55 protein-coding genes and 2 rRNA genes (1 of these 57 running past the window's edge) are annotated in these 56552 nt (G+C 58.2%); 23 read left to right on the top strand and 34 right to left on the bottom strand.

Annotated elements, in window-relative coordinates; all coding sequences use genetic code 11:
- Positions 1 to 858: the 5' portion of a DUF401 family protein gene (locus HUV30_RS04295; RefSeq protein WP_174404199.1), read on the bottom strand. Its footprint begins 420 nt before the window's first position; only the first 858 of its 1278 coding nucleotides appear in the window; the start codon lies at positions 856 to 858; its stop codon lies beyond the left edge, outside the window.
- A gap of 107 nt (positions 859 to 965) precedes the next feature.
- Positions 966 to 1154, bottom strand: coding sequence for a hypothetical protein (locus HUV30_RS04290; protein ID WP_174404198.1), 189 nt, complete (start codon positions 1152 to 1154; stop codon positions 966 to 968).
- Between the two features lie 164 nt (positions 1155 to 1318).
- Here HUV30_RS04290 and HUV30_RS04285 point away from each other — a divergent pair, with 164 nt between their 5' ends.
- Positions 1319 to 2221 carry a LysR family transcriptional regulator gene (locus HUV30_RS04285; protein WP_174404197.1) on the top strand — a complete coding sequence of 301 codons (903 nt, stop codon included), beginning with the start codon at positions 1319 to 1321 and terminating at the stop codon, positions 2219 to 2221.
- Positions 2222 to 2275: 54 nt separating this feature from the next.
- Here the strand turns inward: HUV30_RS04285 and HUV30_RS04280 are convergent, their stop codons facing one another.
- Entirely contained in the window at positions 2276 to 3370 is a 1095-nt protein-coding gene (locus HUV30_RS04280) for a glycosyltransferase family 2 protein (protein WP_174404196.1), read from the bottom strand.
- A 238-nt stretch (positions 3371 to 3608) separates the two neighbouring features.
- Between HUV30_RS04280 and fumC the strand changes: the two genes are divergently transcribed.
- Positions 3609 to 5030, top strand: a complete 1422-nt coding sequence (gene fumC / locus HUV30_RS04275; protein ID WP_174404195.1) for a class II fumarate hydratase — start codon at positions 3609 to 3611, stop codon at positions 5028 to 5030.
- 132 nt (positions 5031 to 5162) lie between these two features.
- On the opposite strand, the gene HUV30_RS04270 is transcribed toward fumC, so the two are convergent.
- The 6 genes from HUV30_RS04270 to HUV30_RS04245 all read right to left on the bottom strand — a co-directional run bounded on the left by HUV30_RS04270 (position 5163) and on the right by HUV30_RS04245 (position 11350).
- Positions 5163 to 6020 (bottom strand): septal ring lytic transglycosylase RlpA family protein, encoded by an 858-nt coding sequence (locus HUV30_RS04270; RefSeq protein WP_269890587.1) that lies wholly within the window; start codon positions 6018 to 6020, stop codon positions 5163 to 5165.
- A 171-nt stretch (positions 6021 to 6191) separates the two neighbouring features.
- The gene (locus HUV30_RS18450; protein ID WP_174404194.1) at positions 6192 to 7028 is read right to left on the bottom strand and encodes a Tim44 domain-containing protein; all 837 of its coding nucleotides are present in this window, start codon (positions 7026 to 7028) and stop codon (positions 6192 to 6194) included.
- A gap of 275 nt (positions 7029 to 7303) precedes the next feature.
- Positions 7304 to 9127 carry a triose-phosphate isomerase gene (locus HUV30_RS04260; protein WP_174404193.1) on the bottom strand — a complete coding sequence of 608 codons (1824 nt, stop codon included), beginning with the start codon at positions 9125 to 9127 and terminating at the stop codon, positions 7304 to 7306.
- Complete coding sequence (locus HUV30_RS04255; RefSeq protein ID WP_174404192.1) at positions 9124 to 9912, bottom strand: hypothetical protein; 789 nt, start codon at positions 9910 to 9912, stop codon at positions 9124 to 9126. The genes HUV30_RS04260 and HUV30_RS04255 overlap by 4 nt, the downstream gene beginning before the upstream one ends.
- Before the next feature lie 250 nt (positions 9913 to 10162).
- Positions 10163 to 10792, bottom strand: coding sequence for a type I restriction endonuclease subunit R (locus HUV30_RS04250; protein WP_174404191.1), 630 nt, complete (start codon positions 10790 to 10792; stop codon positions 10163 to 10165).
- A 300-nt stretch (positions 10793 to 11092) separates the two neighbouring features.
- Positions 11093 to 11350, bottom strand: a complete 258-nt coding sequence (locus HUV30_RS04245; protein WP_174404190.1) for a hypothetical protein — start codon at positions 11348 to 11350, stop codon at positions 11093 to 11095.
- 425 nt (positions 11351 to 11775) lie between these two features.
- On the opposite strand from HUV30_RS04245, the gene dsrA reads away from it, so the two are divergent.
- From dsrA to HUV30_RS04225, 4 genes are all read left to right on the top strand, one after another.
- On the top strand, positions 11776 to 13089 hold the full coding sequence (dsrA, locus tag HUV30_RS04240) for a dissimilatory-type sulfite reductase subunit alpha (protein WP_174404189.1): 1314 nt from the start codon (positions 11776 to 11778) through the stop codon (positions 13087 to 13089).
- Between the two features lie 21 nt (positions 13090 to 13110).
- Positions 13111 to 14256, top strand: coding sequence for a dissimilatory-type sulfite reductase subunit beta (gene dsrB / locus HUV30_RS04235; protein WP_174404188.1), 1146 nt, complete (start codon positions 13111 to 13113; stop codon positions 14254 to 14256).
- A 68-nt stretch (positions 14257 to 14324) separates the two neighbouring features.
- Positions 14325 to 14561: a dissimilatory sulfite reductase D family protein gene (locus HUV30_RS04230; RefSeq protein ID WP_174404187.1), complete on the top strand. Its 237-nt coding sequence runs from the start codon at positions 14325 to 14327 to the stop codon at positions 14559 to 14561.
- 208 nt (positions 14562 to 14769) lie between these two features.
- A complete protein-coding gene (locus HUV30_RS04225) occupies positions 14770 to 16164 on the top strand; it encodes a cobyrinic acid a,c-diamide synthase CobB (protein ID WP_174404186.1) in 1395 nt (464 codons plus the stop codon).
- 257 nt (positions 16165 to 16421) lie between these two features.
- Here HUV30_RS04225 and HUV30_RS04220 read toward each other — a convergent pair whose 3' ends face one another.
- Together HUV30_RS04220 and HUV30_RS04215 are read right to left on the bottom strand one after the other, a co-directional pair.
- On the bottom strand, positions 16422 to 17291 hold the full coding sequence (locus HUV30_RS04220) for a DMT family transporter (RefSeq protein WP_174404185.1): 870 nt from the start codon (positions 17289 to 17291) through the stop codon (positions 16422 to 16424).
- Complete coding sequence (locus HUV30_RS04215) at positions 17288 to 17812, bottom strand: C-GCAxxG-C-C family protein (protein WP_174404184.1); 525 nt, start codon at positions 17810 to 17812, stop codon at positions 17288 to 17290. The genes HUV30_RS04220 and HUV30_RS04215 overlap by 4 nt, the downstream gene beginning before the upstream one ends.
- Before the next feature lie 392 nt (positions 17813 to 18204).
- Between HUV30_RS04215 and HUV30_RS04210 the strand changes: the two genes are divergently transcribed.
- Positions 18205 to 18456 (top strand): SPOR domain-containing protein, encoded by a 252-nt coding sequence (locus HUV30_RS04210; RefSeq protein ID WP_174404183.1) that lies wholly within the window; start codon positions 18205 to 18207, stop codon positions 18454 to 18456.
- 65 nt (positions 18457 to 18521) lie between these two features.
- Here HUV30_RS04210 and HUV30_RS04205 read toward each other — a convergent pair whose 3' ends face one another.
- The gene (locus HUV30_RS04205) at positions 18522 to 19514 is read right to left on the bottom strand and encodes an NAD(P)H-dependent glycerol-3-phosphate dehydrogenase (RefSeq protein WP_174404182.1); all 993 of its coding nucleotides are present in this window, start codon (positions 19512 to 19514) and stop codon (positions 18522 to 18524) included.
- A gap of 381 nt (positions 19515 to 19895) precedes the next feature.
- Here HUV30_RS04205 and ahbB point away from each other — a divergent pair, with 381 nt between their 5' ends.
- The 7 genes from ahbB (at position 19896) to HUV30_RS04170 (ending at position 27091) form a co-directional block, all read left to right on the top strand.
- A complete protein-coding gene (gene ahbB / locus HUV30_RS04200) occupies positions 19896 to 20375 on the top strand; it encodes a siroheme decarboxylase subunit beta (protein ID WP_174404181.1) in 480 nt (159 codons plus the stop codon).
- Between the two features lie 72 nt (positions 20376 to 20447).
- Positions 20448 to 21716: a glutamate-1-semialdehyde 2,1-aminomutase gene (gene hemL / locus HUV30_RS04195; protein WP_373869323.1), complete on the top strand. Its 1269-nt coding sequence runs from the start codon at positions 20448 to 20450 to the stop codon at positions 21714 to 21716.
- Between the two features lie 225 nt (positions 21717 to 21941).
- Positions 21942 to 23000, top strand: coding sequence for a cobalt-precorrin 5A hydrolase (locus tag HUV30_RS04190; RefSeq protein ID WP_174404180.1), 1059 nt, complete (start codon positions 21942 to 21944; stop codon positions 22998 to 23000).
- Complete coding sequence (gene cobJ, locus HUV30_RS04185) at positions 22997 to 23755, top strand: precorrin-3B C(17)-methyltransferase (RefSeq protein ID WP_174404179.1); 759 nt, start codon at positions 22997 to 22999, stop codon at positions 23753 to 23755. The genes HUV30_RS04190 and cobJ overlap by 4 nt, the downstream gene beginning before the upstream one ends.
- A gap of 37 nt (positions 23756 to 23792) precedes the next feature.
- Positions 23793 to 24197, top strand: a complete 405-nt coding sequence (locus HUV30_RS04180) for a cytochrome c3 family protein (protein ID WP_174404178.1) — start codon at positions 23793 to 23795, stop codon at positions 24195 to 24197.
- Positions 24198 to 24364: 167 nt separating this feature from the next.
- The gene (locus tag HUV30_RS04175; RefSeq protein WP_174404177.1) at positions 24365 to 24754 is read left to right on the top strand and encodes a cytochrome c3 family protein; all 390 of its coding nucleotides are present in this window, start codon (positions 24365 to 24367) and stop codon (positions 24752 to 24754) included.
- 201 nt (positions 24755 to 24955) lie between these two features.
- Complete coding sequence (locus HUV30_RS04170; RefSeq protein ID WP_174404176.1) at positions 24956 to 27091, top strand: hypothetical protein; 2136 nt, start codon at positions 24956 to 24958, stop codon at positions 27089 to 27091.
- A 334-nt stretch (positions 27092 to 27425) separates the two neighbouring features.
- Here HUV30_RS04170 and fliQ read toward each other — a convergent pair whose 3' ends face one another.
- From fliQ to HUV30_RS04095, 15 genes are all read right to left on the bottom strand, one after another.
- Positions 27426 to 27695 carry a flagellar biosynthesis protein FliQ gene (fliQ, locus tag HUV30_RS04165; protein WP_174404175.1) on the bottom strand — a complete coding sequence of 90 codons (270 nt, stop codon included), beginning with the start codon at positions 27693 to 27695 and terminating at the stop codon, positions 27426 to 27428.
- A 15-nt stretch (positions 27696 to 27710) separates the two neighbouring features.
- Positions 27711 to 28523 (bottom strand): flagellar type III secretion system pore protein FliP, encoded by an 813-nt coding sequence (fliP, locus tag HUV30_RS04160; protein WP_174404174.1) that lies wholly within the window; start codon positions 28521 to 28523, stop codon positions 27711 to 27713.
- Positions 28444 to 29142 (bottom strand): flagellar biosynthetic protein FliO, encoded by a 699-nt coding sequence (gene fliO / locus HUV30_RS18335; protein ID WP_243452066.1) that lies wholly within the window; start codon positions 29140 to 29142, stop codon positions 28444 to 28446. The genes fliP and fliO overlap by 80 nt, the downstream gene beginning before the upstream one ends.
- Positions 29135 to 29701: a flagellar motor switch protein FliN gene (fliN, locus tag HUV30_RS04150; RefSeq protein WP_174404173.1), complete on the bottom strand. Its 567-nt coding sequence runs from the start codon at positions 29699 to 29701 to the stop codon at positions 29135 to 29137. Before fliN ends, fliO begins: the two co-directional genes overlap by 8 nt.
- A gap of 39 nt (positions 29702 to 29740) precedes the next feature.
- The gene (locus HUV30_RS04145) at positions 29741 to 30238 is read right to left on the bottom strand and encodes a flagellar basal body-associated FliL family protein (RefSeq protein WP_174404172.1); all 498 of its coding nucleotides are present in this window, start codon (positions 30236 to 30238) and stop codon (positions 29741 to 29743) included.
- 47 nt (positions 30239 to 30285) lie between these two features.
- Positions 30286 to 31017 carry an OmpA/MotB family protein gene (locus HUV30_RS04140; protein ID WP_174404171.1) on the bottom strand — a complete coding sequence of 244 codons (732 nt, stop codon included), beginning with the start codon at positions 31015 to 31017 and terminating at the stop codon, positions 30286 to 30288.
- 1 nt (position 31018) lies between these two features.
- Positions 31019 to 31867, bottom strand: a complete 849-nt coding sequence (locus HUV30_RS04135) for an OmpA/MotB family protein (RefSeq protein ID WP_174404170.1) — start codon at positions 31865 to 31867, stop codon at positions 31019 to 31021.
- 55 nt (positions 31868 to 31922) lie between these two features.
- On the bottom strand, positions 31923 to 32684 hold the full coding sequence (locus HUV30_RS04130) for a motility protein A (protein WP_174404169.1): 762 nt from the start codon (positions 32682 to 32684) through the stop codon (positions 31923 to 31925).
- Positions 32685 to 32714: 30 nt separating this feature from the next.
- Complete coding sequence (locus HUV30_RS04125) at positions 32715 to 33446, bottom strand: YggS family pyridoxal phosphate-dependent enzyme (protein WP_373869322.1); 732 nt, start codon at positions 33444 to 33446, stop codon at positions 32715 to 32717.
- A 141-nt stretch (positions 33447 to 33587) separates the two neighbouring features.
- Positions 33588 to 34502, bottom strand: coding sequence for a GTPase Era (gene era / locus HUV30_RS04120; protein ID WP_174404168.1), 915 nt, complete (start codon positions 34500 to 34502; stop codon positions 33588 to 33590).
- A 378-nt stretch (positions 34503 to 34880) separates the two neighbouring features.
- Positions 34881 to 35231 (bottom strand): hypothetical protein, encoded by a 351-nt coding sequence (locus HUV30_RS04115; RefSeq protein WP_174404167.1) that lies wholly within the window; start codon positions 35229 to 35231, stop codon positions 34881 to 34883.
- A gap of 3 nt (positions 35232 to 35234) precedes the next feature.
- Positions 35235 to 35840: a DUF8043 domain-containing protein gene (locus tag HUV30_RS04110; RefSeq protein ID WP_174404166.1), complete on the bottom strand. Its 606-nt coding sequence runs from the start codon at positions 35838 to 35840 to the stop codon at positions 35235 to 35237.
- Positions 35841 to 36001: 161 nt separating this feature from the next.
- Positions 36002 to 37741 carry a glycosyltransferase family 9 protein gene (locus HUV30_RS04105; RefSeq protein WP_174404165.1) on the bottom strand — a complete coding sequence of 580 codons (1740 nt, stop codon included), beginning with the start codon at positions 37739 to 37741 and terminating at the stop codon, positions 36002 to 36004.
- Positions 37742 to 37878: 137 nt separating this feature from the next.
- Positions 37879 to 38532, bottom strand: coding sequence for a potassium channel family protein (locus HUV30_RS04100; protein ID WP_174404164.1), 654 nt, complete (start codon positions 38530 to 38532; stop codon positions 37879 to 37881).
- A 117-nt stretch (positions 38533 to 38649) separates the two neighbouring features.
- On the bottom strand, positions 38650 to 39990 hold the full coding sequence (locus HUV30_RS04095) for a TrkH family potassium uptake protein (protein ID WP_174404163.1): 1341 nt from the start codon (positions 39988 to 39990) through the stop codon (positions 38650 to 38652).
- A 269-nt stretch (positions 39991 to 40259) separates the two neighbouring features.
- Here HUV30_RS04095 and HUV30_RS04090 point away from each other — a divergent pair, with 269 nt between their 5' ends.
- Positions 40260 to 41768 (top strand): leucyl aminopeptidase, encoded by a 1509-nt coding sequence (locus HUV30_RS04090; RefSeq protein ID WP_174404162.1) that lies wholly within the window; start codon positions 40260 to 40262, stop codon positions 41766 to 41768.
- A gap of 15 nt (positions 41769 to 41783) precedes the next feature.
- Positions 41784 to 42104, top strand: coding sequence for an antibiotic biosynthesis monooxygenase family protein (locus HUV30_RS04085; protein ID WP_174404161.1), 321 nt, complete (start codon positions 41784 to 41786; stop codon positions 42102 to 42104).
- 96 nt (positions 42105 to 42200) lie between these two features.
- On the opposite strand, the gene HUV30_RS04080 is transcribed toward HUV30_RS04085, so the two are convergent.
- Positions 42201 to 42755 (bottom strand): acetate uptake transporter, encoded by a 555-nt coding sequence (locus HUV30_RS04080; RefSeq protein ID WP_174404160.1) that lies wholly within the window; start codon positions 42753 to 42755, stop codon positions 42201 to 42203.
- Between the two features lie 765 nt (positions 42756 to 43520).
- Here HUV30_RS04080 and speA point away from each other — a divergent pair.
- The 3 genes from speA to nspC all read left to right on the top strand — a co-directional run bounded on the left by speA (position 43521) and on the right by nspC (position 48333).
- The gene (gene speA / locus HUV30_RS04075; RefSeq protein WP_174404159.1) at positions 43521 to 45440 is read left to right on the top strand and encodes a biosynthetic arginine decarboxylase; all 1920 of its coding nucleotides are present in this window, start codon (positions 43521 to 43523) and stop codon (positions 45438 to 45440) included.
- A gap of 165 nt (positions 45441 to 45605) precedes the next feature.
- Positions 45606 to 46805 carry a saccharopine dehydrogenase family protein gene (locus HUV30_RS04070; protein ID WP_174404158.1) on the top strand — a complete coding sequence of 400 codons (1200 nt, stop codon included), beginning with the start codon at positions 45606 to 45608 and terminating at the stop codon, positions 46803 to 46805.
- A gap of 385 nt (positions 46806 to 47190) precedes the next feature.
- Positions 47191 to 48333, top strand: coding sequence for a carboxynorspermidine decarboxylase (nspC, locus tag HUV30_RS04065; protein WP_174404157.1), 1143 nt, complete (start codon positions 47191 to 47193; stop codon positions 48331 to 48333).
- Here nspC and cysC read toward each other — a convergent pair.
- On the bottom strand, positions 48330 to 48998 hold the full coding sequence (gene cysC / locus HUV30_RS04060; protein ID WP_174404156.1) for an adenylyl-sulfate kinase: 669 nt from the start codon (positions 48996 to 48998) through the stop codon (positions 48330 to 48332). The genes nspC and cysC overlap by 4 nt on opposite strands.
- 266 nt (positions 48999 to 49264) lie before the next feature.
- Here cysC and speB point away from each other — a divergent pair, with 266 nt between their 5' ends.
- Positions 49265 to 50119, top strand: a complete 855-nt coding sequence (gene speB / locus HUV30_RS04055) for an agmatinase (RefSeq protein ID WP_174404155.1) — start codon at positions 49265 to 49267, stop codon at positions 50117 to 50119.
- Between the two features lie 89 nt (positions 50120 to 50208).
- On the opposite strand, the gene HUV30_RS04050 is transcribed toward speB, so the two are convergent.
- On the bottom strand, positions 50209 to 50469 hold the full coding sequence (locus HUV30_RS04050) for a hypothetical protein (protein WP_174404154.1): 261 nt from the start codon (positions 50467 to 50469) through the stop codon (positions 50209 to 50211).
- An 844-nt stretch (positions 50470 to 51313) separates the two neighbouring features.
- Positions 51314 to 51598, bottom strand: coding sequence for a SemiSWEET transporter (locus HUV30_RS04045; protein WP_174404153.1), 285 nt, complete (start codon positions 51596 to 51598; stop codon positions 51314 to 51316).
- A gap of 147 nt (positions 51599 to 51745) precedes the next feature.
- Between HUV30_RS04045 and HUV30_RS04040 the strand changes: the two genes are divergently transcribed.
- Positions 51746 to 53290 carry an SDR family oxidoreductase gene (locus HUV30_RS04040; protein ID WP_174404152.1) on the top strand — a complete coding sequence of 515 codons (1545 nt, stop codon included), beginning with the start codon at positions 51746 to 51748 and terminating at the stop codon, positions 53288 to 53290.
- A 12-nt stretch (positions 53291 to 53302) separates the two neighbouring features.
- On the opposite strand, the gene HUV30_RS04035 is transcribed toward HUV30_RS04040, so the two are convergent.
- A complete protein-coding gene (locus HUV30_RS04035; protein WP_174404151.1) occupies positions 53303 to 53446 on the bottom strand; it encodes a hypothetical protein in 144 nt (47 codons plus the stop codon).
- Between the two features lie 49 nt (positions 53447 to 53495).
- On the opposite strand from HUV30_RS04035, the gene HUV30_RS04030 reads away from it, so the two are divergent.
- Together HUV30_RS04030 and HUV30_RS04025 are read left to right on the top strand one after the other, a co-directional pair.
- Positions 53496 to 54725 (top strand): APC family permease, encoded by a 1230-nt coding sequence (locus HUV30_RS04030; protein ID WP_174404150.1) that lies wholly within the window; start codon positions 53496 to 53498, stop codon positions 54723 to 54725.
- A 150-nt stretch (positions 54726 to 54875) separates the two neighbouring features.
- Entirely contained in the window at positions 54876 to 55151 is a 276-nt protein-coding gene (locus HUV30_RS04025) for a rhodanese-like domain-containing protein (RefSeq protein WP_174404149.1), read from the top strand.
- A 786-nt stretch (positions 55152 to 55937) separates the two neighbouring features.
- Here the strand turns inward: HUV30_RS04025 and rrf (HUV30_RS04020) are convergent.
- Together rrf (HUV30_RS04020) and rrf (HUV30_RS04015) are read right to left on the bottom strand one after the other, a co-directional pair.
- Positions 55938 to 56052: ribosomal RNA gene (gene rrf, locus HUV30_RS04020) — 5S ribosomal RNA — on the bottom strand.
- A 172-nt stretch (positions 56053 to 56224) separates the two neighbouring features.
- Positions 56225 to 56339, bottom strand: a 5S ribosomal RNA gene (gene rrf, locus HUV30_RS04015).
- Positions 56340 to 56552: the final 213 nt, after the last annotated feature.

Genomic DNA, 56552 nt, shown 5'->3' with positions numbered 1-56552 from the left:
CAGGTGTTTGTTCGTCACCGAGCGGACAACAATGGACACACTGCCGGGGTTCTGCCCCACCGCTACCAGAATGGATGCGGAAAGCGCCAGAATCACACCATATTCAAAGGGAACGGAGGGCATGAACAGGCTTATGCCCACCTCCATGCCCACGGCACCGAGAATGGCCACAAGCAGCGGCAGGCCGAAACGCAGCACCTTGCCGTGGTTGCGCTCGTGCACCTCGCCTGCGGCCTCGGCATCCAGTTCAAGCACGCCCGGACGCAGCATGAAGAACCAGCCGAGCGCGAGCATCACAACCATGCCCGGCAGCCCGTACAGGGCAATATGCCCTATGGAAAGGCCGGTTATGGATGCAGCAAGGATAATGCCCGGATACAGGGGCCACCATGTTTCCCACACGTGCCGGAACCAGTAGTTCAGCAGTACCCTGTCGCGGGCAGGCACACGCAGCTTTTCAGAAACGCTGCCCAGCATGGGGGCGGAAAACACCGCACCGCCCGGCATGGGCAACAGCCCTATCAGCACGGGGAAAAATACCAGCCGCAGGCGCGGGTGCCGCAGATAGCCTGAAAGGCTGTCCATGAGCCGCCCGGCCTGTCCTGTCTTGTCCAGCACATCACTCAGCAGCAGAATGAGCGCCACGATAACAGCCAGAAAAAGCGTCTGCGGCTGTGCGAGCGCCTCGCCCACTGTAGCCGGCCATAGTGAGGCAGGCAGTTTGAACAGAAGAGCCATGGTCATGCTGCCAAGGCAGATGGAAAGCATGAGCCCCAACCTGCAGCGGATGGCGGTGAGCATGATAATGAAAACAGCGGCGAGCTTGAAAAGCGGCATGAAAGATACAAAGGCGGACATGGGATTCCCTCGATATAGAAAAAGAAAGCAGCCACTCCCCCATCTACCCTTTCAGACCGTTTGTAAATAGTGTTTGTTCAACACTGCGGTTTGGCCTTGAATCTCCGTTACGCACAGCGCGTTAAAACCCCTGCGATCAGAACAGCAAGCAGTATCCACACCCCCGTCTTCAGACGGCAGCCCCACGCTGTCATGGCAGGACTCACATCGGGAATCAGGCCGCAATCTTCCGAAAAAGTGTCTTCCGGCTGCATCAGAAACCGGAGCACGGCAGACATCTTCACACCATTTTCCATGACTTCCTCCTACGCTTGGCGGTTGCATGCCATGGATGATTAGCACTGCGCCTGAAGTCCGATCCAACGCATTATCGTGATGGGAGCATTCGCCATTTCCGATTGGCCTTGGCGCGCAATGCGCGCTACATGAAGATCACCACGCCGCTGCACAGGAGTCCTTCATGGAACTGCATCAACTACGCTCATTCATAGCCATTGCAGAAGAAAAGAACCTTACCCGCGCGTCCGAGCGCCTTTTCCTCAGCCAATCCGCAGTCAGCGCGCATCTCAAAAGCCTTGAAGACGCGCTGGGGGTAACCCTGTTCTCACGGACGGCAAAGGGAATGCAGCTTACTCCGGAGGGTATGACGCTGCTGGAGAGGGCACGCTCCCTGCTGGATTCGGCCAACGCCATGCTGCAGGAAGCCAAAAGCCTGAGTGGCGAACTGCGCGGGACGCTGAAGATAGGGTTCAATACAGATCCGAATTTCCTGCGTGTGGCCGATCTTTCCACCCGCATGCGACAGGCATATCCGGATATTGAGCTGCGCCTTGTGCAGGCCATGACCACCGAAGTGCTGGACAGCGTCCAGCGCGGAGAAATGGACGGCGGGTTTACCTTCGGCAGTACCGCCAATCCGGCCCTGACCGTACTGGAGCTGGCCAGCGTACCGCTGCACATTGTGGGACCCGCCAAATGGAAATCCATGCTGGACTCAGCCGACATGCGCGCCCTGGCAGGCATGCCGTGGGTATGGGTTCCCCCAAGCTGCCCCTTCCACAATCTGCTCGACGAGCGTTTTACCGAACAGGGGCTGACCTTGAAACGGGTGGTGGAGACCGATCATGAAGATATTCTGCGGGCACTGGTCATTGCCGGCGAAGGGGTGAGCATTCTGCGCAAGGCAGAGGCGGAAGAACTGGAACGGTTGGGAAGGGTCGCCATCTGGCGTGGCATGGAGATCGCCATCCCTCTCGGCTTCGTGCACAAGGCGTCCCGCGACGAAGACCCGCTCATCCGCGCCACGGTGCAGACAGTGCTGAGCATCTGGAGGGCAGCCGCCTTCGACAGCGAAGACAACTAACCGCAGAGAACGCCAAGCCGCGAAGAACACGTTCGGGTTACCCCGAACTGGCTGCTACTCCACCCGCAGCAGCGGGACGGCAGCCTCCAGAACGGAGCAGGCCGCCGGAGTCATGACGGGCTGCAGCAAGGTGGCAAAGTCCAGCAACGGCATGGTGTTCCGCGCGGACTCGTTGTCGGGGCCGGTTACGGACAAACGCCCGAGGTCCTCGCACAGCAGGCCGCGCAGGGCCGGACACCCCTCCAGCAGGACCAGAGCGGCGGCAAGGGGGACATTCGTATACGCGGCCGCTTCCGGTCGAGTCTGCGCCGCATGGCGAAACAGGTCCGTCATGGCGTAAACCAGATAGAGCAGGTCGAAATACAGAAAGAGCCTATTGGCAGCTACCGAGCGGGCCATACGTTCGCGCATGGTGTGCAGCAGAACATTGCAGGCTTCGTCAAGGGGCCGCCCCGCATCAAGAGCAGCTTTCAGGTGATAGCCGTGCCAGCGCCAGCCGCGTTTCACAATCACATGGCGCGGCAACAGGCGCACCTCGCTTGCCTGCGCATCCGTGGTCAGCACAAGGCGATAGCCGCCCGCAAGCAGGCGTTCGCAAAATCGTGCGTCTTCCCCGTACGGTTCCTGATACTCACCAAAGCCGCCCACGTTGCGCCACACTTCACTGCGCAGCAGCCAAACCCCGCCGGAAACAAAGGAAACATCGCCCGAAACACCCATCTGCAGGCTATAGGCATGGGCGGTGTAACGGGCAGCGGGGCTGTCGCCCGAGGCATGGCGAAGCGGTGTGGCAGCTATGCCCACATCCGGCGTTGCCGCCAGTGGCAGGCAGGTACGCAGCCAGTCGTGAGAAAGGCGCACATCGTTATCCATGGAAAGGATGAACCGCGATGTCGCCGCGCTCAGGCCGGTACGCTTGGCCTCTGTGCGTCCTCTGTTCTCCGCGTGGCGGATGATGGAAAGCGGCAGCAGATTCCACCCGCTGGCAAAGGGAATTGCAGATCCGTCATCCACCACGATGACCCTGCGGGGCAGCACGGACCATGCCCCCACGGATTCCAGCAGGGCATGGGTGTGGTCGGCATCGTCACAGGTGTATGTGACCAGTGTGACATCGGGTCTGAGCGCGTGGGCTGCGGGTGCGGACAAGGCGTGCTCCGTTTATGACAGCTGGCCCGCCGGCATCGCCGCTGCAGGCCTCGTTAGTGAATTTACCAACCCGAAGATTCGTCCGGTTTTGTCCTTTACCGCCGGGCAAAGCCAAATACTGCAAAACACTGCCAGACACTGTCGGACACGGCTGGACATGGACCGCCCCAGCCTGTAGATACTGAGGTAATCAGCTCCGCATACCGACTATTCCGACCATACCGTCAGGGAGGGTACCATGACTGCTTATGAACATACATCGGCCGAATCCGCAACCCGCACAGAAACCGACAGCATGGGTCCCATTGAGGTTCCTGCCGACAGGTACTGGGGTGCGCAGACCCAACGCTCGCTCAAATACTTCGCCATAGGCCACGACATCATGCCCGAAGAGATCATCCGGGCCTTCGGCCTGCTCAAGAAAGCCGCGGCACAGGCCAACAGGGAACTCGGCAAACTGCCCCCGGACAAGGCAGACCTCATTATCGCCGCCGCGCAGGAAGTGCAGGACGGCAAACTTTCCGGTCACTTTCCGCTGCACGTATGGCAGACAGGCAGCGGCACGCAGACCAACATGAACGCCAACGAGGTTATTGCCAACCGCGCCATAGAGATGGCGGGCGGCGTGGCGGGCAGCAAACAGCCCGTCCATCCCAACGACCACGTGAACATGTCGCAGTCATCCAACGATACTTTTCCCGCGGCCATGCACATTGCCGCCGCCCTCATGCTCTCGCACGACCTCATCCCCGCAGTGCGCTACCTGCGGGTGGCCCTGCAGGACAAGGCCGCGCGGTGGGACCATATCGTCAAGATAGGCCGCACCCACCTGCAGGATGCCGTGCCCATGACGCTGGGACAGGAATTTTCCGGCTACGTGGCCCTGCTGGATGAAAATCTGGAACGGCTGGAATCGACACTACCGCACCTGTACAAGCTGGCACTGGGCGGCACGGCCGTGGGCACAGGCCTGAACACCCACCCGCAGTTCGCCAAAACCGCCGTGGCCAATATTGCGGAAGAAACCGGCCTGCCCTTTGTGCCTGCCGCCAACTTCTTCGCGGCCCTTTCTGCGCACGATGCCGTGGTCATGACCAGCGGAGCGCTCAAGACGCTGGCCTGCTCGCTCATGAAAATAGCCAACGACATCCGCTGGCTCGCCTCCGGCCCCCGCAGCGGCATAGGCGAGCTGGAACTGCCCGCCAATGAGCCGGGGTCATCCATCATGCCGGGCAAGGTGAATCCCACCCAGAGCGAAGCCATGACCATGGTTGCCGTGCAGGTCATGGGGCTGGATGCTGCCATCGGTTTTGCCGGCTCGCAGGGAAACTTTGAACTGAACGTGTTCAAACCCGTGATGATCTTCAACCTGCTCACAGGCATGCGCCTGCTTGCCGACAGCTGCCATTCGTTCACCGACCATGCCGTGAAGGGCCTTCTCGCCAACGAAGCTTCCATTGCCCGCCACGTGGCGGCATCGCTCATGCTGGTCACGGCCCTTGCGCCGGAAATCGGCTACGACAAGGCCGCCGAGGTAGCGCACAGGGCGCATAAGGAGGGCGGCACTCTCAAGGATACCTGCCTCAGACTCGGCTACCTGACTGCTGAACGCTTTGACGAGATCGTGCAGCCGCTGAAGATGGCCAAGCCGCACGGGTAGCTTGTATCCGCTATCGCCAGCCACACGCGCTCACAACGAACGCCTGAATACATAAATCGTACAGGGTACACAGACAAAAAAAGCCGGAGGCATGTGCCTCCGGCTTCTTCATTGCATCGCTATACCGGTGTGCTAGTCAGCAAACACGAAAACGCCGTCACTAAGGGACGCCAACTCACCCTTGGCCTGCTCGGCACCTTCCGCTCTGGTGTAGGGGCCGACCTGCACACGCCACAGGCTGCGCGTATCATCATACACCACACGGCAGGGCTTGCCCTGATTCACCATGCGGTCCTTCAGGCCTTCCGCATTGCTCTGCTTGCCGAACGCACCTATCTGCACGAAATAGCGGCCATCAGGCAGGTAGGCTTCGGGATTGGGCTGCGCGGCCACGGCTCTGGAAACAAGAGAGAACGAGCTGGACGGCTGCTCATCTTTCAGGGTGGCCTCTGCAATGGCAGTATCATTGGGGGTCTGCAGCGCTTCCACGCGGACACGGGCGGTACCCGTCTCGGCCATGCCTATTTCCTGTGCCGCCGTGTAGGTCAGGTCGATGATACGATCCTTGATGAAGGGGCCGCGGTCATTGACGCGCAGCACCGTGGACTTGCCCGTCTCAAGGTTGGTGACACGCACGGGGGTGTTGAAAGGCAGCAGCTTGTGCGCCGCAGTCATGCCGTACATGTCATACACTTCACCGTTGGCGGTCTTGCGACCATGAAAATCTTTGCCGTACCACGAGGCGTAGCCTTGTTCCACAAATCCGGCAGCGGAAGACATGGTCGTATAGGTGCGACCATTGATAGTGTAGGTTTTGGGCTTCTGCCACTTGGATGGCGGCTGCAGCGGCGTGGGGCCGGAAGGTTCAGCCTGCGGCGCGGGCTTGTAGGTATCCGGCGGAGAGACGGTCTTCTTGGCACAACCGGCGGAAAACGCCAGCGCTGCCAGCATGATGCAAGCAAATATCAACGGCAGAGACTTCTGTCGCATGGTTCCTCCGTAAGGGTCAGCGTGGGAAACTTCGTCTCTATATATACTCTAGAGTCCAATGTCGCAAGCTTCGCATGCAGGCACGGGAGAACCGCGTCTTCCGTGCCTGCCGCGAAAATGTCCGGAGCATCTGATACCGGCCGGTGAACCCGACCGGTCAGTACGGACGTATTATCTCTCTATCTGCTGAATGCCTTCCAACAGCCAGAAGTCTTCAGGACGATTGCGGTCGCGGCTGAAGTGCCACAGTTCGCGATCCTGTCTGGAATGCGTGTCGCCGTCTTCGCGCAGCATGACATCATACAACACGGCAACGACAATCTGCTGGCCCACTTCACGCGCTTCAATGAGCTGCGGGGTAATGAGCAGCAGTTCGGTTTTGCCGGGAGCCGGATCTTCCACAGCCTGCCGTGCTATTTCTTCATACACCTCGTCCGAGGTGAACTGGCGGATATCCGCCATGTCACGCTTGTCCCACGAGGACTGCAGACGCACGTATATTGCCTTGGCTCCCTGCATGAATTCATCCGGATCGAATCCGGCAGGCAGATCCGGCCCGGAAGCCTGTTCCGCAGTTCCGGCAAGGTTGCCCCATGCGCTGGCAGAACGCTCATGCATCTGCACGCCGCCCGGCTGCGGTCCGGCACCTTCGGCAGCCATGCGCCGCGAGCGCAGGAAGCGGAACAGCATGAACAGGCCGCCGCCTATGAGCAGCATATCCAGCAGCCCCGGGCCGCCGCCACCGGCTCCTCCGCCAAACAGCATCGAGCCTATCAGACCGCCCATGAGCAGACCGCCCACCATGCCGCCAAGGCCGCCTCTTGCCCCCATGGGCTGTGCCGCAGCACCTTTGTTCGCCTGCTGTCCCTGCTTAGCCTGCTCGCCGGTCTGCGTCCGCGAAGGCGAGGTCGGGGCCTGTGCAGGGGTTTGCGCGCTGCGCTGGTAGCTGGGCTTGCTGCCGAACGACTTGCCGCCGCCCATTTTGCGCGCATCGGCCGTATCATGCATGAGCGCCACCGCGCCTAAGGTCATGCAAAAGATTACAAGTACTGATAGCCATCTTCTGTCCATGGTTTGGTTCTCCCGTGTTTCCTTTTTGGTTACTGGTTCATGGTTAAATCAGGGGACATCGTATCCGCAAAACGCCTTGGCCAATGCCCTTGGCCGGTGCCTTGTGCCGGTTGCACCACGCCCCCGGACTCCGCATGTGAAAAACGGCCCCCCGTTCCGTATGCCGCAAGGCATGCAGAGCGGAAGGCCGCAGGGTTTCGTCAAATGTGCTGCTAGTACAACTCGCCGGGATGCAGGTCGTCGTCCAGTTCGCCCTGCCGCTTGAGCAGCTGTTCGAGCTGAATGTCCGCGCCGATAACGCCGGTAATGTTGTCGTTCTCGTCCGTCACGGCAGCAGAAACAGTCAGAATCAGCTTGCTGGTGAATACGGAAGAGTACAGGTCCGTGATATGCAGCTGGCCGGTTGCCATGGGCTGAATGAACCACGAACGGTTGGAGAAATCGTAGCCGGGAGCCAGTTCCGCGTACTTGTGCTTGTTGGCTTCGTCCGTGATTTCTGCGGCAATGAGCTTGCCCTTGGCATCCGTGAGGTACAGGTACTGGATGAAGGGATACTCTTCGGCAAATTCCTTGAGGCAAACCTGATTGTCCTTGCCCAGATGGATTTCGCAATCCTCGGCAAGGCGCACAATAAGGTGTGCCGCAAGGTCGTTGGCCACGCTCCGCAGATGGTCGAAGTCGGATGCGAACAGTTCGGGCAGGTAGCGCTTCACCAACTTGATCATTTCCTTGTTGGAGAAGGAGGTGTTACGGCCCTGTTCGTACGCCATCATGATGCGGTCGTAGATCTTGCCCACAGCGGGGTGCTTCTTGGAAACAGCCTTGTCCGCAGGCACCTTGAGGTAGTGGTTGATCCAGTAGGCAACACCTGCGCGGCCCGACTTGTCGGTGATGATGATGGGCACGGCACGGTTGAGAATCTTCTTGGTGTCGAAGATGTTGTAGATCTCTTCGTTCTTGGCCAGACCATCCACGTGAATGCCTGCGCTGGTGGCGTTGAAGTCCTTGCCCACAAAGGGATAGTTGTCGGGAATGCTGTAGGCCAGCTCGTTTTCGAAGTATTCCGCGATCTGCGAAATCATCTGGGTGTTGGCCATGTCGTCTTCGCCGGTCAGCGAAATATATTCGATGATCAGCGCCTCAACGGGCGTGTTGCCGGTGCGTTCGCCAAAGCCGAGCAGCGTGCCGTTTACGCCGCCGCAGCCATAGAGCCAGGCGGTAACCCCGTTGACCAGCGTTTTGTGGAAGTCGTTATGTCCATGCCATTCCAGCCACTTGCCTGGTACGCCAGCTTCATCAGTGAAGGCGCGCACAATGCGGGGTACGGAACGGGGCAGGGTTGCACCGGGATACGGCACACCGTAGCCCATGGTATCGCACAGGCGAATCTTCACGGGCAGGCCGCTTTCCTTGGAAAGCGCCATGAGCTTTTCGGCAAAGGGCAGGCAGAAGCCGTGGATGTCTGCGCGGGTGATGTCCTCGAAATGACAGCGGGGAGAAATGCCCCATTCAAGGGCCTGTTCGATTACGTCCAGGTAGTTGCGCATGGCCTTTTCGCGGTCAAGGCCGAGCTTCAGGTACAGGTGGTAGTCCGAAACGGAGGTGAGCATGCCCACTTCGCGGAACTCCATGTCCTTGGCAAGCTTGAGATCATCCTTGTGTGCGCGTATCCAGCCGGTGATTTCAGGGAACTTGTAGCCCTTCGCACGGCAGGCTTCGATGGCGCGCCGGTCTTTGTCGGAATACATGAAGAATTCCGAAGCGCGGATAAGCCCGCTCATGCCGCCCAGTTTGTGCATCAGCTCGAAAATGGTTTCGATCTGCTTCACGGTGTATGGAGGACGCGCCTGCTGGCCGTCGCGGAACGTGGTGTCCGTGATGAACATGGGGTCCGCGGGGCGGGGCATGAGAAAAATATCGTCAAACGCTATACGGCTGATCTTGGTATAGGGGAACAGCTCGCGATACAACTCGGCCCTGTCGGGGTTATCGAGATTGAGCTTGGTCGTGGGCCGGTTCAAATGCAAAAGACTCATGAGACCTTTACCCTCCTTGGGGAAGTAGACTGTAACAGTGCCTCGGCTTCGGCTAGCACCGCCTTGGCGCGTTTGCATGCCGGATTGAGCCGGACACCCTCATGGGCGGCCCTGCATGCCTCTTCGGGGCGGCCGCATTCAATTAGGCCCTCTGCCGCCTGAATGTACATCCGTTCAGGCACATCCTGATATATGCTCGATATCAGGGCGTCGTATTGTTCCTTGAACACACTGCGTACAAGTTCGTTCTTATCAAACAGAAGCCGCGCCAGCAGGCGGTTTTCGCCATGTCGCGCGTAATATCTGCAGATCAGCTCACGGCTTTGTTCAACGATGAAGGTAACGCGGCGCACTTCGCGCTCTATGCTTTCGCGGGTCTGAAACAGCACCGCGCCGAGCGAATCTCCCAGTTCCTGCACTTCCTCGTACTGGTCCTGCCGCTTGAGGGCGCGGAACATGGGCGCATAGTGCTGCTGCTGATACGCATCTTCCTTCAGCTTGATGCACTCGTGGAATATGTAGCCGATGGCCCAGTCGAGCATGCGGGAAATCACATGGTCATCGGGGCTGGTGCGAAAAAGGTGGTGCGCGGTGTCCTTCAGACGCCACAGCAGGCCCTTGTTCATCATGTTGCCCAGCAGGTCGCGCATGGCGGCAAAAGAAACAGCCCCGTTTTCATCGAACCGGGCAAACTGGTCTTCCAGCTCTTTCGCGGTCATGCAGAAATCGCGCATGACATCACGCGCAAACTCATTCTTGTTGGCTTCGATCCAGCGTCGGGACATTCGGTACCACTCCACGGTGAAAGAAAGGGACTATACACAGAATTGGCGGAAACGCAAAATAGTTCCCAAAAACACGATAATATGCTAAAAAAATTCACTAATCATACAAAACACAGAGTCGAAACCCATCCTGAGCTACCAGCGGAGACAATATTGTAAAACACGAACAAACGCCTACCTCCCAAGGGTTTGCGTCGAATTTACAAAGTACTTGCCGCATGCCTGCAGAATCCATCAAACAGAGGAATCATCAGAGCATGCAAAGCGTCTCATCACAGCAGGTTTTGATGAATTCACTATAGGTATGCAGAATGCGCCTTTCAGCACCTATCCGCTCGGGGCTCAGCGGCAGAACCGGATGCTCCTGCACCAGACGCTCAAGCCAGTCCCATACGGGAATGGCATGCATCCCCCCGCCCAGCACCTCATCCTTCTGCACGCCCACGAGCATGGCGTCCTTGGTATCGGTTATGAGCACCAGCGGAACCGGTCCGCCCGGAAACAGGCGCGCGGCTGCGAGGCTCTCCCTTCTGTAGGTATTCACCTGTCCGGGGCAGAACAGCAGAATGAGCATAGGGCGCCCGTCTGCATCGTATACGGCCAGATCTATCGTGCGGCAGTATTCCTCTGCGCCGGTCTCTTCTTCGACAGCTCCGGCAGCTCCGGCAGCTCCGGCAGATACGGCAGATACGGCAGAGACGGCAGTACCGGCCACCGGGAAATGCACCCCGATTCTGGCACGCACGGAGGATGCAGGATAGCCCTTTTCTTCAACAAGAATACGGGCCAGCGCCTGCCGCAAATCTTCATACGTTGTCTGTTCCACCTGTTCCCCCGTCAGGTAGTCACGTATGGTTCGGCCAAGACTCACTTCATGCATTACCTGCCTCCTTGGGGCTCTCACTGCTCCATACCGTTACGCGGAGCCGGGTGGTCAAGCCGGAAACATCAAACCGGAAACACTGGATCGGCCACGTTGAGCCTCGCACACCGGCCACTGCCCTGCCGCCATCGTTACAGACACGCAAAGCGGAGTATCGCATGTACCAAACATATATCCGCATCAGCGTCCTGTCCATGCGGACACGACAACAGCTTCCTGCTCCGCAGCCGTCAAAGAAAGGACAAAAGAAAAGGGCGGCCTGTAACGGCCGCCCTGAAAAACGCATACTAATGGCATCTAGGCTTCACGCAGAAGCACCTTTGCCACGCTGATATCATAAAGCAACATGGGGTCGGAATCCCTCCCCATCTCGCGGTACATTCTCGCTGCCTGTTCTATGGCTGTAAAAGGCACCCAACCGTGCCTGTCCCAGACCTCCGGATGATCGTTGCGCCAGATGCGGAAGTGTACTTCCTCCGCCACCTGCATGACGTACACCCGGGTCTTTCGGTCAGCGGGATCGGGGTAGTAGTATATACCTCGTTCGTCTTTCATTCTAATCCTCCCTTTGGCCTGCGAAGGATGTGGCCTCTTTTCCCCCGCAGGTCAAGCCCGTAATTGGAGATTACACCCCTGCAAACCGCCCTTGACAGCCCCTCTTCACACCCTCGCAAGCCCCGTTGCTGCGCACTGCGGACCCAATTGAAGCAGGGTCCTCATTTCTGCTTCTGAAGCGCTGCAAACCGGGATTATGATGCGCTCAACCAACCCACATAAAATGGGTTCCGGGCTTGACAAAACAGGGGTTTCAAAATAGCAATGTAGTACTTTGTCCAAAAAATCACGTGACTCGGCGCAGGTTTTCAGACCGGAGCCTGCTGTCCAAAGCACGACCACGCAGACCTCACAGTATCGCCAGTGGGGTGCGTGGGTATTGTCTGGTTTTGAACCCAAACCATACCATCTGTGGAGGTAAGGCAATGGCGAAACATGCGACTCCCAAGTTGGACCAGCTCGAATCCGGGCCCTGGCCCAGCTTCGTGTCCGACATCAAGCAGGAAGCTGAATATCGCGCCAAGAACCCCAAGGGTCTTGACTATCAGATTCCCGTAGACTGCCCCGAAGACCTTCTGGGCGTCCTTGAGCTGTCCTACAACGACGGCGAAACTCACTGGAAGCACGGCGGCATCGTGGGCGTTTTCGGTTACGGCGGCGGCGTTATCGGCCGTTACTGTGACCAGCCCGAAAAGTTCCCCGGCGTGGCACACTTCCACACTGTCCGTGTGAACCAGCCCTCCGGCAAGTACTACACCACCGAATATCTCCGTGCCCTCTGTGACATCTGGGATCTTCGCGGTTCCGGTCTGACCAACATGCACGGTTCCACCGGTGACATCGTGCTGCTCGGCACCACCACTCCCCAGCTCGAAGAAATCTTCTGGGAAGTGACTCACAACCTCGACACCGACCTCGGTGGTTCCGGCTCCAACCTGCGTACCCCCGCAGACTGCCTGGGCCAGACCCGTTGTGAATACGCCTGTTATGACACGTCCGCCATGGCTCTCGAAATGACCCGTGAGTACCAGGACGAACTGCACCGCCCGGCGTTCCCCTACAAGTTCAAGTTCAAGTTCGACGGCTGCCCCAACGGCTGCGTAGCTGCTATCGCACGCTCCGACTTCTCCGTTATCGGCACCTGGAAGGACAGCATCAAGATCGATCAGGCTGCTGTGAAGGCCTACGTTGCCGGCGAGTTCAAGCCCAACGCAGGTGCACACTCCGGTCGTGACTGGGGCAAGTTCGACCTCGTTGAAGAAGTTGTGAAGCGTTGTCCTTCCGAAGCAATCTCTTGGGATGGTTCCACCATGTCCATCGATCGCAAGGAATGCGTACGTTGCATGCACTGTATCAACACCATGCCCCGTGCACTGCGTATCGGCGACGAACGCGGCGCATCCATCCTCTGCGGTGCCAAGGCTCCTATCCTCGACGGCGCTCAGATGTCTTCTCTCGTGGTTCCCTTCGTGGAAGCCGAAGCTCCCTTCGATGAAATCAAGGAAGTTGTCGAGAACATCTGGGACTGGTGGATGGAAGAAGGCAAGAACCGTGAGCGTCTGGGTGAAACCATGAAGCGCCTGTCCCTGCAGAAGCTTCTTGAAGTTACCGGCCAGCAGGCTGATCCCCGCCACGTTATGGAACCCCGCCACAACCCCTACATCTTCTTCAAGGAAGAAGAAGTACCCGGTGGCTGGGACCGCGACATCACCGAATACCGCAAGCGCCACCTGCGCTAGTCAAGAGAGGAGTACTAAAAAATGGCATTCATCTCTTCCGGATACAATCCCGCGAAACCCATGGAAGGCCGTATTACTGACATCGGCCCCCGTGACTTCCATGACTTCCTGCCCCCTGTTATCGCTAAGAACAAGGGCCAGTGGCTGTACCATGAAATCCTCGAACCCGGCGTGCTGGTTCACGTTGCCGAATCCGGCGACAAGGTTTTCACCGTTCGCGTAGGTGCTGCTCGTCTGATGTCCGTTACCCACATCCGCGAAATCTGCGAAATCGCAGACAAGCATTGTGGCGGCCATCTGCGCTTCACCACCCGTAACAACGTTGAATTCATGGTGGACAACGAAGTTTCTCTGGCAGCACTGAAGGAAGACCTGTCTTCCCGTAAGTTCGCCGGCGGTTCTTACAAGTTCCCCATCGGCGGTACCGGCGCTGGTATCTCCAACATCGTTCACACTCAGGGTTGGGTTCACTGCCACACCCCCGCAACCGACGCTTCCGGCCCGGTTAAGGCCATCATGGACGTTGTGTTCGAAGACTTCCAGAACATGCGTATGCCCGCCCCCGTGCGTATTGCGCTTGCCTGCTGTCTGAACATGTGCGGCGCTGTTCACTGCTCCGACATCGGCGTTGTTGGTATCCACCGCAAGCCCCCGATGATCGACCACGAGTGGACCGACCAGCTGTGTGAAATCCCGCTGGCAGTTGCTTCCTGTCCTACCGCTGCAGTTCGTCCTACCAAGGTCGAAATCGGCGATAAGAAGGTTAACTCCATCGCGATCAAGAACGAACGTTGCATGTACTGCGGTAACTGCTACACCATGTGTCCCGCTCTGCCCATCTCTGACGGTGAAGGCGACGGCGTGGTTATCATGGTCGGCGGTAAGGTTTCCAACCGCATCAGCCAGCCCATGTTCTCCAAGGTTGTAGTTGCCTACATCCCCAACGAGACCCCCCGCTGGCCTTCTCTTACCGAGAAGATCAAGCACATCATCGAAGTATACTCCGCCAATGCGCGTAAGTACGAACGTGTGGGCGACTGGGCAAACCGCATTGGCTGGGAAAAGTTCTTCGAACTGACCGGCCTTGAGTTCACCCACCACCTGATCGACGACTTCCGCGATCCTGCTTACTACACCTGGCGTCAGTCGACCCAGTTCAAGTTCTAAGCAGAACCTGAGCATCAATTGTCGGGCGGGGATTTTCCCCGCCCGTCTAAAAGCTAAAGGGGCTTTCAATGGAAGACGCACAGAAGATTATTGTGGACTTCATCCAGTCCAAGGCTAGCTCCAAGTCCAAGTTCTACTTCAACGACTTCCTTCCGCTCTTCCCCGAAATGAAGGCGCGCGAAGTGAAGAAGATCATGTCTGAACTTGTTAAGACCGAAGTGCTGGAATACTGGTCCTCCGGCTCTACTACCATGTACGGCCTGAAGGGCGCTGGTAAGCAGGCTGCTGCTGAACACGAAGAGTAATCTTCGTTGACCAGTTCTGATTAAGAAAAAGCGTATGGGCACCAGTCCATACGCTCTTTCTCTTTTTGCAGGGTGTTGATTTCGGCGGCAGTACCATCTATCACCGCATACGGCCCCGTTCATCCGCATGAGGCACTGCGGGCCATGTCCCTGCCTTTGCAGGCAAGACGCCTCACCAATACCGGCAACAGCCACACACGAGCAGACCATGCACCGACCGCGCATCATCATCGCCGGACTCAACGGCGGCACAGGCAAGACCATCACCAGCCTCGGCACCACCCGCGCGTGGGTGCGCAAGGGGCTCTCCATCAAGCCGTTCAAGAAAGGCCCGGACTATATCGACGCCAAGTGGCTGGGCCTTGCCGCTCTCAAGCCTGCGACCAACCTTGATCCCTACCTGCTTTCAGACGAGATGCTGCGCGCCCTCTTCCGCACCAGCATAGCCCCCCATGACGGCGCACTCATCGAAGGCAATCGCGGTCTATACGACGGCAAGGACCTTACCGGCACGTGCTCCACCGCCGAGCTTGCGCGCATACTGGAAACGCCGGTCATTCTTGCCATGGACTGCACCAAGATGACCCGCACGGCTGCGGCCATCGTTTCCGGCATCATCAATTTCGAAGAAGGCGTGCGCATTGCAGGCGTCATACTGAACCGCACGGCCAACGACCGTCATCGCTCCATACTGCGCCAGACCATTGAGCATTATACCGGAGTGCCTGTGCTGGGCGCCCTGCCCAAATTACGGCAGAACCCCATTCCCGAGCGGCACATGGGCCTCATTTCCGATCAGGAATACGATCCGGAAAACGATCCGCTTGATACGGTCGCCGACCTCATCGCCGACAACTGCGATGTGGATGCCATGTGGCAGGCAGCCTGTTCCGCAGCCCCCGTTCCCGAGGCACCGGAACTCTGGGCAATGATGCCCGTGGCAGAACCGGCGCAGCCCCCTGTACGCATCGGCTATGTGCGCGATGCCGCCCTGTGGTTCTATTATGAAGAGAACCTGCAGGCCCTGCGCCACGCCGGTGCCGAGCTTGTGGAGCTTTCCCTGCTGTCGCCCGACCCGTGGCCGGATCTGGACGCCCTGTACCTCGGCGGTGGCTTCCCTGAAACACTGGCCCGACGCATTGCAGACAACGCCGGCATCCGCACTCACGTCAAAGAACTGGCAGAATCCGGCCTGCCCATCTATGCCGAATGCGGCGGTTTCATGGTGCTCTCACGCAGCCTTGTCTACAAGGGAACCGAATACCCTATGACCGGCGTGTTTCCGGTCAGCACACACCTGTGTGAACGCCCGCAGGGGCTGGGCTACATCGACGCCACCGTCACGCTGGACAATCCCTACCACCCCGCAGGCAGCATCATCAAAGGGCACGAATTCCATTATTCCAAATGCGTGGTGGATGAAGGGGCCACACCTGCGTTCAGTCTGCAGATGGATCGCGGCTTCGGCATGGGTGCCGACAGAGACGGGCTTATCTACAAGAACGTGTTCGCGTCCTACACCCATCTCTTTGCGCTCGGCGAACCGCACTGGGCCGTGAATCTGGTGCAGGCCGCCCGCAAACGCAGGGCAGCACGGGCATAGCTCCGGCGCCAATCCCATTTGTACAGAATGAAAAAGGGGCAACGCACTGTGCGTTGCCCCTTCTTACTGATAAGAATATATTTGATGCTTTTTATTGCCTTCGGCGAGCAGGGGGATAATCCCCCTGCACCCTATGTAAGCGAGAAATTTCGTTACTTGGCTTCAGTCACGGCTTAACGAGGTCTGCTGTATTGTCTTCAATCCGGGGGCAACGACAGCGCGAAGCCCACTCCTTTTTGACAAGCAAGCTCCCATTGCTAGCCCCTGTTGGTCAGATACACCCCGCAGACAACCATGAGACCACCCACGAGCAGGGAAAGGGACAGAGGTTCGCCCAGCAACAGCCAGCCGGAAAGTATGGCCGTAACAGGGACGAAGTTGATGAAGACTCCGGCCTTGGAAGCGCCTATGGACTTCACCCCTTCGTAGAACCACGTGAACCCCACAACAGTTCCCAACACACCAAGGTAGGCAAAGGCAAGCCAGTTACTTATGGGATACTCCGGCGTTGCCACAAGCATGCCCTCGGCCACGGCAAAGGGGAACAGCATAAGGGTGCCGGTGAGGCAGGAATAGGTCACCGCAGCCAGCGGGCTCAGGGTGTGCATCATGCGCTTGCCGAGCAGGGAATAGGATACCCAGCTTGCAACGCAGCCAAAGATGGCCACATCGCCCCAGCTGATGGCGGAATGGAACAGCGCTGGAATGTCACCGCGCGATATGGCCGTGGCCGCGCCGGAAACCGAAAGCGCAATGCCTGCCAGCTTAAGCCGCGAAAGACCTTCCTTGAAAAACAACGCCGCGAACAGGGCTATGAACACGGGGTTCATGGCCACAATAACGGCGGCGCGTCCCGCAGGCACGCTCTGCAGGCCGGTAAAGAAAAAGGCGTTGTAGGCAAAAATGCCTGTGGCACCGAGCAGGCACACGCCCCCCCAGCCACGGGCATCCAGCTTGGGCAGGCCGCCCTGCTTTCTGCGCACAAGCCACACAAGACATACGGAAGCCATGGCAAAACGCCAGAAGCTGGATGCAAAGGGACCGGCATGCCCGGCGAGCATGCGCCCAGCCACAAAGGTGCCACCCCAGATGAAGGCCGTAAGGAGCAGCCGCAGATACATTATCATGAAATAAGCTCACACTGCGTATCCGCCAGAGCGGAGATCGCGTCCAGTTCGTTGCGTACAAGCCACAGGGCCAGCGAGGCACAGTCCCGCGTCAGCTCAAGACACACATTGTTTCGTACCCCTTCCTGCCGGAAGCGGTGCTGCCCTTCGGGCGTGTTGAAATTGCAGCCCGTCAGGGCAAGACAGTCTATGCTGCCCCACTTTTCGGCTATGGCCTTGCGCAGCGCGGTCACACGCGCATAGGTGGGCTGAACGGAATCTTCCGCACAGTCGCGCCCGTGCACCATCGATATGGCCATAACGCCTCCGGCCACGGCACCGCACAGCCCGCCGCAACGGGAAAGTCCGCTGCAAAAGCCGGTGGCGATGCGTGGAACAAGGTCCGTGGCAAGGCCTGCTGCCTCGGCAACCGCCAGCAGCACGCCTTCCGCGCAGTACAGGCCGGAAAAATGCTCGGCGGCCGCGTTTCCGCAGGCAGCTATCTCCCTATCTTCTCTGATGGTTTTTATTAGGCTTGACATACGCGCCGGTATACGGAATTTTCCCGCTCCAGTCGAGTGGCACTCCTGCTTTCGCCACCCGCTGCGGGGTAGACGCACTGCCGGTGTGGAGGCACTGCGACAATACGCCCCAAGGCCGCTCCATGCTTCCGGAGCACGGCCACGACGGTTCGCACCGCACGTAACCGTCCGGTCCCCACGGACCCGCAAACCAACTGGCTGGCGGAGCCGTTGCGCACAGGCGCAACCGGATACGCCCAATGTACAACCGACAGAAAAGCCGGAGTCTGAACACCGCGCCTTTCTGCCGCTTCAGCACCGACAGTGCCGGCAAGCCGTGCCGCCATGCTCCGAACGCGGTAGGAGTCATGACGATACCATGTCTTGCAGGTCATGTCCGGTGACAACGCGACATGATCAATATCGCAGGAACGTTTCATGTGCAGATCGGGGCATTTTCCTGCCCCAACGAAGCCAAGACGCTCGCCAACAAGTTGGTGCAGCAGGGCTTCGACTCCAGCAATCCCACCCCCGTCCAGCGCAACGGGCACTCGTTCTGGACAGTACGGGTGGGCAGCTACCCTAACATCCGTCAGGCCCGTTCGGTCCACTCCTCTCTTGTGGACCAGCACCCCGACGTGAAGATCAAGGCAGTGCTCAAATAGTCAAAACGCCCGCGCATCATGCAGATGCGCGGGCGTTTTGACGTCTGGCAAAGGCCTGTTCGCGGCTATTCTTCCTTCAGGTCGCGGGTCATCAGCTCCTGCCACGCAGACTGCGGGTCCTTGCCGTCGTACATCACGGCGTGCATGGCGTTGGTGATGGGCAGCTCCACACCAAGGCGCTGCCCCAGTGCGTGTACGGCCTGCGTGGTCTTCACACCTTCCGCCACCTGATGCATTTCATCCAGAATCTGCGTAAGCGGCACCCCCTGCCCGAGCCGCAAACCGACCCGCCGGTTACGGGAAAGGTCGCCCGTGCAGGTGAGCACAAGGTCGCCCATGCCGGAAAGGCCCATAAAGGTTGCAGCCCGTGCGCCCATGGCCTCGCCGAGGCGCGACATTTCCGCCAGCCCGCGCGTGATGAGCGCAGCCCGTGCATTATCGCCGAATCCCATGCCGTCCGACATGCCCGCCGCAATGGCGATGACGTTCTTGAACGCGCCGCCCAGTTCCACTCCCCGCACATCCGTGCAGGAATAGGCGCGGAAGCTCGGCGTGGAAAAAATCTCGCGCAGCTCACGCCCCAGTTCCGGATCTTCACAGCCCATGACAATGGCCGTGGGCATGCCGCGCACCACATCCGCAGCAAAAGAAGGGCCGGAAAGCATGGCAAAGCGCGGTGCAATGTCGCCAAGTTCCTCGTGCACCATGTCGGAAACGGTCTTGCCGGAATCCATCTCGATGCCCTTGTTGGAACAGACGATAACAGCCCCCTGCGGCAGCAGGGGCTTCAGTTCACGCAAAGTGGCGCGGAAAAACTGACAGGGCACGGAAAACAGAAAGCAGGATGCATCGCCAAGCGCTCCCGCACGGTCCGTGGTGGGCCGAATGTTGGCATGCAGGCGCACACCGGGCAGATAGGCGGAGTTCATGCGGGTGGAGGTAATGGCGTCTGCCACGTGCTGCTGACGCACCAGCAGAGAAATATCGTATCCTTTTCCGGCGAGCATCTGGGCAAGGGCCGTGCCCCAGCTGCCACCGCCGACAACGGCTATCTTCATGAAATATCCTTTCCTGTCTGATGTGAACCGGATGAGAGGGCAGAACCTTCTTCCGGTACGAACCTGTCGCACAAGCGGGATACCCCGTCATGCCGAGCCTTGCAACCATGCGCCCGTATTTCCCCCATACTGCCTGCAATGCATTCTGGCATGACCAATATTTTGCCGCCGGCAGACCGCGTTGTCCGCCCTGCCAGTGCCGACGGGGGACCGCGTCTGACAAACCATGGATCTGCACAGCCAATTGCAGGCTCAGGCGGTTGCATCCATCGCCATGAACAGGTATCACCACCCATTGAAAGATGCGCGGCAGAAGCCTGTCCGCAATGCACCACCTGCGAATCAAACCAAGCGTTCCGTAAAACGCGCAGAGGACACGCAATGGTCAAAACCACGTTCACGGATATCGAAAAGAAAATCCTGCACATCGTGCAGGCCGACCTGCCTGACAGCCTCACCCCCTACGCGGATATCGCTAAGGAAGTGGGCACCGACGAAGCGACCGTGCTCAATCTCATCAACCAGATGAAGGACGAAGGCACCATCCGCCGCTTCGGCGTGAGCCTGAAACACCAGAAGGCGGGCTACAGCCACAACGCCATGGTGTCATGGATCATCGATGAAGACCGCGTAGACGCTGCGGGCGAACAGGCCGCTAAGCATCCGCTCATCTCCCACGTATACTACCGCCCGAGCTCACACCCCGAGTGGCCCTATACGCTCTACACCATGATCCACGGGCGGCACGAGAACGAATACCGCGAAGTTATCGAACAGTTGCGTCAGGAAACCGAGCTGGAGGTCTTTGCCGTGCTCAGCTCCCTGAAGGAACTGAAGAAAATTTCCATGACCTATTTCTAACATTCCGCGCCGGACGGTCTTCATCCGGCGCAAATCCGGCCTGACCGCCGGTATAGAAAAGGAAACATCATCATGGCAGATTCCAGCAAGCTGTATGCCCGCGCCAAGGAAGTGATTCCCGGCGGTGTGAACAGCCCCATCCGCGCCTGTCTGAGCGTGGAAAGCGAACCGCTGTTCATTGCTCGCGCCTTCGGCTCGAAGCTTGAAAGTGTGGAAGGCGATGTCTATATCGATTTCGTGCAGTCGTGGGGCCCCATGCTGCTCGGTCACGCGCACCCCGCAGTAACCGAAGCCGCACAAAAGGCCTGTGCCGCAGGTGCAAGCTACGGCGCGCCCTGCCCCGCAGAGCTTGAGCTGGCCGAAATGGTCATAGAGGCCGTTCCCAGTGTGGAAATGGTGCGCATGGTCAACTCCGGCACCGAAGCCACCATGACCGCCCTGCGCCTTGCCCGCGGCTACACCAAGCGCGACAAGGTCATCAAATTTGAAGGCTGCTACCACGGACATGCAGATGCCTTCCTCGCCGCTGCCGGTTCCGGCTATGCCGACCTGTGCATTCCCGGCACCCCCGGCGTTCCCGCCGACACCGTGAAGGACACCCTGCTCGCGCCCTACAACAACCTTGAGCGCGTGAAGGAACTCTTCAAGCTGCACCCCGAAGATATTGCCGCCATCATCGTGGAACCCACCGCAGGCAACATGGGCCTCGTGCCCCCTGCGGAAGGCTTTCTCGAAGGGCTGCGCGCCCTGTGCGACGAATACGGCGCACTGCTCATCTTTGACGAAGTCATCACCGGCTTCCGCCTCTCCTACGGCGGTGCGCAGGCACGCTTCGACATCACTCCCGACCTTACCACCCTCGGCAAGATCATCGGCGGCGGTTTCCCCGTGGGCGCATACGGCGGCAAGAAAGAAATCATGCAGCACATCGCCCCCTGCGGAAACATCTTCCAGGCCGGCACGCTTTCCGGCAACCCCGTGGCCATGGCCACCGGCATTGCCACCCTCAAGCTGCTGAAGCAGGCCGATTACGCCGCACTGGAACAGCGCACCAGCAAGTTCGCACACGAACTGCTTAACGTGCTCAAGGAAAAGGGTGTGCCGGTCACCATGAACACGCTGGCATCCATGTTCACCGTATTCTTTACCGATACGCCCGTGACGGATTTTGCCACCGCCAAGACCGCCGCACCCAAGCTGTACACCACCTTCTACAAGCAGATGCGCGCACAGGGCATCTACCTTGCCTCCCTCAGCTATGAGGCGGCCATGGTATCGTTTGCGCACACTGACGAAGACTTTGAAAAAGCGCTGGAAGCAGCCCGCAAGGTGCAGTTCTAGCAACGGAAAGGTCTTTGCGCGATTACGCGAAGCACCAACCCAGAACGATCGGAATACGGGTGGAGGCCATGCCTCCACCCGTTCTGCTTGCCAATAACTGCACGCGACCGTTAAGACGGAAACGGCGTCCGCAGAAACATATTTCAGCTTCCGGCATATTCATTTGCAGGCTGGGGAGAATCCCGCCACATCCGGATGCGCACCCACCACAAGGCACTCCCAATCATGATGCTGACAACCACCGCCGTCTATGCACTCACTCCCAAGGGAGCGGAACTGGCCCGCAGGCTTGCTGCCGAATATGGCGGACTGGTTTGCGTTCCCGCACGCATGGCTAAAGAGGGAGAACACGGTTTCGGCACCCTGCGCGAATGCGTGGGCGAGAGCTATGCACGCTTTACACGCCACATTTTCGTGGCTGCCGCGGGCATTGTTGTGCGCTGCATTGCATCCCATCTGCAGCACAAGAGCACCGACCCCGCCATCGTCGTGCTCGACCAGCAGGGGCAGTTCGCCATCAGTCTTGTGTCCGGTCATCTGGGCGGCGCCAATGCGCTTGCGCAAGATGTCGCCCGCATCACAGGCGGCACGGCCGTCATTACCACGGCCACGGATACGGAATCGCTCCCCTCGCTGGACGTGGCAGCCATGGAAGCCGGTTGCGCCATGCACAACATCGGCGCGGTGAAGCATGTGAACGGCGCCCTGCTTGCAGGCCAGACGGTCACCGTCTTTGATCCTGACAACCGCCTCGGATTGCAGACCGGCCCGCATACGCACCTTTTCAATTTCACGGAAACCATGGATGAAGCCGCCTGCGGCGGAGCCGCCGTGCTCGTCACATGGCGCGACCCCATGTGCATGGCGCTGGGCGAACAGACACTGGTGCTGCACCCCAAAGTGCTGCATCTGGGCATCGGCTGCCGCAAAGGCCGCTCCGCAGACGCCATCGAGTCCTTTGTCCGCAGGGAACTGGCCACGCGCATGATTGCGCTGGAAAGCGTTGCAGGCATTGCCAGCGTGGACGCCAAGGCCGATGAGGCAGGACTGCTCGAAGCTGCCCGCAGGCTCTGCGCCCCCATACAATTTTTCCCGGCAGACACGCTCAAGGGCGTGAAAGTGCCCAACCCTTCCGAAGCTCCCGAGAAGGCCGTGGGCACGCGCAGCGTTGCCGAGGCGGCCGCCATAGTCTCCGCCGCCACCGGGCGCGGGGCCGGAATTCTCATTCAGGAAAAACTCAAGGACAGCGGCACCACGCTGGCTGTCGCCATGGAGATTGCATGACCGGTACGTTGAAGGTTGTCGGGCTCGGTCCCGGCGATGCCGCCCTGCTCACACCGCAGGCCTGTGAAGCCCTGCGGCAGGCGGACGTGATTGTCGGCTACACGTTATATGTGGCGCTTGTTCCCGAGGAACTGAAGACCGGCAAAGAGATCATCTCCACCGGCATGATGGGCGAAATGGCCCGCTGCAGCGGTGCCCTCGATTGCGCGCTCGAAGGCCGCAACACGGTCATTGTCTGCTCGGGCGACCCCGGCATATACGCCATGGCGGGCCTTGTCTTTGAACTGGTGGAAGAAAGGGGCGAGGCTGCTGCCGGTCTTGATGTGCAGATCATCGCGGGCATTCCCGCCCTGTCTGCCGCTGCCGCCCTGCTGGGTGCTCCGCTCATGCACGATTTTGCCAGCGTGAGCCTTTCCGACCTGCTCACCCCGTGGGAAGTTATCGAAAAGCGCCTTGCCTGTGCGGCAGAGGGTGACTTCGTCATCGTGCTCTACAACCCCAAATCAAAGAAACGCGACTGGCAGCTTCCCCGCGCGCTGGAGATCATCGCGGCACACAGGGACAAGACCACGCCCGTGGGCATAGTGCGGCAGGCAAACCGCGCGGAGCAGGCCGTTATCACCACCACACTCTCGGATTTTGACCCCGCAGTGGTGGATATGCTCTCCATCATTATCATCGGCAACGGCTCGACTCGAATGATCGGCGGGCGTATGGTCACCCCCAGGGGATACATGGACAAATACCGTCAATAATCCAACGTGAGCCCGAGAAATCGGAAGGGAGGTGCGCATGCGCAGTATTCTGGCCATTGCATCGGTTATCATCATGCTTCTGACTACGGCGGCCTTTGCAGTCACTACCGAAAAGGCTCCTGCCGATCCGGTTATCATTAAGGTTCCCGAAGGAACCAAACTGAAGAAGAGCCTCGTCTCCTTCCCGCATGCCAAGCATGCGGCTGAAGCATGTGCCACCTGCCACCACACCATGGACAAGAATCCCAAGGCTCAACCTTGCTCCACCAAGGGCTGTCACGATATGGGCAACCCCGTGACCAAGGAAGAAAAGCTCTCCATGACATATTTCAGAAACGCATATCATGCGAATGTTACCGCAAGCTGCAACGGCTGCCACAAGGCCCGCAAGGCGGAAGGAAAACCCGCCGGTCCCACCGATTGCAAGGGGTGTCACAAGTAGCACGAAACAGTCATTCCGGGGGAAGCAAAAAACTCAGGATTGGCCGGATAATTGCAATAAAATCAGGTGTAGAGACTGCTTCATTTTTGCCGCAGCCTTGACATGACTTGATCACTACTATATCCAAGTGTGAAATTCTTAACATGCCTTGTGAAGGAGGTTTACTCATGAGGAAGCCGTTGTTCATTGCACTGGTTGCTGTTCTGGCGCTGGCCTTCGCGCTGCCCCTGATCGCTGCCGACGCCCCTGCTGATGGTCTGAAGATGGAAGCCACCAAGAACCCTGTCATCTTCAACCACTCCACCCACAAGTCCGCAAAGTGTGTGGACTGTCACCATCTCGTAGATGGCAAGGAAAACTACAAGAAGTGTTCCGATGCCGGTTGCCACTCTGCAGCAGCCGCTGACAAGAAGAATGCTGGTTCCTACTACAAGATCGTCCACGACAAAAAGGCTAAGATGCCCACCTGTATTTCCTGCCACGCTGACGCCGCAGGCGCAGACAAGGAAAAGAAGAAGGCACTGACTGGCTGTAAGAAGTCCAGCTGCCATCCTTAACAGGTAAGGATAATTGAGTTGAATGAGGCCGCCCGTAAGGGCGGCCTCTTGCTTTATCAGACGATGTATGGTTATTCTAAATGTGATAGAGTGATAGCTCCATTGCTTGGCCTGTGCGCCCCCGTAGTTGTGCAGTGCCAGAGCCGGTAATGCATTGTTCCCCAAGATGCGCGGCTCGTAACCGCAAGCCCAAGGTACGCCATGTCACCCAAAGATACCCTCGATTTCGATACTGAAGACGATATCATTGAACTCACCGACATCGTTGAGGAAGGTACACCTCCTGCGGCTGATGAAGCGGCAGATGATCTTTTCGGTGCCGCAGACGGTGACATCGATTTCGAAAAGGAACTGGAAGACCTCTTCTCTGACGATAGCTCCGCCAGTCAGAAAGAGTCCGGCAAGGGAACTGGCGGAGGCCTGGATTTCGAATCCGACCTTGATGACCTTCTCGGCGGTCTGGACGGTGAGGACAAGCCTGCTGGCTCCGCCTCGGCATCCTCTTCAGCATCCACCGACGATGATTTTTCCGCTGAACTTGATGACCTGCTGAACTCGCAGGGTTCGTCTGCTCCGGCATCCGGCATCAACGACGACGACGATTTCGACGCAGACCTTGATGCCCTTCTGGGAGATCTGGATACGCCGGACACCCCCGCCGCAACATCTGCCCGAACCTCGGCAGAGGACGATCTCCTCAGCGAGCTGGGACTTGCACCGGAAACCCTTTCCAAGCCTGCCCCCAAAGCCCCTCCGAGTGCCGCCGAGAGCACCGGAACCACGGGCGACATAGATTTTTCAGAGCTTGATGCCCTCATAGAGGACATGGAAGTGCCCAAGAGCGGCAAGCCTGCCGCGCCGCAGGAAGACGACGGCCTGCCGGACCTTTCCGACCTTGACGCCCTGCTCGATGAAGCAGCGGCCGGAGAAGCCGTGCTCACCCCTTCAAATCACAACGCACCGGCAGACGATCTGGATGCCCTGCTCGACTCCCTTGACGGGGCTGAGATGGAACCGGAATCTGCCGCCGGGAATGGTGATGACGATCTTGATCTGGACAAGCTGCTGGCCGAAGCCGAAACAGCCAATGCTCCGCAGGCACAGGAACTACATCCTGCCGGCGACACGGACGACATAGACTCTCTGCTGGCGGATCTTGACGCTGTTCCCGCTCCGCCACCCCCGGCAGCCCCTGCCGCTCCCCTCGCGTTTGACCCCAACGAGACTCTGGACTCTCCCGACATGGGTGAACTTGATGCCCTTCTGGACTCCCTTGGCGGCGCCACAGAAGAGAACGCCCTGCCCGCTACCGCAGAAATCGAGGACATTCCTGAACTGGATGACATTCTCGGCGAAAGCACGCAGCCGGAACGCAGTGATGCGGCTCCTGTATTTGAAGAGGCAGACATAGACGATCTGGACGCCCTGCTTGCCGGAACCGAGCCCGGCCCTGCGCGCACCTCGGAACTGGATGATCTGCTGGATGCAGATGAGCCAGCTGCCGATGCGGAGACGGGAGCGGACGACCTTCTGCAAGATGCACTTGGCTCCGATACAATTCAGGACACTATTCAGGATACGATTCCAGACGCGGTTCAGGACACGGTTCAGGACATGTCCGGCCAGCCCGACCTGTCTGCGATCGCTGATATATCCGACATACCCGAAGAGCCAGCCCAGACTGACGCTGCAAGTACGGACGAAGGCGATATTGACGCCCTGCTCGGCGACGACCTGCCGCAGGAAGCCGACATCGACGCCCTGCTGCAGGACGTGGAAGAGCTACCCGCAGATGAAGCCGCCCTTGGCGCAGCAGCTAAGGACATTGCCGAGGACCTCATGGGAGATATCGGCGACACAGCCGAGGAAACCGAGCTGGACATGACCTCCCTTGACGATGCACTTGCCGAGGCAAGCGAATGCGTGGTGCAGGAAGCTCCCGATCTTGCCGCCCTTGCCATGCGCATTGCCGCCATCGAGCGTATGCTCTCTCCCTCTGAAGAGCATGTAGAAGACATCGTGGCACGCAAGATAGCCGAGGCCGCAGCCGAGGATGAAGCACGCATACAGCAGGATTCGCCTTCTGCCATCATGGCTGCCGTAGAGGAAGCCCTTGCCGAAGACGGCCCCATAATGACGCGCATCGTCACAATGATAGACGAAAAAATTGATGAACGTATTGGCGAAATAGAGCGCACCGTCTTCACCCACAAGGATTGGACGACCCACAGCCGCGAACTCAGGGATGACCTGAAGGACAATATTGAGCGTGCCGCCGCCAAGGCTGCTGCCGACATTATCCGCGAAGAGCTCGCCAGCCTTATCAGCGAAGAATAGGTTTTTTGCACACAGAACTGCCAAAGGCCGTTCCCTCTCCGGGAGCGGCCTTTTTCATTATGCTCCGCGCAGCGTTCTTTACAGTCTCCCTTACCGGCACGAATGAGCGTATCGAAAAGAAGCCATGCAGAAGAACGTCATCCACCGGATTCTGCCACTTCATACTCCACAGCGCAGCGCCTGCCTTATGTCAATCGCAGTCGTAGTACGCCGGACCTTGCCGCACATCATGTCCCCTTACGCGCAGCACGGACTGAACATATGTCACTGCAACATGCACGAAAAAGGCCGCCTCTCTGCAGAAGCGGCCCGTACGTAGCGCTGATGGCTCTCGTCATCTGACGTAATTGGGAATGTTGATGAACACATCCCGTGTGAAAGAGACCATCTGGTCCATGAGCCACGGAAAGGATATCAGCAACGCCAGAAAGATCGAAACAATCTTGGGAATGAATGACAGGGTCATTTCCTGAATCTGCGTGGCAGCCTGAATAACGGAAACGAACACACCTACAGCCAGCCCCACGCCGAGCATGGGCAGGGCAAGCATGAGGGAAAGTTCAATGGATTGTCTGGCAAAACCGATGACGAATTCCGGAGTCATGACTACCTCCCTGTCCTACAGGAGAAAACTGTTAACAAGCGAACCGGTCAGCAGGCTCCAGCCATCGACCATGACAAAGAGAAGCAGCTTGAACGGCGCTGAAACCATCATTGGCGGCAGCATCATCATACCCATGGCGAGCAGAATACTGGATATGACCATATCGAGCACAAGGAAGGGAATGTAGATGAGAAAACCGATGGTGAAAGCCGTCTTGAGTTCGCTGATGATGTATCCGGCCGCCAGCATGAAGGTAGGTACTTCTTCCTTGCTGCGGGGGCGTTCCATCTTGGTGATTGTATAGAAGATCGAAAGATCTTTTTCGCGGGTATGCTTGAACATGAAGGAACGCAGAGGAGCCTGCGCCGTATCGATCATCTTGTTGAAGTCGATTTCTTCATTGAGATAGGGCTGCACGGCCTTCTGGTTTATCTCTGTGGCCACAGGCATCATGATGGCAACGGTCATGAAAATGGCAAGGCTTGCCAGAACCTGGTTGGGTGGCAGCTGCTGCACGCCAAGTGCCTGACGCACAAAGTGAAAAACAATGATGATGCGCGTGAACGAGGTTACTGTCAGCATAATGGCAGGGGCCAGCGACAGAATGGTGAACATGAAAAGAATCTCGAAAAGAACTGAGACTTTTTCAGGCTCGGTCTGACCGGCTGCCAGTTGCAGCGACAGAGTGGGAAGCGTAATGTCCTGTGCCGCCTGCGCCAGCACCGGCAGAGCGCACACAAGGAGAAGGCTAAGAGGAAGAGTTCTGCTTGTCAGCGTCTTCCAGAATGGCCTTGAAGTCTGATGCGCTGGATTCGTTCGTGGGGTCATGCTCCGCTTCCATCTCTGTTAAAAGGTTGATCTGGTGATCGGTGACCCCCAGTAACAACCTTTTATTCAAGAAGCGTACCACCACCAGAGACTTCTTGGGCCCGAGATGAAACTGCCCCTCCACGGCAACCCCGCTGCGGGCAAGCCTGCCACCCAGCGCAGTCAGCTTGCCGAAACGCTTAAGCGCCCATATGCCCATGTACAGACCACCCAGAATAAGCAGTAAAATACCGATGGCCTGAAAGTAATTGCCCCACCCGGAGGACGGCAGGGGTGCGGTCTGCGTATCACCAGGTGTCGTGGTATTGACGGTCATATCGCTAGCGACGGATCCCGCTGACCCCGTGGCCGGTTCAGGAGCAGGCGCACCCTGTTCCGCCTTCTGCTGCGCATCCTGCTGGGCAGGCACCTCGGCGGAACCATTAACGGCCGCACGGAAGGTGCCTTCGGCAGCCGCCGCAACTGGCGAAGCTGGCTGGCCTGAGGAGGCGGCGGGCTGCGCCGGCTGCGTTGCCTGCGCAACATGCAAGCTCCCCGCAAGCGCGATAAACAGCACGGCACACACCAGTGCGCGGCAGGCCGCAGCTGCCGCGCTCTTCGGGCATAATACGTTAGGCAAGTTGCTTCACCCGTTCTATGGGGCTGATGATGTCCGTGAGGCGAACCCCGAACTTTTCGTTGATGACCACGGCCTCGCCGCGTGCCACCAGCTTGCCGTTCACGAATATTTCAAGAGGTTCACCTGCCAGCTTGTTCAGCTCTACAACGGAACCCTGCCCCAGCTGAAGAAGTTCGTTTATAAGCAGGCGCGTGCGTCCCAGTTCCGCAGAAACATCCAGCGGAATATCAAGGATAAAGTCCAGTTCGCGCTTGCCGCTGTCCGGACGCGGGCTTTTGGCCTCTTCCGTCAGGTCCTTGAACGTGGCTTCGCGTGCTGCCGAAGCAAAAAATGCCTGTTGCTTTTCCTTTTTCACTTGATCCTGCTCGTCGGAAGCAAGGGCTGCTGCCCACTCCGCGGCCAGTTTTTCGTCGTCGGGTGTACCGCCGGTCTTGGCTCCGCCGCCTGCCGCCGCTGCAGCTGCTGCAGCTTCGAAGGGATCGGGATCGCCCTCTTCCTGCGATTCAAGCGCTGCCGCCCACTGTGCTGCCAATTGATCCTGATCTATTTCGTCTGCCATATCTCACCTTCCTTGTGGAAAGGTTCAGGTTGCATGCCGTTACTGAATCACCAACTCGGTAAAATACACCCGCACCACTTTGGAGCCGCCCAGAATCTGGTTCAGGCGCGTCACCAGCTCATTCTTGAGAAGAATCTTGTTCTCAAGGGGGGCAAGATCCGCATAGGACTTGCTGGAAAGCAGCAGGATAACAGCATCACGCACCTTGGCCTGCGCAGCTTCCAGTTCCTTGGCGATCTCGGGATTGACCACTTCTACGTCCAGAGTCAGCTTAATGTACCTGCGGCCCAGCGGGTCCGCAAGGTTCACGAGAAACGTGGGCAGAGTGACCACCTGCGCATCCTTGGGGCTTGATTCACCCTGCGCATTCGCGTCCAGCTGCACCTGCTGGGGCTGGTCAGTCTCCCCGGTCGGCTTGCTGAAGAAGAACTTCCAGGCGACGAACCCGCCGCCGCCAAGCAGGACGAGCAGCAGAACTATCAGAATGATCCACTTGAGCTTTCCGCCTTTCTTCTTTTCCTTTTCCTCTTCAGCCACAGGCCTCTCCTTTCGTTTTGCCATCCGTCATGTCGTTTCCAGGTGCGCTACATGTAGCGGCCCATCCACTGGGTGGTCTTGAGCAATATTTCCACGCGCCTGTTCTGGGCGCGCCCACCTTCAGTATCATTATCCGCCACGGGTTTGTCAGGCCCGTACCCGCTTATGGAAAAACGAGTCGGATCAAATCCCATGGCAATAAAATAGTCCAGTACCACCAGAGCCCGCTTGCCTGACAGGACATAATTGTCCATCCCTGAAGAGGGCGACGTGTCAGAGAAACCGGCGATATTGCAGTCTGCAGTTGAGTACTGCAGCATCAGCCCGACCTGTTCCAGCAACGTTCGGGCGCCGTCGCTCAGTGCATAGCTTCCGGGTGCAAAGAGCAGGTCATTGGTCAGCACTATAGCCAACCCTTCGGGTTTTTCCAATATTCTCAGGTTTCTGTCCAGCGTGCTGACATCAATGTCAGGGGGCAGCACCTCATCGGGAAAAAGCAGGTCTTTTATTCGCTCCGGCTTGTCCAGCGCAGAGGCAGGATCTTCAAGCAGTTTCAGCAGCACCTGCACACGGGTGGGAACTTTGCCCGCACCCTGATGGCTTATGTAGTCCGTACGGCTCTGAAACGGGCTCATGCGTGCCAGCATGACTCTGTCCATGGAAGCCATGCTCAAAAGCAGCACGAAAAAAGTCAGCAGCAACGTCACAAGGTCGGAAAATGTAACAAGCCACGCAGGAGTTCCGCTTCCTCCGCCGCCTTTGTCCTTCTTGCGGGCCATGCTACTCTCCCGCTCCGGACTGCCCTTCGCCCGGCAATCCTAACCGGAAGCGGAAGTCCTTGTAATTGAATTCACCCTGACGCTCACGCGCCTTTTCCCGCAGCATGTCGATCTTGTCGATCCATTCCTTGTTGCGCTTGTCCAGCACGATATCCACACGTCTGTTTCGCTTGCGGCCTTCCGGTGTCTTTTCTGTCCACCTTGGCCGGTAGCTGCCAAATCCCTCTACGGAAAGCCGCTCAGGCGGCATGCCCCGCGATGTCAGATACCTGTACAGATTCATCACCCGCAAAAACGACATTTCCCACGAGGGAGAAAGCTGGCGTTCGGTTCCGGCCGGAAGCGCCTTGTAGTTTTCGCCCATTTCCTCCCGCAGGCCGGCTGTGTGACCGGCGAGCAGAAGCGGATGCGGCATGCGCAAAAACCACGGAAGCATGCGGTCAACCAGCCGCATTCCCCCGGAACTCAGCTCGACGGAGCCGGGGCGAAACAGCACCTCGTCGCTGATGGACAGTATCTGGACGAACTGGTTTTCCTGAAAATTCAAATCGCCGCGCTGATCGTCCCAGAGCATGTCCTTGAGCGGCTCAAGCGAATCCGTATCAAAATCCATTACCCCGGGTTCGACAATCCGGGCCTGATTGTTCACGGTAGCCGGATTGAAACTGCCCAGCCCTTCACCAAACTGGCCGGAAATGGACTGAAGCACGGTGAGTTTACGGCGTTCATCAATAACGGCCATACTCACCAGCAGCACGAAGAACGTCAGCATGAGTGTCATCATGTCCGAAAAGGTGACGAGCCATGCAGGCCCGCTTTCTCCGGCCTTCTTTTTCTTCCGTCTGGCCATGTCCGTTTCCGCCTTTTACCGCCCCTCGGGCGGGCCATGCCCGGCTGCGGGCAGGCTAATCACCGCTCTTGCGTTCCTTGGGGGGCTGGAAGCTCGAAAGCTTTTCCTGAATAATACGCGGGTTTTCCCCTTTGGAGATGGCGAGAATACCCTCCATCTGCATTTCCTTGATCAGGATCTCTTCCTTGCTGCGCGTCTTGAGCTTTCCCGCCATGGGGTTGAACACAAGGTTGGCAAGAACAGCGCCATAAAATGTGGTTATGAGCGCAACCGCCATGGCAGGACCGATGGAACTGGGGTCACTCATGGTCTGCAGCATCTGCACAAGACCGATAACCGTACCGATCATACCGAGCGAGGGGGCGTATTCACCAAGGGCCTTCACGATATCCTGCCCGCTCTCATGGCGGCCTTCGATATTGGAAATTTCTGTTTCCATGATTTCCTGAATGGCCTGCGGCTCAAGGCCGTCAACCGTAAGCTGCAACCCCTTGCGCAGATAGGCGTCGTCAATTTCCTTGATGATGGGTTCAAGAGAGAGAATGCCTTCGCGGCGGGCGCGGTTGGCGTAGTCCATGAACTGTTCGATGATGGTGGTGGGACTTTGAGCCTTGGCGAACAGGGTCTTTTTAATGACGCCGAACACGGCAATCACCTTGCCGAGCGGATAGTTCACCAGAAGCGCGCCGATGGTACCACCGAACACGATGAGGAATGACGGAATGTCGATGAAGATCAGCAGGCTGCTGCCCGCCATGATGGCGGACACCACAAGCCCGAAAGATATGACTATGCCCAGTATGGTTGCCAAATCCATGACAGTCTCTCTTCTCCCCGCTCATGCGGATCAGGCAGGACGTTCTCCGAAAATATCGGTACCCACGCGAACCAGTGTTGCTCCTTCCGCAATGGCTTGCTCAAAATCCTGGGACATACCCATGGAAAGGTGGGGCAAAGCCATGCCGAGGTGCCGCTCGACCTGTTCCTTAAGCTCCCGCAAGTGCGCGAAATACGGGGATGCCAGCTCGCCTATGCAATGAAAGGGCGGCATGCACATAAGCCCTCGCAGCCGCAGTTGCGGCAACTTGATAACATCCTCGGCAAAGGAAAAAAGGTCTTCAATGGCAACGCCGGATTTCTGCGGCTCTCTGCCAATGTTCACCTGAATGAGGATGTCTTGCACACTTAGGTCGCCACCGGTGCTTGTAACCGGCAGCATTGCCATACGATTTTGCAGATTCTGTGCCAACTTAATATTATCTACGCCGTGAATGAGGGCAAAACGCCCCACCACATCCCTGGCCTTCTTGCTCTGCAGGTGGCCAATGAAATGCCACTCAAGGCCCAGATGCGACAGGCATTCCTGCTTGGAGAGTGCTTCCTGCACATAACTTTCGCCAAAGACAACCTGCCCTTCTCCGGCAACAACCTCAACAGATTCGGCAGGATGCGTCTTGGAAACAGCCACCAGCGAAACGGAACCGGGCTGCCTGCCCGCCTTTCGCGCTGCCAGCTCTATACGTTCCCGCACCTCATGATAGCGCGCCGCGAGCGCGCCGGATTCCTGTTCAGACATCATATCAAACCCGACCATTGCGGCATCGCATATTCGCGGCGCCGCACAGTTTCATCCGTTCAACCGTGCCGCAATACCGGAACACGTCCGGATGCATTGACGGCATAACAAAAATGGCGGCCGGAGCCGCCATCTGTGCCTGTGCTACGAAGACATCCCCAGCATACGCAGGAAGCCGATATCCTCGGTCCAGCCTTCGCGGATTTTCACCCACAGCTCGAGATGCACCTTTTTGCCTGTCATCTCCTGAAGTTCCTTGCGGGCGGCGGTGCCCACGCTTTTCAGGGTAAGGCCACCCTTGCCGATGACCATGGCCTTGTGGGTCTTGCGGGCGACATAAATGATGGCGTTCACGATGATCCGGTCGCCGGTGTCTTCCCATTTCTCAATCTCCACAGCGGTATAATACGGCAATTCCTGACGCAGGTCGAGGAAGAGCTTTTCGCGTACCACTTCTGCGGCCATGAAACGCATGGGCATGGTAGAGAGCTGGTCGGCGGGATAGAGAGCGGGGCTGACAGGCAGTCTGGCTTTGATGTGATCCAGAATCTTGGTCAGGCCGTCCGCATTCTTTGCGGAAACGGGGAAAACTTCGGCATTGGGCCACAGCTTGCTGAGGCGCTCAAGAAAAGGCAGCATCTTCGACTTGTCGCGGAAGAGGTCCACCTTGTTAACAGCCACGACAACGGGGCGGGTCTCGTTCAGAATCGCCTCGCTCAACGGCTCGATGTCATTTTCAAAAAATTCCGGCTTGCGGATGTACAGGTCGGAGTCAAGCACCACCATGATCACGTCTGCACCGCTCATGGCCTGCCATGCGGTCTGCAGCAGAATCTTGTTCATTTTGCCGCGCAACTGGTGGATGCCGGGGGTATCCATGAAGATAATCTGCGCATCAGGGCGGGAAAGAATGCCGCTGATCTGGTGGCGGGTCGTCTGCGGCTTGGGGGTGACAATGGCCACCTTCTGCCCCAGAAAGGCGTTCAGCATAGTGGACTTGCCGGCGTTCGGCGGTCCCATCATGGCCACCCACCCGCAACGGTGTTCTGTTTCATTCATCGTATATGGTCTCCTGATCAGGTATACGCATCGGTATGTATGTTTTATCGGCCCCTGCTGCATGCGCCCGCCGGTATCTGCAGGCAGGATCATGTACAAGGTTGCCCGGATGCCGCCGGAATGATCGCGTGAGGAACAATGGCGTCTGGCTGCACGGGGTCGATTTCGGAACAGGCATGTTTCACATGACATAGCGGAAAGTCAAGCCTGCCGCTATCATTATATACGGAATCGGAAATGTGGGAAGGGAGTAAACCGCAAAATAATGAGGCACCACGCCAGTTGCGGCAGGTGCCGGTACAAAACAGGTGCTTCAGGCAAAAACAAAGGCCGGAAACGCGATATCGCATTTCCGGCCTGTCGTATCAGGAGGAAAAACTAACCCTGCTTGCTCACGAACTGGCTGTGGGAAGGCATTATGCGCGCCCCCTGCCTGTAGCCCTGAAGCCGGGCGGAGTGTTTTTTCGTTTTCTGAAGCTCGCTCTTGAGGGAGGCATGGAGCTTTCGTGCTTCTTCCGTGAGCAGCCCCTGCAGAGTCTGCAGCTTGAGCAGCTTGCACTGCAGGGCATCGAGCGCCACGCCTTCACGCTTGTCCCACGCCATGGTGATAAGGTTACCCCGGCGAGTTGCATTCTCATCGGCGGAGTCCACATCTCCCACGGCAAGAGCCTGAAGCTCCTGTTCCCCGAGAAACAGTGCCTGATCAAGCAATGTAAGGCTATCGGCCATAACTTACCCCTTGTTCACCTTGCGGATATCTTCGCGCAGCAACTGGATGACATTCTTCCAGCGATCAACGGCGGGAAGGAATTCGTATTCCAGCAAATCTGCAAGCAGAATCCAGTCTTCGTTTTCCATGACTTCAGTCATTTCACCGAACAGATCGGAAATTTCTTCCACACCGTCATTGAAGGCGGGGTGGTCCTTGAGGGTGAACTCGCTGCGCAGCACGCCGATCATGCCCAGGAAGTCACGCACGACCTGCAGAAGGTCCTGGTACATTTCCAGTGCTTCGGTATCGTCTGCCTGACGGAACAGTTCGGCAACGTGCTTTGCGCCGTCGCCCATGATCTGCACCACCTTGTAGAGTTCGCGGGTGATGCTCATGGCCATTTCGCCCACGGGTACGCTCTTGATCTCTACCGAAGTAATTTCGCTGGCTTCAATATCTTCGGCCTGATGCGGATAAATTTCGGAGAAGGGCTCGTTGTTCACCAGAACGTCGGTGACGATACGATTGTCCAGTGAGCCTTCTTCCATCACTTTCACCAGAATCTGTTCAAGGTTGGCAAAGGTGCCGACCTGAATATCAGTGTGCTGTCCATCGATAACAATCATTGTTCCCTCCTGTATACGGGGCCCCCCTGGGGCCATAATTTTCCGGTACGCCATTCTTAATACAAAAATTGTGCCAGCGCAGACAAACGCAAAAAGCACGGCAACCGCCGTGCATTCTGGTCAATACGCCGGAAACGGACATGCCCGGGCAGTCTCCGGAATCATGCCCCCAAATCTTGCTCCCCTGAACCTTGTTCCCCTGAATCCTGCTGCGAAAAAAGGCTGTCATGCCATGTGGCAACCAGCACCTTGTACTGCTCCGCCAGCACCAGCACGGTTGCAAGGTCGCTGCCCGCCTCCTGCGATTCGCACATCCACAAATAACCGAGCACATTCAGCAATCTGCTGTTGTCCCACAGGGTTTGCAGCCGCTGCCATGTACCCAGAAAACGCTGTTTGGTAGTTTCCGTCGCCCGCACGGCGAGCACCCTGCCCTGCTCCGCAAGCAGGTGCAGAAGCTGGACGGAAGCGGCAAGTTCGGCAACAGCCGTTGCGCGCAGTTCTGGCGAAAGAGATTCACTTTCCGCCAGCCCGATAACGGAACGGATGCCTACAGCGGCAAGCTGTGCCGCCGGTTCACGGTCAAGAAATTGACGATAGAAATACCGCTGCTGCCGCACCCAGCGGGTGCGGTCGGTATCCTCGTGACCGGAAAGAGACACAAGGTCCATGAAGCCCCCGTCATCCCTGCACGATCGCCACACGCGCGCCCCGCAGCCGGATTGCCCCTGCCCTGTTCCGAGTTCCGCAGGAACAGCCCATGCGCCGCTGTGCAGCCAATGGCGGGCAAGCGCACACACAGTTTCGGCCGTAATACGCCCGCGGCAGGCAAGCTCGTTGGGGCAGGGTTTGCCGAAGGGGCAGGGATGGCAGTCCATATCCGGCTCCAGCGTGCAGCTGCCCTCGGCATACGGGCCGGTGTCCCACGGCTGGGCCGTTGCCAGAAATACCGCCAGAACAGGCACGCCAAGACCGGCGGCAAGGTGCATGGTGCCTGTGTCGTTGGTAATGAGCAGACGCATGCGGGTGAGCAGTGCGGCCAGCACGGGCAGCGTGGTGCGGCCTATGAAATTTGCATGGGGTGCAGATGCCATCTGCGCATAGCGTCCGGCAAGATGTGCTTCGTTCCCTGCACCGAGCAACACGGGCAGAAGCCTTTCTTCGCGCCACAGCCTGTCGCCGAGTTCGGCAAAATGCTTCAGCGGCCAGCGCCTGCGATCTTCGCTTGCGCCCAGCTGGAAGGCCACATAGCCCCTGACGTCCTCGCTGGAAGCCGCTTCGCACAGCAAGGCATCGGCTTCTGCCAGACTGTCCGCTTCCGGCGCTCGCAGCTCGTACCGGCGTTCGCCATCGCCCAGACCGGCCGCCATGAGATACAGGTCCACCAGATTAAAGGGGCTGCAGCCTCGCAGGCGTGTGGATGCCTGCAAAAAGGTGCTCCACGGATCGCTGTTCACGCTGAAGCCGAAGGAATCCAACCCGAATCCGCGCAGACCCGCGCCATGTGCAGCCGCCGCGTCGCCGGACACATCCTGACCGGATGCACATTCGGACGGAACCTGACCGCTGCTGCGCGAGGCAAGGTGTGATGCCAGCAGTCGAACGCTGGTCGTGGCCGTCAGGTTCAGCACCACATCCGGCGCAAAGGAACGGGCCGGACCTTCACCCCACAGCCACAGGCTGCCCAGCGCATCGCGCCAGTTTCTGTCCAGCGCGGCCAGCAGGCCGCCGCCCGACAGGGGGTACACCGCGTCCACGTCCCTGAGCAGGGCCGTGGCTCCGGCAAAATTGTCCAGACACACCAGCCCCACACGACGCCCCGCCCGCGCATAACCGGATATGACCGGCTGGGTCTGCAGCAGATCGCCAAAACGGGTAAGATTGCAGATAAGCGTATTCATGGGCTTCCTGTACCGATGTTTCCGGACAGCCGCAGGACAATGCGCCCCGGGCGGATGTTCACCGTATCATGACAGGAACAATGGCAAATTATATCCCCGCGCGCAACGCCTCATGAACAAGGAACAGCGTGAACCGATCAGGGTTCAAGGTCCAGCACATCCTTTTCGTAGCCGATGACGGCAAGGGTTTCGCCGCGCTGCAAGGGCTTGTCCGCAGGAGGTACGAACGTATAGTCCTTCTCGCCGGGCTTGTGCATGGCCACAACCATGATGCCCTTGCCGGTGAGGTGCAGATCCATGAGGGTTTTGCCTTCCCACTTGTCCACCTCAAGCTCCTGCAGCACCACGCCGCCGCCAAGCTGCAGCAGATCCAGCAGGCCGGGGTTGGATATGCGGTGCGCCAGCGTAAGCGCCGCATCCTGCTCGGGCTGCACAATGGTCTCCACCCCGAGGCGGGAAAGAATCTTCTTGTGCTCCGGAGTAATGGCCTTCACAGCAAGGCGCTTCACGCCCATTTCCAGCAGGTTGAACACGATGAGGATGGAGGCCTCCATGCTGGAGCCCACACTGACCACCACCATGTCCAGATCCTGAAACCGCAGCTGGTGCAGCACGGTGCTGTCCTTGGCATCGGCTATATATACATGGTCGAGAACACCCTGCGCCTGACGGATACGGCTTTCGCCCGCATCAACACCCACAACGGAGTGTCCCTTCTCCACCAGCGCCTTGGCCAGCGGCAGACCGAATTTACCAAGCCCGATAATTCCGACTTCCAGCTTCTTTTTCATAATCCTCATCCTGAATGGAAATCTCTTCGCGTCCTGCGACACACCGGTACAGACAATGCCGCAGTCGCCATCTTACTCCGGGCAGGCCATAAAGGCCAACCCCGTACGCCAGCTGCATTATCCTATGGGAACATCGCTTTCCGGCCAGCGGTATCTGGTCTCGGACTGCATCTGCTGCAGAGTTGTCAGCAGCCATATGGGACCGATGCGGCCCATAAACATGAGCAGAGTCAGGCACAACTTGCCCGTTACGGAAAGTGTGGGCGTAATGCCGGTAGAAAGCCCCACGGTCGCGAACGCGGAAACAGTCTCGAACAGGTAATCCATGAGCTGCCCGCGCACCATGCGGTGAGGCACATCGCCGCCCTCGGTCACGGAAAGCAGCAGCGTGGCAAACAGCACGCTGGCAATGGCCGTGATGAGCAGGGCAAAAGTCTTGTTCATGTTCTGCGAACCCACGGCACGCCCTGCAACCACAACCTGAGCCCGCCCACGGAACTGCGCGCCCATGAACGACCACAGAATGCGCAGGGCGGTGGTTTTGATACCACCGGCGCAGGAACCGGGCGAACCGCCCACGAACATGAGAAAAATCATGATCATGAGCGAGACATTGGTCATGTTGCCTATATCCAGCGTGTTGAATCCTGCGGTACGGCAGGTGACGGACTGGAACAGGGAGCTGAGAACCGTCTGCGAAACAGAACCGTTCTGCGTGCCGCCGCCCATTTCCGATGCAAAGACCAGCACCGCACCGCCGAATGTAAGCAATGCCGAAGTGGAAAGAACCAGCTTTGCCGGATAACTGAGGCCTCTTCTGCCCAGATCGACACCGCGCGCAGCCCTGAGGCATTCATCTATGACGGCAAAGCCGATGCCGCCCAGCGTGATGAGCAGCATGATGACGGTATTCATGCCCCACGAGTGTTTCCAGCGCACAAGACTGTCGGGGAACAGGGAAAAGCCCGCGTTGCAGAAGGCGGAAACAGCATGGAACAAGGCACCGAACGGCCCCATGACTTCAGGGTCCAGCGCATATATCCACAACGCCCCGGCCAGTTCCAGAATAAGGACCATGCGCACCATGCGCACAAGGAAGTTACCCAGATGGAACGAGGGGTCGTGCAGCAGCGCCTGCCCCACGGCAAGGCGGTCGGTCAGGGATACCCTGCGCCGCCACAGATAAAAGACAAGGCTGGAATAGGTCATGATGCCCAGACCGCCGAGCTGGATGAGCCCGAGCAACACCCAGTGGCCCTCACGGCTGAAGGCGGTTCCGGTATCCACTGTGGCAAGCCCGGTCACGCAGACGGCCGATGTGGCCGTGAACAGGGCATCCACCCAGGGCAATCCGTCCGGCAGCACGGAGGTATGGCGCAGCAGCACCGCCCCCACCAGAATGGTAGCGGCAAACGCTGCAACCGGCAGGATGAACGGGGATAAGTATCTCCTTCTCATCCCACCCCCTTACGCCTGAGGCGCACCTGTGGCAAGAGGATGAAGCCACTACGCAGACTGTGCGCCTTACCAAACATAAACGTGCGTAAGACAAACACACTGGACGCGGCACCATGCAATGCCTATAGTGACTGTCGCGATGCCGTGGCTCAGCTCCGGTGTCTGTAGCGCGTTGCGGGCCATGCCCGCCCTGTGGACGCATTGCGGGACGTACCCGCTTTTTTTTGATCCTTCCCGGCCACGGCCGGAAACCATATTTGGAGGCAACCATGGATATCCGCTTTCAGCAGGCACCGGCAGCCGATTGGCGCGCCAACACGGCCATCGTGTTCGGCTTCAAGGACGAAAACCTCATCGAGCAGATTCCGGCCTTTGCCGATGCCGCTCCGTGGGTAACCATCACCCCTGCCCGCCACGACTTCCGGGGCGACAAGAATCAGGTTGTGGTCATGTACGGCCATCCGGAAATTCCCCTGCCCCGCTGCATTGCCGTGGGCCTTGGCGACCGCGCCAAGTTCACCCTCGACATCCTGCGCGGAGCCGTGGCCACCGCCATGCAGAAATGCCGTGAACTGAAGGTGGATACCTGCGCGCTGGACCTCGAAATCTTCAACAAGATCGATGAGCTTGATACCGTGCTGGTAGAAGAGGCTGTGGCCGCCGCCCTGCTCTCACTCTACACCTACGACTCGCTCAAGACCACCATGGAAGAGCCTGCCCACAGCCCCCGCTGGATGGCGCTGCTCTCCACCGAAACCAATTTTCCCGACGACTTGCATGCGGCAGCCCGCCGCGGCGAAGCAGCTGCCCTTGGCGTGATGGCCACCCGCGATCTGGTGAACGGCCCCGCCAACATCGTCACTCCCGCGCATATGGTGGAAAAGGCCGAGGCCATGGGCCGCAAGTACGGCTTCAAGGTGCGCTCCTTCAACGGTCCCGAACTGGCCGAAATGGGCATGGGCGCATTTGAATCCGTGTTCAAGGGAGCCGAAGAACAGGCAAAACTGCTCGTCATGGAATACGCACCCAAGGGAACGGAAAACGACGCCCCCATCGTCTTTGTGGGCAAGGGCGTTACCTTCGACACCGGCGGCATCTCCCTCAAGCCCAGTGCGGCCATGCATGAGATGAAAAGCGACATGGCCGGTGCCGCAGCCGTTATCGGCCTGTTTGAAGCGCTGGGCAATTCCGACATCAAGCGCCACGTGGTGGGCATAGCCCCCTGCACCGAGAACATGCCCGACGGACGCGCCACCCGCCCCGGCGATGTGGTGAAGACCCTTTCCGGCAAGACCGTGGAAGTCATCAACACCGATGCGGAAGGCCGCCTCATTCTTTGCGATGCGCTGACATGGGCGCAGAATGAATACAAGCCCGCCGCCATCTTCGACCTTGCCACCCTCACCGGTGCCTGTGTTGTGGCTCTGGGCACGGAAGTGGCTGCTGTATTTGCCACGGACGAAGCACTCTCCAAGCAGGTGCAGGACCTCGGCGGTCGCGTTGGCGACCGTTTCTGGCCCATGCCCCTGTGGGATCTGTATTTTGAACCGCTGAAGTCCGATGTGGCCGACATGATGAACGTGGGCGGACGCGAAGGCGGTGCCATTAACGCAGCCCTGTTCCTGAAGCAGTTCATCGGCGAAGGCGTGCGCTGGGCGCATCTGGATATCGCAGGCCCTGCCTACAAGTCGAAGAAGTCGCCCCTCAGCGTACCCGGCGGTACCGGCTTTGCCGTACGCACCCTGCTGGAAATCGTACGCAACGGCGTGGCTGAATAGCAGGGAGTGCAGCCCATGGTCGGCACGCTCACGCCTCCGTACTATGCCGTGATATTCACCTCCGTCAGAACGGAAGGGGATAACGGCTATGCCGAAATGGCAGACAGGCTGGCGGAACTGGCCATGAACCAGCCCGGTTTTCTGGGTACGGATTCCGCACGGAGCGGGCTTGGCATTACCGTCTCCTACTGGAAGGACATGGAGTCCATCCGGTGCTGGAAGGCGCAGGCAGACCACGCCGCAGCCCAGCGGATGGGGCAGGAAAAGTGGTATGCTTCCTATTCGCTGCGCATTGCCAAAGTGGAGAAGGAAGTTCACTTCCCCCCTGCTACCTGACCGCGACACACAAGAATGCAATCGAAAAGGCCGGAGTCTTGCGACTCCGGCCTTTTCTCATTCTTAACATGCCGGCGTGAAGCCGGATGAAAAACACTAGCCTATGGGCAGCACCGTGCGGCCGTACACTTCGTTCAGCACTTCGGCCATGGCGAGGTAGATGGCGGATGCGCCACACACGATGCCTTCGTACCCTGCGATGGTGCCGATGGTCTCGCTGCCGGTGAAGTCACGGGCGGCAAGCAGGAAGAAGAGAACGGTCAGAGAGAAGAAGATGAACTTGATAACGGTGTTGCTCTTCAGCGTACCCAGGAACATGAAGAACGTGAACACGCCCCACATAACAAGATACCATGCCATGTAGCCGTGGGGGGTTGCTTCGGTCCAGCCGAGCTTGGGCATGACGAGAAGCGCCACAAGGCTGAGCCAGAAAAATCCGTAGGAAGTAAATGCGGTCAGGCCGAAGGTGTTACCCTTCTTGAATTCCATGATGCCGGCGATAACCTGGGCAAGGCCGCCGTAGCAAAGGCCCATGGCAAGCACCATGGCGCTGAGGGGGAAGAACCCGGCGTTGTGAATGTTCAGCAGCACCGTGGTCATGCCGAATCCCATCAGGCCCAGCGGGGCAGGGTTTGCAAGCTTCTGATCCATGTTTTCCTTTCTCCTTGGAAATGCGTCGTAATATCAGAACCGCCAGCAAGGCGGTCCCTATTTGCACTGTTCGCTCAACCAGCTATAGTATCCCGATACAATTTGCAATAGCCTTGCAGGCATCCGCTCGCAAAAATAAATGTAACACAGCAGAACCAATCCGGAACAAAGCCTGCATGCCTCTGCACCCAAAAGCGCATCCGTTTTAATGACAACCCCTCGCTTTTAGTAAATCACATCCCCGCTAAGCCGGAGCTGAGATCCAAAAACGGATTTCCCTCGCTTATACGCGGGGCAGGAACGTCAGGTTCCTGCCCCGCGGAGCCAAAAAATACCAAAAAAACGTTGTCAGCAGTCTGCTGTACCCAAAGGCATATTCACCATTAATACCCTGCCTGCGCCCTGTTGCAAGCAGTGCATCGTGATATTTTGTCGGTTCTTGCCACGGCCCTGTTGCTGGCAGAAGAAATGTGCTAGAGTCTCCTCTGACCGGAAAGAAAAAGAGAACGTGGTACGCCTTCCCTATTTTTTCATGGTTAACACGCCGCCACAATTCGATTTTCTCCAGCTTACAAAAAATGTGTCCCCCCAAACGGACCGGCAGGTATTGACAGCATCCCCCCCCTGCCTCTAAATGGGTCCCCCACGGTATGCTGGAGTAGCACTTTCCTACGCAATGGCAACCATGGCATGGCAAGGGTGGAACACCTTAACAGGGCGTTCCTTGGCAGTAACTTTAATTGGGGTTTGTATGAGGTCCGACAGTTGGCAAAGCAAAAAGCCCTCACGCAGTGGAGTATTGAAGACTCCGCTGAACTGTACGGCATCCGCAATTGGGGTGCCGGATACTTCGACGTTACCTCGGACGGGGATGTCGCCGTACATCCTTTCGGGAGCGGCAGCAATGTAGCCGTCAGCATCCCGGAACTCATCCGGGGTCTGAAAGAACGCGGTCTTGATCTGCCCGTTCTTCTTCGCATTGAGAACATTCTCGACTCGCAGATATCCACGCTGCACGAGTCCTTCCGCAAAGCCATAGCCAACCTCGGCTTCAAGGGCGAATACCGCGGAATCTTCCCCATCAAAGTCAACCAGCAGCAACAGGTTCTCGAAGAAATCGCGAACTTCGGCTCGCGCTACCACCACGGTCTCGAGGTGGGCAGCAAGGCCGAGCTCATCGCGGCCATCTCGCAGATGCGCGACTACGAAGCCTGCCTTGTCTGCAACGGCTACAAGGACGAGGAATTCATAGACCTCGGCCTGCATGCCATGCGCATGGGCTTCAACTGCATTTTCGTACTCGAAATGCCGTGGGAGCTTTCCAGCATCCTCAGCCGTGCCGAACAGCTCGGCGTGGACCCGCAGATCGGCGTCCGCGTCAAGCTTGCCGCCAAGGGCAGCGGGCACTGGGCGGAATCCGGCGGCGAACGTTCGTCGTTCGGCCTTTCCCTGTCCCAGATCATGGATGTGGTGGATACCCTGCGCAGCATGGACAAGCTGCACTGCCTCAAGCTTCTGCACTACCACCTCGGTTCCCAGATTCCGAACATCCGCGACATCCGCACGGCCGTGCAGGAAGCCTCGCGCGTGTACGCCGAACTGGTGGCCGAAGGTGCCGCCATGGGCTACATCGACCTCGGCGGCGGCCTTGCCGTCGACTATGATGGCTCCCATACCAACTATGTCTCCAGCCGAAACTACACGCTGGACGAATACTGCACCGACATTGTGGAAGCGGTCATGACCACGCTTGATGCGCGCGGCATGCCCCACCCCCACATCATTACGGAATCCGGCCGCGCAACCGTGGCCTACTATTCCGCGCTGCTCTTCAACATTCTTGACGTTTCCACCGTGGAAGACGGCCGCATCCCCAGCGAGATGCCCGCCGACCTGCCGGAACCCATCAAGAACCTGTTTGAAGCACACAGAAGCCTTTCGTTGCGCAACGTGCAGGAGTGTTACAACGACGCCCTGTATTACCGCGACGAAACAAGGCGCATGTTCCTTGACGGACGCGTTTCCCTGCGCGAGCGCACCCTTTGCGACAACCTCTTCTGGGGTATCATCAAAGGCGTTGCCGCTCTCAAGGATCAGCTCAAGCATATCCCCAAGGATATGGAAGAAATCGATGTTGCGCTTGCAGACATCTACTACGCCAACTTCAGCGTCTTCCAGTCCCTGCCGGATGCCTGGGCCATCGATCAGCTGTTCCCCATCATGCCTGTGCACAGGCTGAATGAACTGCCCTCGCGGCAGGCCATCATCAGCGACATAACCTGTGATTCAGACGGCAAGATAGACCAGTTCATCGATCCACAGGGCAAAAAGCGCGTGCTCGACCTGCATCCCATGAACAACGGCGACGACTACTATCTCGGCGCGTTCCTTGTGGGTGCATATCAGGAAACGCTGGGCGACCTGCACAACCTGTTCGGCGATACCAACGTCGTCAGCGTGCGCGTCTACCCCGACGGCTCCTACGAGTTCGTCCGCGAAATTCAGGGCGACACGGTAGCGGAGCTGCTGGAATATGTTGAATACGAACCCCGCCGCATCATGGAAGACCTGCGTTCCCTCGCGGAACAGGCCGTGCGCAGCGGACGTATTTCTCCGGCAGAACGGTTCAGTATTCTCCAGGCCTTCGAACTGGGCCTGCGCGGATACACCTATTTCGAAAGCTAACAGGCCGCGACGCTAAAAACGGCCGGGCAGCCCCCAGCAAGCACCCCTGATGTATTCCTTCAGGCCGTGTCCATTGCGCTTGCCCGTGTCTTTTCCGTCACGGTTCTGCTACTATATCTTACAGTTTAAGCGTCAGGGACTGCCAAGTCCCGAAGGAGACAGCCAATGGCAAAAGTACTGATCATCGGCGCCGGTGGCGTGGGCGGCGTTTGCGTCCACAAGTGCGCACAGGTTCCCGAAGTTTTCTCCGACATCGTGCTCGCATCCCGCACCCTGTCCAAGTGCGACGCCATCGCCGCTTCCGTGAAGCGCAAGACCGGCCGCACCATCACCACCGCCAAGGTGGATGCAGACAACGTGCCCGAGCTGGTGCAGCTCATCAACGCCCACAAGCCCGATATCGTGGTCAACCTTGCCCTGCCCTATCAGGACCTGACCATCATGGACGCCTGCCTCGAAACCGGCGTGCCCTACCTTGATACCGCTAACTATGAACCGCTCGATGAAGCCAAGTTCGAATACAAGTGGCAGTGGGCCTATCAGGACCGCTTCAAGGATGCAGGACTCATGGCCCTGCTCGGCTCCGGCTTCGACCCCGGCGTAACCAACGTGTACTGCGCCTACGCCATGAAGCACCTCTTTGACGAAATCCACGAGCTGGACATCATCGACTGCAACGCAGGCGACCACGGCCACCCCTTCGCCACCAACTTCAACCCGGAAATCAACATCCGCGAAGTTACCGCGCGTGGCCGTTACTGGGAACGCGGCGAGTGGGTGGAAACCGACCCGCTCAGCTGGTCCATGATGTACAAGTTCCCCGAAGGCATCGGCCCCAAAAAGTGCTTCCTCATGTACCACGAGGAACTCGAATCCCTCGTCATCAACATCAAGGGACTCAAGCGCGCCCGCTTCTGGATGACCTTCTCCGACAACTACCTCAACCACCTGCGCGTGCTTGAGAATGTCGGCATGACCGGTATCGAGCCCGTGGAACACAACGGCCAGCAGATCGTGCCCCTGCAGTTCCTCAAGAGCGTGCTGCCCGAACCGGCTTCCCTCGGAGGACGCACCAAGGGCCGCACCTGCATCGGCTGCAAGATGAAGGGCCTGAAGAACGGTGAAGTGAAAAACTACTTCATCTACAACATCTGCGACCACGAAGCCTGCTACGACGAAGTGGAATCGCAGGCCATTTCCTACACCACCGGCGTACCCGCCATGATCGGTGCCATGATGATGGTCACCGGCGCATGGAAGGGCGAAGGCGTGTTCAACATGGAACAGCTCGATCCCGACCCGTTCATGGATAAGCTCAATATCCATGGCCTGCCGTGGGTGGTTGTCGATCTCGACAAGCAGTAATCCCCAACGGGGGCCGGTCTCCGGCCCCCGTTTTGATACGATAGTTCAAGATTTTTTGAGGGATTTTGGGGGAGTGTTTTTTGGGCCTGCGGCGCTTTTTGAGTCAGGCATGCCTCCGGCGGCCAAAGGGAGTAACCCCCTTTGGAAACCCTGACAGGCTCCGACTATACGTCCGCGTAAGAAATGTTTGGCCGGCGTTAGCCCAGCAATACTCTCCTCAATGTAATCTCTCCCACTAAGACGAAAAATTCGCCTCTTGTAAGCGACAACATCGCTAACACGGGTGCAGGGGGATTATCCCCCTGCCGGGTACAGGGCAGCGCCCTGTCTGCCGGAGGCAGGCGAAGCCAATACACACAATAAACTCTTACTCCAATACAACAACATGAAACTCCCCAACCTTGCTCAATTGCCCTCGCCCTGCTTTATTGTGGACGAGGCACTGCTGGAACGGAACGTGCGCATTCTGGACACGGTACAGCGCCGCACGGGTGCGAAGATACTGCTGGCCCTGAAGGGCTTTGCGACCTTCAGCACGTTTCGTGTACTGAACAACGTGCTGCACGGCACCTGCGCCAGCTCCCCACACGAGGCACGCCTTGGCCGCGAGGAATTCGGCGGTGAGGTACACGGCTTTGCCGCAGCGTATTCGGATGACGACATGCGCGAGATGGTGGAGCTGTGCGACCACATCGTGTTCAACTCCTTTGCGCAGCTTGAGCGCTTCCGCCCCGTGGTGCAGGCAAGCCCGCGTGCCATAGAGATTGGCCTGCGCGTGAACCCGCAACACAGTGAAGGCGCGGTGCCGATTTATGATCCATGCTCCCCCGGCTCGCGTCTGGGCATCCGCCGCCAGCACTTCAAGCCGGACCAGCTGCAAGGCGTTTCGGGCCTGCACTTTCACACCCTGTGCGAGCAGAATTCCGATGCGCTGGACAGAACGCTTGCAGCCGTTGAGGAACAGTTCGGCGAATTTTTGCACGACATGAAGTGGCTGAACTTTGGCGGCGGCCACCATATCACCCGCGATGATTACGATATCGACCGCCTGTGCCGGTGCATTGAACGCGCACAGCAGCGGTATGACGTGCAGGTGTATCTGGAACCGGGCGAGGCCGTGGCCCTGCAGGCAGGCTATCTTGTGGGTACGGTGCTGGACGTGATCGAAGCGGACATGCCCATTGCCATTCTGGACGCTTCTGCCGCCTGCCACATGCCCGACGTGCTGGAAATGCCCTATCGCCCCTTCATTATCGGCTCCGGCCAGCGTGATGAAAAGGCGCACAGCTACCGCCTTGCAGGCAAGTCATGTCTGGCTGGCGACGTGATCGGCGAATATTCTTTTGATGCACCGCTGCAAAGCGGCGACAAGGTGGTCTTCACGGACATGGCCATTTATTCCATGGTGAAGACCAATACCTTCAACGGCCTGCAGCTGCCCGCCATTGCCCGCTACCATTCGGAAAAGGACGAGCTGGAAGTGGTTCGCCGCTTCGGCTATCAGGATTTCAGAGGAAGACTTTCCTAGGAAAGAGAAACCGGAGGGGTGGTCCCGAGGGAACGCCCTTCCGGCATATCCGCCAATGCGCCATCCGCTTGGCGGATGTTGTGCATGACAAAGTCGAGCACCTTGGCAACGGATTCATCCAGCGATTCCCTGTCTGTATCCACCACAAGATGCGGATGCTGCGGCACCTCATAGGGCGCGCTGATGCCGGTGTAATGCTTGATGAGTCCGGCGCGGGCGCGGGCGTAATAGCCCTTCACGTCGCGGGCTTCGCAGACGGAAAGCGGACAGGATACGTAGATTTCGCGCAGATCGTCACCGAGCACCGAACGAATGACAGTGCGATCGGCCTCCAGCGGCGCGATGAAGGCACACAGACAGATGGTGCCGCTTTCAGCAAAGAGCTTGCTCACCTCGCTGATCCGACGGATGTTTTCCTGCCGGTCTTCGGGCAAAAAGCCGAGATTGCTGCACAGGCCGTGGCGCACGTTGTCGCCGTCGAACACGACAGCCTGCATGCCTGCGTCGAACAGGGCTTTTTCCACTGCGTGGGCGATGGTGGACTTACCGGAACCGGAAAGCCCCGTCAGCCAGAACACGCGCGCTGAGTGTCCGTTCCGCTGTTCACGGTCGGTGCGGGAAACGCTGCCACGCTGCCTGATGATGTGAGGCTCTTTCTCTGCCATGGGGAATATCCTGCCTGTAACTGACTGAGTCATGACGCTTTGGACAAAGCTTGCAGCTTGCATGCCACTGGCGGCAGAGAAATGCACGACTGCGCAATATACCGGTGCCGGAGCATGCAGCAGCCTGACAGAACATAATCGGGCCCTAACCGGACCCCAATTGGACCCAAGTGAACCTGAAGAGAACAGGGGCTGACCAAACCCGAGCTGACGAAATCAGGCTCTGCCATACGATTGAACAGAATTGAACTGGACGGAGATAGACCATGAACCGTTTTCTTGCTTCCGAACTTGAAGAATCCACGCCTGAGCAGTGCCTGTTTCAGGTTGTTCCGGCTCCCTTTGAAGCCACTGTTTCCTATGGTGGCGGAACCGTGCATGGCCCTGCCGCCATTCTGGAAGCCTCTGACCAGCTGGAAGTGTGGGACGGCCTTTCGGATGCCTCCGTGCTGGGCATTCACACCCACCCCGCCGTGGACTGCACAGGCGATGCCGAAACCGTACTGGATCGCATAGAGGCCGCAGTTGCTTCTGCTGCGGAGCACGGCATTCCGGTCATGCTCGGCGGCGAGCACACCGTTACGCTGGGCGCGCTGCGTGCACTGCACAAGAAGCACGGCAACTTTGGCATTGTGCAGTTTGATGCCCATGCCGACCTGCGCGACACCTACGAGGGCAGCCCCTTCAGCCACGCCTGCGTCATGCACCGCGCTCTGGACCTTGGCCTGCCCGTGTTCGGCATAGGCGTGCGGGCGCTCTGCAAGGATGAAGTGGCCCTGCGCAAGGACAGAAACCTCTCGTATCTGGATGCCCGCGACCTTGCCATGAACGGCATGCCTGAAAACCTGCTGCCTGCGGATTTTCCGGAAACCATCTACGTCACCTTTGACGTGGACGGCCTTGACCCTTCCGTCATCAGCGCCACAGGCACCCCTGTTCCCGGCGGCGTGCTCTGGTGGCAGGCCATCAAACTGCTGGAAAAGGCCATTGCCGGTCGCACGGTCATAGGCATGGACGTGGTGGAGCTGGCTCCCAAAGAAGGCGACCACGCCTCCGATTTCGCAGCCGCACAGCTGACCTATGCGATGATGGGCATCGTGCAGCGGCTCAGCAACAGCTAGCTCAGACGACGTGACTCAATATACAAACAAAGGCCGGAAGCACCCGCTTCCGGCCTTTGTCTTGCCCAAAATAACTGTGAACTCAGCCTCTACTCTTCTTCCTCCAGCTTGGAAAGCCTGGCCGCGCCAAACGCCTTGCGTGCCTCCCAAACCTTCAGGCCGATCTTGCGGCCCAAATCCTGCTGCCGGGCGCGGATAAGCGCCTCTGCAGCCTCCTTGTCACCATGCTGCTTGAGCAGGGTTGCGGATTCCAGATCACGCAGATACTTTTCGCACTCCGCAATGACCCCGGAAAGATCGAGAGAGCTCAGTTCTTCCGGCACACGGACTGATTTGACCCTACGCGGCATGGCTCTTCTCCTTCCTTGATTTCCTTATGAAATACAGAATGTATACAAAAGGTCAACAGTCCGTATGCGAAAAAGAAGTGCAAAGACTCATTTTACTGCCGCCTTGCTCAACCATACCCACGCAGTCACCCCTGCTACAACAAAGCGCCCCGTAAGGCGCTTTGCAATTCTGCATCTGACAGCAGGGACAAGGCCGGGAACTACCGGCTTCAATCAATCTCGTTGCTTCACATCTGTCCGCCAGCGGTTCTGGGGGGCGCAACAGCCTTCCCCCATACGCTGCACTTCCCGGATGTAGGCTCCGGCATCGGCATCCATGGCCATGGCACACAAGTACCTTGACGCTTCAGCCGACCAGAACAATTCCGGACACCTGTCCGTATACCCGTGCCCGTGAATGGACTGATCGCACGGGTGATCCAGACAGCACCAGCCGCAACCGACGCAGATGAGAGGAGTATGGATGAGTATGCCGGATTCGGATGACGCAATTGGCGGTTCACTCCGAAACGGCACATGGATGCGCCCGCGGGATGCACTATGCGGCGAGGGGCGCGTTAGAGAACCTGATTGAGGTATGGAGGGTGAACACTCTTCCGCTTCCGCGAAAGCGATGGAAAACGCTGATTCCAGTTGGTGCGCCAAGGGCATTCGCTCCCTTTTCAGGGTCGAAGGTTGTGCACCCGTTGTCAGATGTGGAATATGCGCACGCTATCAGCCACAGACCACAATAGCCAGTCCGTAAAAGGCCCGCGGGCCGCAATACCATGGCCCTTCATGCGGAACCGCCCAAGCGCTTCAGCTGTGCCGCCGATACCGCAAGGGCAAAGTCCGGTACACCTTTCTAGCGGCGGGAAGGTCTTCGGCGTGAATAGCGAATTTTCATTATAAGAATGGATGCCGCAAGTACCAGCGTAATACCATTGGCAAGAATGACAGGGAGCGATCCGATCCCCAGCCCGTAGAGGAACCAGAGCAGAACACCGAGCGTGAGTGATATATAGGTAACAAGCGAGATGTCCCGCACGGATTTTGTGCGCCAGACCTTCAGCACTTGCGGCAGAAAGGCGAATGTTGTCAGGCAGGCCGCAATATAGCCTATCCCCTCTGTCAAAAGCGGTGCAACCATGAAAAGCCTCCGGCCGAATGGCTAATGCCCGTATCTACCCTCAACCCGTTCCCTCGGCAATATGGCATGCAATTCCTTTTTTTGTGCTTTCGGCATAGATTGTATGGTATGTGAGTACATCTCCTTCCTTATGTCCAAGAGGTACACATGCAGAATCACACCGCCCTGCCCATATTGGTGACTGGCGCAACCGGCTACGTGGGGGGACGACTCATCCCCCTGTTGCTTGAAAGAGGTTACCGCATTCGCGCACTGGTTCGCTCGCGGCGCAAGCTTGCTTCGCGGCCCTGGGCATCGCACCCGAATCTGGAAATTGTTGAAGGCGACCTGCACGACGAACCTCGTCTGCGGGCGGCCCTTCACGGATGCAGCGCGGCCTATTACCTCGTGCATTCCATGACCTCACGGCATCATGACTTCAAGGATGCCGACCGCAAAGCCGCGTACAACATGGTGCGTGCCTTGAAAGGCAACACGGTCGAACGTGTCATCTACCTGTCCGGCCTTGTGCCGGATGATACCGAACTGAGCCCGCATCTCAAATCGCGGGCCGAGGTGGCAGAAATTCTCGCACTTTCGGACGTTCCCGTTACGGTGCTGCGCGCGGCCCAGATCATCGGCTCCGGCAGTGCATCATTCGAACTGGTGCGTTACCTTGTTGACCGCCTGCCGGCCATGATTACGCCCAAGTGGGTACACATGGAATGCCAGCCCATAGCCATATCCAACGTGCTGGAATATCTTGCAGGGGTTCTTGAACTGCCGGAAACCGCAGGCAGGACATATGACATAGGCGGACCGGATATTCTGACCTACAGAGCCCTCTTTGACCTGTATGCTGAAGAAGCGGGCCTGCGCAAACGCCTCATCATTCCCGTTCCCGTGCTGACACCCTATCTCAGTTCCCTGTGGCTCAATCTTGTCACGCCTGTTCCCACCGTGCTTGCTCGCCCTCTTGTAGCCGGACTCAAGAACCGGGTGGTGTGCTCAGATAACAGCATACACGATCTTATTCCGCAAAAGTTGCTCAGCGTGCGGGAGGCCATACGCATGGCGCTGGACCGCATCCGCCAGCACACCGTCCCCACCTGCTGGAAGGACGCCGGAACGCCGGTTCCTCCGGAGTGGATCACCTGCGGCGACGCCCCCTTTGCCGGGGGAACGGTGGTGCATACCGCGCACGAGATCACCCTGCATGCAACACCGGAAGAGGTCTGGAAGCCCATTCAGCGCATCGGCGGTGAAAATGGCTGGTACCAGAGTGATATTCTGTGGCAGTTGCGGGGTTTTCTGGACAAGCTTGTCGGCGGCCCCGGCCTGCGGCGCGGCAGGCGCGATGCGGAAGAACTGCTTGTGGGCGACGCGCTGGATTTCTGGAGGGTACTGGATATCCGCCCCTGTGAACGCCTGCTTCTGCTTGCTGAAATGCGCCTGCCCGGAGAGGCGTTGCTTGAATTCAGGCTGGAAGACACCACTGCCGTAGACGCCGGTCCGCCTCAGGTTGTACTCACCCTGATTGCGCGGTTCCTGCCCCGCGGACTGGCAGGTATAGTATACTGGTATGCCATGTATCCCTTCCATCAGATCATCTTCAACGGCATGCTCCGCAATGTTGCGCGCGCCATCGGAAAAGATGTTGTTGCAGGCCCCCGCAATACTGATGATCCGAATACGGCAACATGCAAGCTGTAATCGCGTTACAAATTACAGCCACAGGCGTTGCTGGCGCTTGAAAAGCTGCATGCTGGGTCGCGCAGCTATCATGATCACTGTGGCAATTCGCCAATGCTGCAAATCTGCCTGCTGTGCGGCATAGAGCAGAAAGAGGACTCTTTCCCGTATTTTCATTTCTGCAACCCCCTGTTATGCTTTCCCGAGCACACTCGGAGGTATCCTGATGCTTGATCTTTTCCTGCCTCTTGCCTTTATGCTGTCCCCCGGCGCGCTGGTAGCCGTGGGCAACGGCTCGGGCATGTCCGGCTTGCTCTTCAGCCTGTTTCTGCTTCTTGCGGCACTCTGTGCCCTTGTAACAGCCAACGGCATGGGTACACCCGAGAGTGGAGGCAGCACAAGCAACGCACTCAGGGCCTACGGGCTTGGTGTCATCAATGCGGCTCGTATTCTGGCCCTGATCGCGCTCGGCACGCTCTGGCTGGCCGAAGCGGGATACAGCTTCAATGAGCTCTTTGCCAGTTGGTACCCCAATCTGGCATTTTCGTTCACGCTGCTCGCGCTCGTTGCCGGAGCCTCTCTTCTGGCACCTGTTCCGCGCGGCATAGTGCTGTATGTTGTAACGCTCATCGCGCTCACTTCCGTTGCCTATGTGGCCGTCATGGCAACGCGTCCCCATGGGCTTGAAGGCCTGTTCCCGACCATGTTCCCGCAGAAAACACCGCCTTTCTTCCCCACAGGCGGTGATCCTCTCAAGGGCTGCTACCTCGCCTTCATCGCCCTGCTCGGCTTCGATCTCGCATCCAGGCCTGAGGTCGGCAAAGGAGCACAGCGCGCTCTTATGGCCGTTCTGCTGGCCCTGTGCCTGTTTGTTGTCTATCTGTGGGGCAGCCTCAGAGCCGCAGACCCGTTCGACCTTGCAGGCTCCACAGTACCGCATATCCTCATGTCGGGCATCGCCCTTGGCGACAACGGACGCCAGATCATGGGTGCCGCAGTTCTGTTCGGCACCTTCGCATCCATTCTGGCATTGCTCATTGCCACAGCACGCCAGCTTGCATTTCTGGTTCGCAAGCCGGATGACAAACTCTTCCGCCGCCAGATGCACATCCTTCTGTGCATTCCCATTGCCGGTCTGCTTGCCTTCGGCTGGGCTGGCGAACCAAGACTTGAGGCACTCATCAATGCTTCCCTTATCTGCTGGTTCGCGGGCTATGCCCTTATAAACAGTTCCTTGTTGCTGCGCGGCTATTTGCCCCCGCTCACGGTACTGGGGATGCTTCTTTACGGCTTTGCCGCGTGGATGACCTTCGACAAGCCGGACGACGTCACACTGCTGGCCTATTCGGCAGGAATCATCACTGCTACCGCTATGATATTCTCTTTCGCATACGCCAAGCTTTCGGCTCCCGCAGCCCCACCACAGAAGGACGCGGCAAAGCAGGAACAAGACTGATCCGGCCTCCATTTGCACACCAGTTTTTTCAGTACTCGCGCGCATAGTATCAGATATACAAATACGCATTCGTCCTTGCCATGCCTCAATTCCATGCTACATTCAGAGTATGGCTTTTGAAAACTGTTGTGACATGTTCAGGAGGCGACTATGCGAGACAAAATACCGCGCTTGCTTTGGGCAACTCTTCTCTTCATGCTATCCCTTACTGTGCTTACCGCACATGCGGCAGACATAGCTAAAATAACACCGGAAGAGACCCTTTCCCGTCTTGATACGGCTCTGCTTGTCGATGCACGCTCCGGCGCAGACTGGAGCGGCTCTACGCTCAAAATCAAGGGAGCCATTCGCGGCAGCCTGCAGGATGTAGATACATGGGCTGCCACAATTCCCAAAGACAAAGAGATTATCGTCTACTGCGCCTGACCTAACGAGTATACAAGCACCCGTGTGGTGCTCGCGCTTCAGGATATGGGCTTCACCAACGCAAAGGCCCTTCTCGGCGGATGGCACAAGTGGCACAGGGATGGTTTCCCCACCGAGAACAAATAGTACCTCTCACAAACTCTTTTCCCTCTTAGCCAGCCGAAACAAAGCTCCGGATCACATTGACCCGGAGCTTTTGCTTTTTTCGATCCAGCGCACTGAGCTGACAGCCTCTCTGCTTTGATGCCGCCTCCCTACGAGCGCATCACTGCCCTGAACAAACACACATGCCGATTGGAAGCGCTTCCCTTCCACGGCGGGACGCACTACACCAGCGACCAGCTGGGGCGAGGCAGGGGGAGTCCAGAGGGGGCCTTGCTGAGGAGTGCCAGTGGCTGTCTGCGACGAAGGAGCGATACAGCCACCAATCTAGCGAGTAGCAGCTGTAAGCGAGGCACGAGCCATACAGATGCACGTTGCCAGACGGTACGCCCTGGCTGAGGCCCCTTCTGGTCCCGCGGAAGCTATAGCCGTCGGCGAGTCTGCGAGCCTTACGGATAAAGACAGCAGAGCGGCGGCAAAAGGAAACAGTAGATTGGACTTGATGGAGTCGACGAACGCCTAACCAAGTCAGAACGCACCAAGGCCTAATTCATTATTTGATTGAAGGCAGACCGAAGAGAATAAGAGAAAAGGTGATGGGTTACCGAGAATCAGTTAATACCCCCCAAAACAGAAAAACTCCGGCCCTCATCGGTTACCGGAGTTTTTCATTCAGGAAATAAGTCTTGGCGGCGGCCTACTTTCCCACCAGCTCCCTGGCAGTATCATCGGCGATGGCGGGCTTAACTTCCGAGTTCGGAATGGGATCGGGTGTACCCCCACCTCCATGACCACCAAGACAAAGTTCTCGGGCCACCTGCATGCACCGGAAAGGCGAGCGGTATATGCCCCGTTGCCACGTCAGTCTGCAGTCGTGACCCAAAATTCGTAATTTGCTCAAGCATGCGGTCACTGAATCAGAAAAACTCCGGCCCTCATCGGTTACCGGAGTTTTTCGTTCTGGAAATACGTCTTGGCGGCGGCCTACTTTCCCACCAGCTCCCTGGCAGTATCATCGGCGATGGCGGGCTTAACTTCCGAGTTCGGAATGGGATCGGGTGTACCCCCACCTCCATGACCACCAAGACAAAGTTCTCGGGCCACCTGCATGCACCGGAAAGGCGAGCGGTATATGCCCCGTTGCCACGTCAGTCTGCAGTCGTGACCCAAAATTCGTAATTTGCTCAAGCATGCGGTCACTGAATCAGAAAAACTCCGGCCCTCATCGGTACCGGAGTTTTTCGTTCAGGAAATAAGTCTTGGCGGCGGCCTACTTTCCCACCAGCTCCCTGGCAGTAT

Source organism: Desulfovibrio subterraneus, assembly GCF_013340285.1.
GTDB classification, from domain to species: domain Bacteria; phylum Desulfobacterota; class Desulfovibrionia; order Desulfovibrionales; family Desulfovibrionaceae; genus Halodesulfovibrio; species Halodesulfovibrio subterraneus.
Note: the sequence above shows the minus strand (reverse complement) of the source record. Positions and strands in the feature narration are given on the sequence as shown.

Excerpts from the sequence above, each read along its gene's own strand:
- fliQ (WP_174404175.1), bottom strand. The coding sequence starts at position 27,695 with ATGACTCCGGAATTCGTCATCGGTTTTGCCAGACAATCCATTGAACTT.
- dsrA (WP_174404189.1), top strand. The coding sequence starts at position 11,776 with ATGGCGAAACATGCGACTCCCAAGTTGGACCAGCTCGAATCCGGGCCC.
- HUV30_RS04190 (WP_174404180.1), top strand. The coding sequence starts at position 21,942 with ATGATGCTGACAACCACCGCCGTCTATGCACTCACTCCCAAGGGAGCG.
- cysC (WP_174404156.1), bottom strand. The coding sequence starts at position 48,998 with ATGGCAGAGAAAGAGCCTCACATCATCAGGCAGCGTGGCAGCGTTTCC.
- HUV30_RS04135 (WP_174404170.1), bottom strand. The coding sequence starts at position 31,867 with ATGGCCAGACGGAAGAAAAAGAAGGCCGGAGAAAGCGGGCCTGCATGG.
- HUV30_RS04170 (WP_174404176.1), top strand. The coding sequence starts at position 24,956 with ATGTCACCCAAAGATACCCTCGATTTCGATACTGAAGACGATATCATT.
- HUV30_RS18450 (WP_174404194.1), bottom strand. The coding sequence starts at position 7,028 with ATGCATGATACGGCCGATGCGCGCAAAATGGGCGGCGGCAAGTCGTTC.
- HUV30_RS04045 (WP_174404153.1), bottom strand. The coding sequence starts at position 51,598 with ATGGTTGCACCGCTTTTGACAGAGGGGATAGGCTATATTGCGGCCTGC.
- HUV30_RS04070 (WP_174404158.1), top strand. The coding sequence starts at position 45,606 with ATGGCAAAAGTACTGATCATCGGCGCCGGTGGCGTGGGCGGCGTTTGC.
- dsrB (WP_174404188.1), top strand. The coding sequence starts at position 13,111 with ATGGCATTCATCTCTTCCGGATACAATCCCGCGAAACCCATGGAAGGC.
- HUV30_RS04110 (WP_174404166.1), bottom strand. The coding sequence starts at position 35,840 with ATGATTGTTATCGATGGACAGCACACTGATATTCAGGTCGGCACCTTT.
- HUV30_RS04035 (WP_174404151.1), bottom strand. The coding sequence starts at position 53,446 with ATGAAAATACGGGAAAGAGTCCTCTTTCTGCTCTATGCCGCACAGCAG.
- fumC (WP_174404195.1), top strand. The coding sequence starts at position 3,609 with ATGACTGCTTATGAACATACATCGGCCGAATCCGCAACCCGCACAGAA.
- HUV30_RS04025 (WP_174404149.1), top strand. The coding sequence starts at position 54,876 with ATGCGAGACAAAATACCGCGCTTGCTTTGGGCAACTCTTCTCTTCATG.
- HUV30_RS04220 (WP_174404185.1), bottom strand. The coding sequence starts at position 17,291 with ATGATAATGTATCTGCGGCTGCTCCTTACGGCCTTCATCTGGGGTGGC.
- HUV30_RS04205 (WP_174404182.1), bottom strand. The coding sequence starts at position 19,514 with ATGAAGATAGCCGTTGTCGGCGGTGGCAGCTGGGGCACGGCCCTTGCC.
- fliP (WP_174404174.1), bottom strand. The coding sequence starts at position 28,523 with ATGACCCCACGAACGAATCCAGCGCATCAGACTTCAAGGCCATTCTGG.
- speB (WP_174404155.1), top strand. The coding sequence starts at position 49,265 with ATGAACCGTTTTCTTGCTTCCGAACTTGAAGAATCCACGCCTGAGCAG.
- cobJ (WP_174404179.1), top strand. The coding sequence starts at position 22,997 with ATGACCGGTACGTTGAAGGTTGTCGGGCTCGGTCCCGGCGATGCCGCC.
- HUV30_RS04030 (WP_174404150.1), top strand. The coding sequence starts at position 53,496 with ATGCTTGATCTTTTCCTGCCTCTTGCCTTTATGCTGTCCCCCGGCGCG.
- HUV30_RS04255 (WP_174404192.1), bottom strand. The coding sequence starts at position 9,912 with ATGTCCCGACGCTGGATCGAAGCCAACAAGAATGAGTTTGCGCGTGAT.
- fliN (WP_174404173.1), bottom strand. The coding sequence starts at position 29,701 with ATGGCAGACGAAATAGATCAGGATCAATTGGCAGCACAGTGGGCGGCA.
- nspC (WP_174404157.1), top strand. The coding sequence starts at position 47,191 with ATGAAACTCCCCAACCTTGCTCAATTGCCCTCGCCCTGCTTTATTGTG.
- HUV30_RS04245 (WP_174404190.1), bottom strand. The coding sequence starts at position 11,350 with ATGAAAGACGAACGAGGTATATACTACTACCCCGATCCCGCTGACCGA.
- HUV30_RS04225 (WP_174404186.1), top strand. The coding sequence starts at position 14,770 with ATGCACCGACCGCGCATCATCATCGCCGGACTCAACGGCGGCACAGGC.
- HUV30_RS04290 (WP_174404198.1), bottom strand. The coding sequence starts at position 1,154 with ATGGAAAATGGTGTGAAGATGTCTGCCGTGCTCCGGTTTCTGATGCAG.
- HUV30_RS04210 (WP_174404183.1), top strand. The coding sequence starts at position 18,205 with ATGATCAATATCGCAGGAACGTTTCATGTGCAGATCGGGGCATTTTCC.
- HUV30_RS04100 (WP_174404164.1), bottom strand. The coding sequence starts at position 38,532 with ATGAAAAAGAAGCTGGAAGTCGGAATTATCGGGCTTGGTAAATTCGGT.
- HUV30_RS04050 (WP_174404154.1), bottom strand. The coding sequence starts at position 50,469 with ATGCCGCGTAGGGTCAAATCAGTCCGTGTGCCGGAAGAACTGAGCTCT.
- HUV30_RS04080 (WP_174404160.1), bottom strand. The coding sequence starts at position 42,755 with ATGGATCAGAAGCTTGCAAACCCTGCCCCGCTGGGCCTGATGGGATTC.
- HUV30_RS04175 (WP_174404177.1), top strand. The coding sequence starts at position 24,365 with ATGAGGAAGCCGTTGTTCATTGCACTGGTTGCTGTTCTGGCGCTGGCC.
- HUV30_RS04260 (WP_174404193.1), bottom strand. The coding sequence starts at position 9,127 with ATGAGTCTTTTGCATTTGAACCGGCCCACGACCAAGCTCAATCTCGAT.
- HUV30_RS04115 (WP_174404167.1), bottom strand. The coding sequence starts at position 35,231 with ATGGCCGATAGCCTTACATTGCTTGATCAGGCACTGTTTCTCGGGGAA.
- HUV30_RS04095 (WP_174404163.1), bottom strand. The coding sequence starts at position 39,990 with ATGAGAAGGAGATACTTATCCCCGTTCATCCTGCCGGTTGCAGCGTTT.
- HUV30_RS04130 (WP_174404169.1), bottom strand. The coding sequence starts at position 32,684 with ATGGATTTGGCAACCATACTGGGCATAGTCATATCTTTCGGGCTTGTG.
- HUV30_RS04140 (WP_174404171.1), bottom strand. The coding sequence starts at position 31,017 with ATGGCCCGCAAGAAGGACAAAGGCGGCGGAGGAAGCGGAACTCCTGCG.
- HUV30_RS04230 (WP_174404187.1), top strand. The coding sequence starts at position 14,325 with ATGGAAGACGCACAGAAGATTATTGTGGACTTCATCCAGTCCAAGGCT.
- hemL (WP_373869323.1), top strand. The coding sequence starts at position 20,448 with ATGGCAGATTCCAGCAAGCTGTATGCCCGCGCCAAGGAAGTGATTCCC.
- HUV30_RS04085 (WP_174404161.1), top strand. The coding sequence starts at position 41,784 with ATGGTCGGCACGCTCACGCCTCCGTACTATGCCGTGATATTCACCTCC.
- HUV30_RS04285 (WP_174404197.1), top strand. The coding sequence starts at position 1,319 with ATGGAACTGCATCAACTACGCTCATTCATAGCCATTGCAGAAGAAAAG.
- HUV30_RS04040 (WP_174404152.1), top strand. The coding sequence starts at position 51,746 with ATGCAGAATCACACCGCCCTGCCCATATTGGTGACTGGCGCAACCGGC.
- HUV30_RS04105 (WP_174404165.1), bottom strand. The coding sequence starts at position 37,741 with ATGAATACGCTTATCTGCAATCTTACCCGTTTTGGCGATCTGCTGCAG.
- HUV30_RS04215 (WP_174404184.1), bottom strand. The coding sequence starts at position 17,812 with ATGTCAAGCCTAATAAAAACCATCAGAGAAGATAGGGAGATAGCTGCC.
- HUV30_RS04250 (WP_174404191.1), bottom strand. The coding sequence starts at position 10,792 with ATGCATGAAGTGAGTCTTGGCCGAACCATACGTGACTACCTGACGGGG.
- era (WP_174404168.1), bottom strand. The coding sequence starts at position 34,502 with ATGAATGAAACAGAACACCGTTGCGGGTGGGTGGCCATGATGGGACCG.
- HUV30_RS04125 (WP_373869322.1), bottom strand. The coding sequence starts at position 33,446 with ATGATGTCTGAACAGGAATCCGGCGCGCTCGCGGCGCGCTATCATGAG.
- HUV30_RS04270 (WP_269890587.1), bottom strand. The coding sequence starts at position 6,020 with ATGCGACAGAAGTCTCTGCCGTTGATATTTGCTTGCATCATGCTGGCA.
- ahbB (WP_174404181.1), top strand. The coding sequence starts at position 19,896 with ATGGTCAAAACCACGTTCACGGATATCGAAAAGAAAATCCTGCACATC.
- HUV30_RS04180 (WP_174404178.1), top strand. The coding sequence starts at position 23,793 with ATGCGCAGTATTCTGGCCATTGCATCGGTTATCATCATGCTTCTGACT.
- HUV30_RS04090 (WP_174404162.1), top strand. The coding sequence starts at position 40,260 with ATGGATATCCGCTTTCAGCAGGCACCGGCAGCCGATTGGCGCGCCAAC.